This window comes from Roseomonas sp. KE0001, assembly GCF_016107285.1.
Classification (GTDB): Bacteria; Pseudomonadota; Alphaproteobacteria; order Acetobacterales; family Acetobacteraceae; genus Pseudoroseomonas.
Map to the genome: position 1 here is coordinate 383,520 of NZ_RCVQ01000002.1, position 53,786 is coordinate 437,305.

60 protein-coding genes (2 of these 60 cut by a window edge) are annotated in these 53,786 nt (G+C 72.1%); 29 read left to right on the top strand and 31 right to left on the bottom strand.

Annotated elements, in window-relative coordinates; genetic code table 11:
• A protein-coding gene (gene purB, locus D9598_RS05345) for an adenylosuccinate lyase (protein WP_198365359.1) crosses the window boundary here: on the bottom strand, positions 1–675 show its 5' portion. 663 nt of this gene lie to the left of the window's left edge; the window shows 675 of its 1,338 coding nt (coding positions 1–675); it begins with the start codon at positions 673–675; its stop codon lies beyond the left edge, outside the window.
• A 156-nt stretch (positions 676–831) separates the two neighbouring features.
• Here purB and D9598_RS05350 point away from each other — a divergent pair, with 156 nt between their 5' ends.
• From D9598_RS05350 to D9598_RS05360, 3 genes are all read left to right on the top strand, one after another.
• Positions 832–1,467, top strand: coding sequence for a TerC family protein (locus tag D9598_RS05350; protein WP_198365360.1), 636 nt, complete (start codon positions 832–834; stop codon positions 1,465–1,467).
• A 279-nt stretch (positions 1,468–1,746) separates the two neighbouring features.
• Complete coding sequence (locus tag D9598_RS05355; protein ID WP_198365361.1) at positions 1,747–2,379, top strand: YjbE family putative metal transport protein; 633 nt, start codon at positions 1,747–1,749, stop codon at positions 2,377–2,379.
• Positions 2,376–2,978 carry a hypothetical protein gene (locus tag D9598_RS05360; protein ID WP_198365362.1) on the top strand — a complete coding sequence of 201 codons (603 nt, stop codon included), beginning with the start codon at positions 2,376–2,378 and terminating at the stop codon, positions 2,976–2,978. The genes D9598_RS05355 and D9598_RS05360 overlap by 4 nt, the downstream gene beginning before the upstream one ends.
• A gap of 38 nt (positions 2,979–3,016) precedes the next feature.
• Here D9598_RS05360 and D9598_RS05365 read toward each other — a convergent pair whose 3' ends face one another.
• The 4 genes from D9598_RS05365 to D9598_RS05380 all read right to left on the bottom strand — a co-directional run bounded on the left by D9598_RS05365 (position 3,017) and on the right by D9598_RS05380 (position 5,451).
• Positions 3,017–3,424: a hypothetical protein gene (locus D9598_RS05365; RefSeq protein WP_198365363.1), complete on the bottom strand. Its 408-nt coding sequence runs from the start codon at positions 3,422–3,424 to the stop codon at positions 3,017–3,019.
• A gap of 17 nt (positions 3,425–3,441) precedes the next feature.
• Complete coding sequence (moaA, locus tag D9598_RS05370; protein ID WP_198365364.1) at positions 3,442–4,434, bottom strand: GTP 3',8-cyclase MoaA; 993 nt, start codon at positions 4,432–4,434, stop codon at positions 3,442–3,444.
• Positions 4,435–4,522: 88 nt separating this feature from the next.
• Positions 4,523–5,281 carry a TSUP family transporter gene (locus tag D9598_RS05375; protein ID WP_370591936.1) on the bottom strand — a complete coding sequence of 253 codons (759 nt, stop codon included), beginning with the start codon at positions 5,279–5,281 and terminating at the stop codon, positions 4,523–4,525.
• A complete protein-coding gene (locus D9598_RS05380) occupies positions 5,278–5,451 on the bottom strand; it encodes a DUF3553 domain-containing protein (RefSeq protein WP_198365365.1) in 174 nt (57 codons plus the stop codon). The genes D9598_RS05375 and D9598_RS05380 overlap by 4 nt, the downstream gene beginning before the upstream one ends.
• A 129-nt stretch (positions 5,452–5,580) precedes the next feature.
• Between D9598_RS05380 and D9598_RS05385 the strand changes: the two genes are divergently transcribed.
• The 6 genes from D9598_RS05385 (at position 5,581) to D9598_RS05410 (ending at position 11,711) form a co-directional block, all read left to right on the top strand.
• On the top strand, positions 5,581–6,180 hold the full coding sequence (locus D9598_RS05385) for a histidine phosphotransferase family protein (protein WP_198365366.1): 600 nt from the start codon (positions 5,581–5,583) through the stop codon (positions 6,178–6,180).
• 92 nt (positions 6,181–6,272) lie between these two features.
• A complete protein-coding gene (locus D9598_RS05390) occupies positions 6,273–8,876 on the top strand; it encodes a chemotaxis protein CheW (RefSeq protein ID WP_198365367.1) in 2,604 nt (867 codons plus the stop codon).
• A 13-nt stretch (positions 8,877–8,889) separates the two neighbouring features.
• Positions 8,890–9,372 carry a chemotaxis protein CheW gene (locus tag D9598_RS05395; protein WP_370591937.1) on the top strand — a complete coding sequence of 161 codons (483 nt, stop codon included), beginning with the start codon at positions 8,890–8,892 and terminating at the stop codon, positions 9,370–9,372.
• Between the two features lie 10 nt (positions 9,373–9,382).
• The gene (locus tag D9598_RS05400; protein WP_198365368.1) at positions 9,383–9,775 is read left to right on the top strand and encodes a PleD family two-component system response regulator; all 393 of its coding nucleotides are present in this window, start codon (positions 9,383–9,385) and stop codon (positions 9,773–9,775) included.
• A 56-nt stretch (positions 9,776–9,831) separates the two neighbouring features.
• Entirely contained in the window at positions 9,832–10,917 is a 1,086-nt protein-coding gene (gene cheB, locus D9598_RS05405) for a chemotaxis-specific protein-glutamate methyltransferase CheB (protein WP_198365582.1), read from the top strand.
• Positions 10,914–11,711, top strand: coding sequence for a protein-glutamate O-methyltransferase CheR (locus D9598_RS05410; protein ID WP_198365369.1), 798 nt, complete (start codon positions 10,914–10,916; stop codon positions 11,709–11,711). Before cheB ends, D9598_RS05410 begins: the two co-directional genes overlap by 4 nt.
• Positions 11,712–11,749: 38 nt before the next feature.
• On the opposite strand, the gene ctrA is transcribed toward D9598_RS05410, so the two are convergent.
• The gene (ctrA, locus tag D9598_RS05415; RefSeq protein WP_198365583.1) at positions 11,750–12,496 is read right to left on the bottom strand and encodes a response regulator transcription factor CtrA; all 747 of its coding nucleotides are present in this window, start codon (positions 12,494–12,496) and stop codon (positions 11,750–11,752) included.
• A 299-nt stretch (positions 12,497–12,795) separates the two neighbouring features.
• Here ctrA and D9598_RS05420 point away from each other — a divergent pair, with 299 nt between their 5' ends.
• The 5 genes from D9598_RS05420 to D9598_RS05440 all read left to right on the top strand — a co-directional run bounded on the left by D9598_RS05420 (position 12,796) and on the right by D9598_RS05440 (position 16,735).
• Positions 12,796–13,572 carry an SDR family NAD(P)-dependent oxidoreductase gene (locus tag D9598_RS05420; RefSeq protein ID WP_198365370.1) on the top strand — a complete coding sequence of 259 codons (777 nt, stop codon included), beginning with the start codon at positions 12,796–12,798 and terminating at the stop codon, positions 13,570–13,572.
• A 100-nt stretch (positions 13,573–13,672) separates the two neighbouring features.
• Positions 13,673–14,959 carry a histidinol dehydrogenase gene (gene hisD, locus D9598_RS05425; RefSeq protein ID WP_198365371.1) on the top strand — a complete coding sequence of 429 codons (1,287 nt, stop codon included), beginning with the start codon at positions 13,673–13,675 and terminating at the stop codon, positions 14,957–14,959.
• Positions 14,960–14,990: 31 nt separating this feature from the next.
• Entirely contained in the window at positions 14,991–15,971 is a 981-nt protein-coding gene (locus tag D9598_RS05430; RefSeq protein WP_198365372.1) for a LacI family DNA-binding transcriptional regulator, read from the top strand.
• 87 nt (positions 15,972–16,058) lie between these two features.
• Positions 16,059–16,520, top strand: a complete 462-nt coding sequence (locus D9598_RS05435) for a CreA family protein (RefSeq protein ID WP_198365373.1) — start codon at positions 16,059–16,061, stop codon at positions 16,518–16,520.
• The gene (locus D9598_RS05440; protein ID WP_198365374.1) at positions 16,517–16,735 is read left to right on the top strand and encodes a hypothetical protein; all 219 of its coding nucleotides are present in this window, start codon (positions 16,517–16,519) and stop codon (positions 16,733–16,735) included. Before D9598_RS05435 ends, D9598_RS05440 begins: the two co-directional genes overlap by 4 nt.
• A gap of 46 nt (positions 16,736–16,781) precedes the next feature.
• On the opposite strand, the gene D9598_RS05445 is transcribed toward D9598_RS05440, so the two are convergent.
• The 5 genes from D9598_RS05445 to D9598_RS05465 form a co-directional block, all read right to left on the bottom strand.
• Entirely contained in the window at positions 16,782–18,164 is a 1,383-nt protein-coding gene (locus D9598_RS05445) for a GntP family permease (RefSeq protein WP_304621596.1), read from the bottom strand.
• Between the two features lie 72 nt (positions 18,165–18,236).
• Positions 18,237–19,184: a 3-hydroxyacyl-CoA dehydrogenase gene (locus D9598_RS05450; RefSeq protein ID WP_198365375.1), complete on the bottom strand. Its 948-nt coding sequence runs from the start codon at positions 19,182–19,184 to the stop codon at positions 18,237–18,239.
• Complete coding sequence (locus tag D9598_RS05455; RefSeq protein WP_198365376.1) at positions 19,169–20,248, bottom strand: LacI family DNA-binding transcriptional regulator; 1,080 nt, start codon at positions 20,246–20,248, stop codon at positions 19,169–19,171. Before D9598_RS05455 ends, D9598_RS05450 begins: the two co-directional genes overlap by 16 nt.
• 125 nt (positions 20,249–20,373) lie before the next feature.
• A complete protein-coding gene (locus tag D9598_RS05460) occupies positions 20,374–21,159 on the bottom strand; it encodes an IclR family transcriptional regulator C-terminal domain-containing protein (protein ID WP_198365377.1) in 786 nt (261 codons plus the stop codon).
• Positions 21,156–22,091: a LysR family transcriptional regulator gene (locus tag D9598_RS05465; RefSeq protein ID WP_198365378.1), complete on the bottom strand. Its 936-nt coding sequence runs from the start codon at positions 22,089–22,091 to the stop codon at positions 21,156–21,158. The genes D9598_RS05460 and D9598_RS05465 overlap by 4 nt, the downstream gene beginning before the upstream one ends.
• 110 nt (positions 22,092–22,201) lie before the next feature.
• Here D9598_RS05465 and pcaH point away from each other — a divergent pair, with 110 nt between their 5' ends.
• The 3 genes from pcaH (at position 22,202) to glcF (ending at position 24,939) form a co-directional block, all read left to right on the top strand.
• Complete coding sequence (gene pcaH / locus D9598_RS05470) at positions 22,202–22,927, top strand: protocatechuate 3,4-dioxygenase subunit beta (RefSeq protein ID WP_198365379.1); 726 nt, start codon at positions 22,202–22,204, stop codon at positions 22,925–22,927.
• Between the two features lie 2 nt (positions 22,928–22,929).
• Positions 22,930–23,511, top strand: coding sequence for a protocatechuate 3,4-dioxygenase subunit alpha (gene pcaG, locus D9598_RS05475; protein ID WP_198365380.1), 582 nt, complete (start codon positions 22,930–22,932; stop codon positions 23,509–23,511).
• 111 nt (positions 23,512–23,622) lie between these two features.
• The gene (glcF, locus tag D9598_RS05480; RefSeq protein WP_198365381.1) at positions 23,623–24,939 is read left to right on the top strand and encodes a glycolate oxidase subunit GlcF; all 1,317 of its coding nucleotides are present in this window, start codon (positions 23,623–23,625) and stop codon (positions 24,937–24,939) included.
• A gap of 49 nt (positions 24,940–24,988) precedes the next feature.
• On the opposite strand, the gene D9598_RS05485 is transcribed toward glcF, so the two are convergent.
• The gene (locus D9598_RS05485; protein WP_198365382.1) at positions 24,989–25,177 is read right to left on the bottom strand and encodes a soj family protein; all 189 of its coding nucleotides are present in this window, start codon (positions 25,175–25,177) and stop codon (positions 24,989–24,991) included.
• A 100-nt stretch (positions 25,178–25,277) separates the two neighbouring features.
• Positions 25,278–25,490, bottom strand: coding sequence for a hypothetical protein (locus D9598_RS05490; protein ID WP_198365383.1), 213 nt, complete (start codon positions 25,488–25,490; stop codon positions 25,278–25,280).
• 264 nt (positions 25,491–25,754) lie between these two features.
• On the opposite strand from D9598_RS05490, the gene D9598_RS05495 reads away from it, so the two are divergent.
• Positions 25,755–26,771, top strand: coding sequence for an amino acid ABC transporter substrate-binding protein (locus D9598_RS05495; protein WP_198365384.1), 1,017 nt, complete (start codon positions 25,755–25,757; stop codon positions 26,769–26,771).
• Between the two features lie 117 nt (positions 26,772–26,888).
• On the top strand, positions 26,889–27,611 hold the full coding sequence (gene phbB / locus D9598_RS05500; protein ID WP_198365385.1) for an acetoacetyl-CoA reductase: 723 nt from the start codon (positions 26,889–26,891) through the stop codon (positions 27,609–27,611).
• A 45-nt stretch (positions 27,612–27,656) separates the two neighbouring features.
• Here the strand turns inward: phbB and D9598_RS05505 are convergent, their stop codons facing one another.
• Together D9598_RS05505 and D9598_RS05510 are read right to left on the bottom strand one after the other, a co-directional pair.
• The gene (locus D9598_RS05505) at positions 27,657–28,022 is read right to left on the bottom strand and encodes a phage holin family protein (RefSeq protein ID WP_198365386.1); all 366 of its coding nucleotides are present in this window, start codon (positions 28,020–28,022) and stop codon (positions 27,657–27,659) included.
• A 109-nt stretch (positions 28,023–28,131) separates the two neighbouring features.
• Entirely contained in the window at positions 28,132–29,103 is a 972-nt protein-coding gene (locus D9598_RS05510) for a phosphoribosylaminoimidazolesuccinocarboxamide synthase (RefSeq protein WP_198365387.1), read from the bottom strand.
• A 172-nt stretch (positions 29,104–29,275) separates the two neighbouring features.
• Between D9598_RS05510 and D9598_RS05515 the strand changes: the two genes are divergently transcribed.
• Positions 29,276–31,396 (top strand): TonB-dependent receptor, encoded by a 2,121-nt coding sequence (locus D9598_RS05515; protein WP_198365388.1) that lies wholly within the window; start codon positions 29,276–29,278, stop codon positions 31,394–31,396.
• 54 nt (positions 31,397–31,450) lie between these two features.
• On the opposite strand, the gene D9598_RS05520 is transcribed toward D9598_RS05515, so the two are convergent.
• Positions 31,451–32,155 (bottom strand): glutathione S-transferase, encoded by a 705-nt coding sequence (locus D9598_RS05520; RefSeq protein ID WP_198365389.1) that lies wholly within the window; start codon positions 32,153–32,155, stop codon positions 31,451–31,453.
• A gap of 162 nt (positions 32,156–32,317) precedes the next feature.
• On the opposite strand from D9598_RS05520, the gene D9598_RS05525 reads away from it, so the two are divergent.
• Positions 32,318–34,651, top strand: coding sequence for a bifunctional diguanylate cyclase/phosphodiesterase (locus D9598_RS05525; RefSeq protein WP_198365390.1), 2,334 nt, complete (start codon positions 32,318–32,320; stop codon positions 34,649–34,651).
• An 8-nt stretch (positions 34,652–34,659) separates the two neighbouring features.
• Here the strand turns inward: D9598_RS05525 and D9598_RS05530 are convergent, their stop codons facing one another.
• From D9598_RS05530 to gloB, 3 genes are read right to left on the bottom strand one after another with little or no spacing between them, the layout of a single operon-like run.
• Complete coding sequence (locus D9598_RS05530) at positions 34,660–35,289, bottom strand: bifunctional 2-polyprenyl-6-hydroxyphenol methylase/3-demethylubiquinol 3-O-methyltransferase UbiG (protein WP_198365391.1); 630 nt, start codon at positions 35,287–35,289, stop codon at positions 34,660–34,662.
• Positions 35,286–35,960, bottom strand: a complete 675-nt coding sequence (locus tag D9598_RS05535) for a glutathione S-transferase N-terminal domain-containing protein (protein WP_198365392.1) — start codon at positions 35,958–35,960, stop codon at positions 35,286–35,288. The genes D9598_RS05530 and D9598_RS05535 overlap by 4 nt, the downstream gene beginning before the upstream one ends.
• A 20-nt stretch (positions 35,961–35,980) precedes the next feature.
• Positions 35,981–36,709 carry a hydroxyacylglutathione hydrolase gene (gene gloB / locus D9598_RS05540; RefSeq protein WP_198365393.1) on the bottom strand — a complete coding sequence of 243 codons (729 nt, stop codon included), beginning with the start codon at positions 36,707–36,709 and terminating at the stop codon, positions 35,981–35,983.
• Positions 36,710–36,766: 57 nt separating this feature from the next.
• Here gloB and D9598_RS05545 point away from each other — a divergent pair, with 57 nt between their 5' ends.
• Positions 36,767–37,558 carry a methyltransferase domain-containing protein gene (locus D9598_RS05545; RefSeq protein ID WP_232476915.1) on the top strand — a complete coding sequence of 264 codons (792 nt, stop codon included), beginning with the start codon at positions 36,767–36,769 and terminating at the stop codon, positions 37,556–37,558.
• Positions 37,559–37,657: 99 nt separating this feature from the next.
• Here D9598_RS05545 and D9598_RS05550 read toward each other — a convergent pair whose 3' ends face one another.
• The 3 genes from D9598_RS05550 to D9598_RS20955 all read right to left on the bottom strand — a co-directional run bounded on the left by D9598_RS05550 (position 37,658) and on the right by D9598_RS20955 (position 40,634).
• Positions 37,658–38,833, bottom strand: a complete 1,176-nt coding sequence (locus D9598_RS05550; RefSeq protein WP_198365394.1) for an acetyl-CoA C-acetyltransferase — start codon at positions 38,831–38,833, stop codon at positions 37,658–37,660.
• Positions 38,834–38,971: 138 nt separating this feature from the next.
• Complete coding sequence (locus D9598_RS05555) at positions 38,972–39,988, bottom strand: alpha/beta fold hydrolase (RefSeq protein WP_370591951.1); 1,017 nt, start codon at positions 39,986–39,988, stop codon at positions 38,972–38,974.
• A gap of 16 nt (positions 39,989–40,004) precedes the next feature.
• Entirely contained in the window at positions 40,005–40,634 is a 630-nt protein-coding gene (locus D9598_RS20955) for a hypothetical protein (protein ID WP_232476916.1), read from the bottom strand.
• A 193-nt stretch (positions 40,635–40,827) separates the two neighbouring features.
• Here D9598_RS20955 and phaR point away from each other — a divergent pair, with 193 nt between their 5' ends.
• From phaR to D9598_RS05570, 3 genes are all read left to right on the top strand, one after another.
• Positions 40,828–41,439: a polyhydroxyalkanoate synthesis repressor PhaR gene (phaR, locus tag D9598_RS05560; RefSeq protein ID WP_198365396.1), complete on the top strand. Its 612-nt coding sequence runs from the start codon at positions 40,828–40,830 to the stop codon at positions 41,437–41,439.
• A 123-nt stretch (positions 41,440–41,562) separates the two neighbouring features.
• Entirely contained in the window at positions 41,563–42,012 is a 450-nt protein-coding gene (locus D9598_RS05565; RefSeq protein ID WP_255528639.1) for a helix-turn-helix domain-containing protein, read from the top strand.
• 156 nt (positions 42,013–42,168) lie between these two features.
• Positions 42,169–43,623, top strand: coding sequence for a multicopper oxidase family protein (locus D9598_RS05570; RefSeq protein WP_198365397.1), 1,455 nt, complete (start codon positions 42,169–42,171; stop codon positions 43,621–43,623).
• 51 nt (positions 43,624–43,674) lie between these two features.
• On the opposite strand, the gene D9598_RS05575 is transcribed toward D9598_RS05570, so the two are convergent.
• The 3 genes from D9598_RS05575 to D9598_RS05585 form a co-directional block, all read right to left on the bottom strand.
• The gene (locus D9598_RS05575; RefSeq protein WP_198365398.1) at positions 43,675–45,072 is read right to left on the bottom strand and encodes an amidase family protein; all 1,398 of its coding nucleotides are present in this window, start codon (positions 45,070–45,072) and stop codon (positions 43,675–43,677) included.
• A 72-nt stretch (positions 45,073–45,144) separates the two neighbouring features.
• Positions 45,145–45,423 (bottom strand): hypothetical protein, encoded by a 279-nt coding sequence (locus tag D9598_RS05580; RefSeq protein ID WP_198365399.1) that lies wholly within the window; start codon positions 45,421–45,423, stop codon positions 45,145–45,147.
• Between the two features lie 108 nt (positions 45,424–45,531).
• Entirely contained in the window at positions 45,532–46,125 is a 594-nt protein-coding gene (locus D9598_RS05585; RefSeq protein ID WP_198365400.1) for a TlpA family protein disulfide reductase, read from the bottom strand.
• Positions 46,126–46,242: 117 nt separating this feature from the next.
• On the opposite strand from D9598_RS05585, the gene argH reads away from it, so the two are divergent.
• Together argH and D9598_RS05595 are read left to right on the top strand one after the other, a co-directional pair.
• Positions 46,243–47,571, top strand: a complete 1,329-nt coding sequence (argH, locus tag D9598_RS05590) for an argininosuccinate lyase (protein WP_232476973.1) — start codon at positions 46,243–46,245, stop codon at positions 47,569–47,571.
• Positions 47,568–47,708 (top strand): hypothetical protein, encoded by a 141-nt coding sequence (locus D9598_RS05595; RefSeq protein ID WP_198365402.1) that lies wholly within the window; start codon positions 47,568–47,570, stop codon positions 47,706–47,708. The genes argH and D9598_RS05595 overlap by 4 nt, the downstream gene beginning before the upstream one ends.
• Here D9598_RS05595 and D9598_RS05600 read toward each other — a convergent pair.
• The 3 genes from D9598_RS05600 to D9598_RS05610 all read right to left on the bottom strand — a co-directional run bounded on the left by D9598_RS05600 (position 47,674) and on the right by D9598_RS05610 (position 50,003).
• Complete coding sequence (locus D9598_RS05600; RefSeq protein ID WP_198365403.1) at positions 47,674–48,630, bottom strand: formate/nitrite transporter family protein; 957 nt, start codon at positions 48,628–48,630, stop codon at positions 47,674–47,676. The two genes, D9598_RS05595 and D9598_RS05600, sit on opposite strands and share 35 nt — an antisense overlap.
• Positions 48,631–48,700: 70 nt before the next feature.
• The gene (locus D9598_RS05605) at positions 48,701–49,237 is read right to left on the bottom strand and encodes a 2'-5' RNA ligase family protein (RefSeq protein WP_198365404.1); all 537 of its coding nucleotides are present in this window, start codon (positions 49,235–49,237) and stop codon (positions 48,701–48,703) included.
• A 22-nt stretch (positions 49,238–49,259) separates the two neighbouring features.
• On the bottom strand, positions 49,260–50,003 hold the full coding sequence (locus D9598_RS05610) for a sulfite exporter TauE/SafE family protein (RefSeq protein WP_198365405.1): 744 nt from the start codon (positions 50,001–50,003) through the stop codon (positions 49,260–49,262).
• Positions 50,004–50,092: 89 nt separating this feature from the next.
• Between D9598_RS05610 and D9598_RS05615 the strand changes: the two genes are divergently transcribed.
• Positions 50,093–50,989, top strand: coding sequence for a LysR substrate-binding domain-containing protein (locus D9598_RS05615; RefSeq protein ID WP_198365406.1), 897 nt, complete (start codon positions 50,093–50,095; stop codon positions 50,987–50,989).
• Positions 50,990–51,064: 75 nt separating this feature from the next.
• Positions 51,065–51,697 carry a YceI family protein gene (locus D9598_RS05620; RefSeq protein WP_370591938.1) on the top strand — a complete coding sequence of 211 codons (633 nt, stop codon included), beginning with the start codon at positions 51,065–51,067 and terminating at the stop codon, positions 51,695–51,697.
• A gap of 42 nt (positions 51,698–51,739) precedes the next feature.
• Here the strand turns inward: D9598_RS05620 and D9598_RS05625 are convergent, their stop codons facing one another.
• The 3 genes in view from D9598_RS05625 to D9598_RS05635 are tightly spaced (at most 5 nt apart) and all read right to left on the bottom strand, a layout consistent with a single transcriptional unit that may run on beyond the window.
• Positions 51,740–52,627, bottom strand: a complete 888-nt coding sequence (locus D9598_RS05625) for a prephenate/arogenate dehydrogenase family protein (protein ID WP_198365407.1) — start codon at positions 52,625–52,627, stop codon at positions 51,740–51,742.
• Positions 52,628–52,632: 5 nt separating this feature from the next.
• The gene (gene hisC / locus D9598_RS05630) at positions 52,633–53,721 is read right to left on the bottom strand and encodes a histidinol-phosphate transaminase (RefSeq protein ID WP_198365408.1); all 1,089 of its coding nucleotides are present in this window, start codon (positions 53,719–53,721) and stop codon (positions 52,633–52,635) included.
• A 4-nt stretch (positions 53,722–53,725) separates the two neighbouring features.
• On the bottom strand, positions 53,726–53,786 hold the end of the coding sequence (locus D9598_RS05635) for a chorismate mutase (protein WP_198365409.1). Its footprint extends 812 nt past the window's final position; the window shows 61 of its 873 coding nt (coding positions 813–873); the start codon falls outside the window, past its right edge; the stop codon is at positions 53,726–53,728.

A 53,786-nucleotide genomic window follows, 5' to 3' on the forward strand; every position in this document is an offset into this window, starting at 1 on the left:
GTCGCGCGGGATGACCTGGGTGGAGACCGGCTCCACCGCGAGGCCGAGCTTCTCCGCCACGAAGGCCTCCACCCGCGGGTCCACGGCGGCGAAGGTGCCGACGGCGCCCGAGATCGCGCAGGTGGCGATCTCCGCCCGCGCGGCGACCAGGCGGGCCCGGTTTCTCATGAATTCGGCGTAATGTCCGGCGAGCTTCAGGCCGAAGGTGGTGGGCTCGGCATGGATGCCGTGGCTGCGGCCGATGGTCGGCGTGTACTTGTGCTCCTCGGCGCGGCGGCGCAGCGCCGCGAGCAGCCGGTCGAGCTCGGCGAGCAGCAGGTCGGCGGCGCGGGCGAGCTGCACCGAGAGGCAGGTGTCGAGCACGTCCGAGCTGGTCAGCCCCTGATGCATGAACCGCGCGCTCTCACCGATGCCCTCGGCCATCCAGGTGAGGAAGGCGATGACATCGTGCCTTGTCTCCCGCTCGATCTCGTCGATCCGGGCGATGTCGGCCTCGGAGATGGCGGCGGCCAGCGGCGCGCCCTTCTCGCGGATCGCCGCGGCGGCCTCGGCCGGGATGGTGCCGAGCCGGCCCATCGCCTCGGCGGCCAGCGCCTCGATCTCGAACCAGATCCGGTAACGCGAGGCGGGAGACCAGATGGCGGTCATCTCGGAGCGGGCATAGCGCGGGACCATGGCGGGCGATCCTTGTCGTCTGGGCCGGCCGGAAGCGGGGGCCGGCAGGGCGCGGAGGGGGGCGGGAGCGGCGCTGTGTGACGGGTTGCCGACAGGTTGACAACCCTGGCCCCGCACGCGATCAGCCATTCTTCTCTTCGCCCGGGAAAGCGACAAATGGATTTATCTGCCTGGATGCCTGAGCTGATCGCGCTCGGGCAGGTCCTCCTGATCGACCTCGTGCTGGCCGGCGACAATGCCATCGTGGTCGGCATGGCCGCCGCCGGCCTGCCGGCGGACCAGCGCCGCAAGGCGATCTTCTGGGGCATCGCCGCCGCGACGGTCATGCGCATCGGCTTCGCCGCCATCACCACCCAGCTGCTCGCCATTGTCGGCCTGACCTTCGCCGGCGGCGTCCTGTTGCTCTGGGTCTGCTACAAGATGTTCCGCGAGCTTCAGCGCGGCCATCAGTCGGAGGTGACCGAGGCCGAGCTCGAGGCGCAGGGCGAGGCCGCGCAGACCGGCGAGCGCAAGACGCTGCGCGGCGCGATCATCCAGATCCTGGTCGCCGACGTCTCCATGAGCCTCGACAACGTGCTGGCGGTGGCCGGCGCGGCCAAGGACCACCTCTACATCCTGGTCATCGGCCTGGCCATGTCGGTGGTGCTGATGGGCGTCGCCGCCACCTTCATCGCCAAGCTGCTGGAGCGGCACCGCTGGATCGCCTGGGTCGGCCTGCTGGTCATCCTCTATGTCGCGGTCGAGATGATATGGAAGGGTGGCGGGGAGATCCTGCCCTTCATCACCGGTTGAGGACCATCGGTTGAGGATCGGGTCGCGCATCGGCGCGGCCTGACGGAAGGGGCCGCTCCCGCGAGGGGACGGCCCTTTTTCGTGCCGGTTTGCAGGCGGGCCGGCCGGAGCGCCGAAAATGAGCCCGGTTCCGCATCGGATTGCCCCTCCGTCATGCGCCGGACGCCTCCGCCTTGACGGGGAGGGCCGTCTCCCCGAGCGTTCCCGCCCCTTCCTTCCCGGTCCGTGGCGCCGTGCCGGGCGGCGCCGCGGCCCGCCATCGACACTGAGCGAGGAACTATGGACGCCTTCACCGGCATGCTGCCCGCGCTGGCCGAGATCATGTGGCTGAACATCATCCTGTCGGGCGACAATGCCGTCGTCATCGGCATGGCCGCCGCCGGCCTGCCGGAGCGGCTGCGCGCCAAGGCCGTGCTCTTCGGGGTGATCGCCGCCGCGGTGCTGCGCATCGTCTTCTCGATCTTCGCCACCCTGCTGCTGGAGTTCTGGTGGATCGACCTGGTGGGCGGCCTGGCCCTGCTCTACATCGCCTGGACCTTCTTCCGCGAGCTGCGCGGCGGGGCGCAGGAGGCGGAAGGTGGAGCGCATGCCGCGCCCAGGGAGAAGTCGATCGGCCAGGCGCTGTGGCAGATCATCCTCGCCGATGTGTCGATGAGCCTCGACAACGTGCTGGCCGTCGCCGCCGTGGCGCGCTCCAACCTCACCCTTCTGGTCATCGGCCTCGGCGTGTCCATCGTCATGATGGGCCTGCTCGGCGGCCTGCTGGCCAAACTCCTGGACCGGTTCAAGGTCATTGCCTATGTCGGCGTGGCGCTGATCGCCTATATCGGCCTGGAACTTCTGTGGGAGGGGCTGCTGATGGCGAATGCGACACTGCAACTGGGGCTGAACCTGCCAGGGGCGGCGCATTGAAGGCCGGCCTGCTGGCGGCCCTCCTGCTGGCGGCCTGCGCCGCCCAGCCCTCCGGGCCCATGTCCGCGGACCGTCCCGGCCTCGACGAGGCGCTGGGGCGCCTGCCGGCCTCGGCGGCCGGCTTCAGCCGGGGGATCACCACGGATATGGAGGCCGCCCAGCCCGGCCAGGGCCGCGCGGTGGACTATGCCACCGACATGCGCAACGGCGTGGCGGCGCGCGCCGCCATCGCCTCGGTGATCCTCTACGACCGGGGGCACCCCGCCCTGCCGCCCGATACCCCGCCCCCCGTCATCGAGGCGCAGCTGGACGAGGGGGTGCGGGACAGCACGACCCCGGCGCCCGGCAAGCAGATGGCCGAGAGCCACCGGCGGGACCTGCCGGTGGCGGGGGGCGCGCCGGTCCGCTGCGCCACGCTGGAAGGCACCTATGGCCGCACGGCGATGTGGCAGCAGATGTGCGTGGGCCTGGCCGCAGGGCGCTTCGTCAAGGTCTTCGTCGCTGTCCCGACGCGGCAGAAGGACCTGATCGACATGGACGCCGACGGCTTCACCCAGGCGGTGGTGGGCGCTCTGCGCGCCGCTCCGGCGGGGCGCTGAGGCCCCGCCCGGAGCAGCCCGGGCTCAGCGCTGGGGACTCAGCGCTGGCGCGGCCAGTCCAGCCGCGGCTCGGCGCGGCCGCCGCGGGGGCCGGGTTGCGGCCAGGCCGGCGGCGGCGGCACCGGCGGCGCCACGACGCGGGGCGGATCGCGCTCGGCGCGGCCGGCCACGAAGGAGGGGGGCTCGACCCAGTCCTCCGCCACCGCCGGGCGGCGCGCGGCGAGCGCCGGCTCCTGCAGCCGCATCGCCAGTTCCCGCAATTCGGCCTGGATCTCGTCGAGCTGCACCTCCAGCGCCTCGAGCCGCGACTTCACGCCGAAGACGCTGAACGGCATCAGCAGGAAGGCCGCGGCGCAGAGCAGGCCAAGGGTGAGCAACAGCAGGCCGGTCCATTCCGGCATGCCGGGGATCGCCAGACTGGCGGTCAGGCTGCGCAACTCGTTCATGGTTCAGCCGCCAAGGTTCACCCTCCGGTCACGCTCATGTGGCGCCCGACCGCGGGACGGCTGTGGCGCCGGTCGATGACGAAGTCATGGCCTTTCGGCTTGCGGGCGATGGCGGCCTCGATCGCCTCGCGCAGCCCGGCCTCGTCCACCGCCGGGTCGCGCAGGAGCGCGCGCAGATCCGCCGCATCCTCCTGCCCGAGACACATATACAGCGTGCCGGTGCAGGTGAGGCGGACGCGATTGCAGCTTTCGCAGAAATTGTGGGTCATCGGGGTGATGAAGCCGAGGCGCCGGCCTGTCTCCCTCACCACCATGTAGCGGGCCGGTCCGCCGGTCGCGTAGTCCGTGTCCTCCAGCGTCCAGGTCTCGCGCAGGCGACGGCGGACCAGGGAGAGCGGCAGGTACTGGTTGGTGCGGTCCTCGCCGATCTCGCCCATTGGCATGGTCTCGATCAGCGTCAGGTCGAAGCCGTGCTCGCCGCACCAGGCGATCAGCCGGTCGAACTCGTCCTCGTTCACGCCCTTCATGGCGACGGCGTTGATCTTGATGGCCAGGCCCGCCGCCTTGGCGGCGAAGATGCCATGCAGCGTCTTCTCGATGTCGCCCCAGCGGGTCAGTGCCCGGAAGCGCGCCGGATCGAGGGAATCGAGGGAGACGTTCAGGCGGCGGACGCCGGCGGCGTAGAGACCCTCGGCATGCTTCGCGAGCTGGGTGCCATTGGTGGTGAGCGTCAGTTCGCGCAGGGCGCCGGGGCCGATGCGGGCGCCGAGATTGCGGATCAGCGACATCACGTCGCGCCGGACCAGCGGCTCGCCGCCGGTCAGCCGGATCCGCTCGACGCCCAGGCCAATGAAGGCGCCGCACAGCCGCTCCAGCTCCTCAAGGCTGAGGATCTGCGCCTTGGGCAGGAAGGTCATGTCCTCCGCCATGCAGTAGACGCAGCGCAGGTCGCAACGGTCCGTGACGGAGACGCGGAGGTAGCTGATCCGCCGGCCGAACGGATCGATCATGGCGAGGGGCACTCCTGGGGTATGCGGGTCCACCCCATTTGGGCCGCCCCGCCCCTCCGCTGCAACCCCCTCCGCCGCCGTCCCGGGCTCAGCCGAGCAGCGCGAAGCTCCCGGCCCCGACCAGGGCGACGAGGGCGAGGCGGCGGTACCATTGCACCGGGATGACATGGAAGAGCCGGGCGCCGACCGGCACGCTGCCCAGCAGCACCGGCAGCATCAGCGCCGTCAGCACCAGCACCGGCCCGCCGATCAGCCCGCCCCAGAGCGGCGGGATGACAGCGGCGATGCCGAGCAGGCCGAAGTAGAGGATCAGGTTGGCGCGGTGCTGCGCCGCCGCCTCCGGCCCGGACAGCAGGTAGAGGATGACCGGCGGGCCCGACATGCCGGTGGCGCCCTTCATCAGCCCGGAGACGGTGCCGATGACGAGGTTCAGCGACAGCGGCCGCTTGCCATGATAGCGCCAGGGCGACATCAGCAGCAGGCCGAAGACCAGCACCATCAGGCCGATGGCGCGGCGCAGCGTGCCGGCCTCGGCGACGAAGAGTACCCAGGCCCCGAAGGGCGTGGCCAGGATGGCGGCGCCGCCGAGCGAGAAGATCACCCGCCGGTTGGCCAGCGCCACGGCGCGCGGCAGCAGATAGGCGGAGACGAAAAGCTCCATGACCAGCATCACCGGGACGCCGACGCGCGGCCCCCAGAGGGTGGAATAGACCGGGGCCAGCAGGATGGCGGTGCCGAAGCCGGAATAGCCCCGCATCAGCCCGGCGATGACGGTGGCGAAGACCGCGACCCCCACCTCCCAGCCGCCGAGCAGGGGCGCCACCTGCGCCCAGGCGGCCGCGATCACGGCGCGTCCAGCACGTCGAGGGCCACCTGCGCGGCGTTGATCAGCAGCTTGCCGGCATGCTCGAAGTTTACCGTGACCCGTTCGCCGACCACGGACTGCACTTGACCCACCCCCCATTCCGGGCGCTGCGGATGGCGGACCAGCATTCCAGGCTCGAGCGGGAGTCGCATGGTGGCCAGGGTGGCGGCGAAGCGCCGGCCGGGCTAGGGAGGCAGCGTTCACGGAAGCGTGATTCTTAACCGTATCTTAGGCAGGATGCGGCTAGCGCGGCCTTCCGGACCCGGCATGAGGAAGTCCCCTTGACGAACAGCGAATCGAGCCTGGCGCAGGACCTCTGCGCCCGGCTGTGCCATGACCTCGTTGGCCCGCTCGGCACGATCGGCGGAGCCATGAGCCTGCTGGGCGAGGACCCGGAGGCCGCCGGGCTGGCGCAGGACGCGGTGGCCGAGATGCGGCGGCGGCTGAGCTTCTGGCGCGCCGCCTGCGGCGCCGGCACCGGGCCGCTGGCGCTGAGCGAGATCGCGACCCTGCTGGACGGCATGCTGGCCGGCGGCCGCGCGCGGTTCGACCTGGGCGCGATGCCGCGGGACCGGGTGCTGCCCGCGCCGGTGGCGCAGCTGCTGCTGGTGGCCGCCATGCTGGCGGGGGAGGCGGTCTCGCGCGGCGGCGTCGTGCATCTCGGGCCGGGCGCGGCCGCGGAGGCGCTGGTGCTGCGGCCCGAGGGGCGGGTGGTGGCCTGGGCGCCGGGCGTCGCGGCGGCGCTGGGCGGCGATGCCTCCGCCGGGCCGCGCGGCATCCTGGCGACCATGCTGCGCGTGCTGGCGGAGGGGGCGGGCTGGCGCGCCGCGCTGGGGGCCGAGGGCGAGGCCATGGTGTTGCGGCTCGACCCGCGCGGCTGAGGCGGGCGAGGCACGGCTTTTACGGTTTCTTCGCGGAACGGACGCCAGTTTGGCCGGCAACAGCCTGCTGAACCAGCCTGTCGGGGACCGCGATGGACGACCTGCTCGCCGATTTTCTGACCGAGACCAACGAGGCCCTGGCCTCGCTGGACGGCGCCTTGCTGAAGCTCGAGAAAGCGCCGGACGACCGGCAGACCCTCTCCGAGATCTTCCGCAACGTGCACACCATCAAGGGCACCTGCGGCTTCCTCGGCCTGGCGCGGCTGGAGAAGGTGGCCCATGCCGCCGAGAACGTCCTGGGCAAGTACCGGGACGGCTCGCTGCGGGTGACGCCCGCCGGCATCACCCTGATCCTGGCGGCGCTGGACGGGCTGAAGGGCATCGTCTCGGGGCTGGAGGCGACGGGCGGCGAGCCGGCGGGGGATGACGCGGCGCTGATCGCGGCGCTCGACGCCGCCTGGCGGGGCGAGCCCGGCGCCGCGACACCGGCGCAGGCCACGCTCGAGGCGCTCGACAAGGTGTTCGAGGCGGAACCCGCCGCACCGGAGGCCGCCGCCCGGGAGCCCGCTGCGGAAGCCGCCGCGCCGGCGCCTGCGCCCGCGCCGCGCCAGCCGGGCACGGAGGGCGAGGCCGCCGCGGCCGGCCCGATCACCGCGGCCCAGACCATCCGCGTCTCGGTGGATGTGCTGGAGGATCTGATGACCCTGGTCAGCGAGCTGGTGCTGACCCGCAATCAGCTGCTGCAGCTCGTGCGCGCCCGCAGCGACTCGGCGCTGACCGTGCCGCTGCAGCGCCTGTCGCACATCACCTCCGAGCTGCAGGAAGGCGTCATGAAGACGCGCATGCAGCCGATCGGCAATGCCTGGCAGAAGCTGCCGCGCATCGTGCGGGATCTCGCCAACGAGCTCGGCAAGAAGATCGAGCTGGTGATGCGCGGCGCCGAGACCGAGCTGGACCGCCAGGTGCTGGAGCTGATCAAGGACCCGCTGACGCACATGGTGCGCAACAGCGGCGACCATGGGCTGGAGACGCCCGAGCAGCGCCGGCAGGCCGGCAAGCCCGAGACCGGGCGCATCCTGCTCAACGCCTATCACGAGGGCGGGCACATCATCATCGAGATCGGCGATGACGGGCGCGGCCTCGCGGTCGAGAAGATCCGGGCCAAGGTGCTGAGCCAGGGCCTGACCACCGAGGCCGAGCTGGCCGGCATGAGCGAGCGGGAGATCCAGCGGTTCATCTTCCGCGCCGGCTTCTCCACCGCCGCGGCCGTGACCTCGGTCTCCGGCCGCGGCGTCGGCATGGACGTGGTCAAGACCAATGTCGAGAAGATCGGCGGCACCATCGACCTGCGCTCGGTGGAAGGCAAGGGCACGACCTTCTACATCAAGATCCCGCTGACGCTCGCCATCGTCTCGGCGCTGATCGTCGAGGCCGGCGGCGAGCGCTTCGCCATTCCGCAGATCGGCGTGGTCGAGCTGGTGCGCGCCGGCGGCGCCGCCGAGAGCGCGCAGATCGAGCGGATCAACGACACGCCGGTGATGCGCCTGCGCGAGCGGCTGCTGCCGCTGGTCTCGCTGTCGCGGCTGCTGCAGCTGGAGCAGCGCGCCGATGCCGGGCCGGAGGAGGGCTTCGTCGTCGTCACCCAGGTCGGCGCCAATGTCTTCGGCATCATCGTTGACAAGGTCTTCGACACCGAGGAGATCGTGGTCAAGCCGGTGGCGCCGATCCTGCGCCACGTCACGATGTTCAGCGGTAACACCATCCTGGGCGATGGCAGCGTCATCATGATCCTCGATCCCAACGGCATCGCCCGCGCCACCGGCGTGGGCGCCGACGGGCCGAGCGAGGAGGCGGCGCGGGCGCAGGAAGGGCTGCGCGGCACCCGCTCGGGCGAGCGCACCGCGCTGCTGCTCTTCCAGGCCGGCGACGGCGCGCCGAAGGCGGTGCCGCTCGGCCTGGTGGCGCGGCTCGAGGACCTGCCGGCGGAGAGCATCGAGCATTCCGGCGGCAAGGCGCTGGTGCAGTATCGCGGCAAGCTGATGCCGCTGGTGCCGGCCGCGCCGGGCTGGATGATGCCGGAGCCGGGCCGCCGCCAGGCCGTCCTGGTCTTCAACGACCGCGACCGCGCCATGGGGCTGATGGTCGACGGCATCCTGGACGTGGTCGAGGAGCAGATCGTCATCGAGGGCGCCAGCGACCAGCCGGGCATCCTCGGCAGCGCGGTGATCTGCGGCAAGGTGACCGACCTGATCGACTGCTCCTGGTGGCTGCGGCAGGCCGGGGAGGACTGGTTCCGCCCCACCGGCGGCGACCAGACGACGCCGCGCGTCCTGCTGGTCGAGGACAGCGCCTTCTTCCGCCACCTGCTGATGCCGGGCCTGACCGCCGTCGGCTATGACGTGACGGCGGTGGACACCGGCGCGCAGGCGCTGCAGCTGCGCGAGCAGGGCGCCGCTTTCGACATCATCGTCTCCGACATCGAGATGCCAGATCTCGACGGCATCGGCCTGGCCCAGGCGGTGCGCGGCGCCGGGGCCTGGCGCACGGTGCCGATGGTGGCGCTAAGCGGCCGCAGCGATCCCGCGCTGATCCGCCGCGCCCGTGAGGCCGGCTTCAACGACTATGTCGGCAAGTCGGACCGCGAGGCGCTGATGGCGGCGCTGCGCGACGCCGTGGCCGCGCAGACCCCGTGCTGAGGAAACCACCGCGATGCATGCCCCGATGCCTTCCTCCGCCGGCCTGGTGCGGCCGCCGGTCCTGGCCGACGCCGCGGCCGAGATGTTCCTGACCCTGACGGTCGCCGGCCAGCTCTGCGGCGTGCCGGTGCTGTCGGTGCGCGACATCCTGGGCGCGCAGGTGATCACCCGCGTGCCCCTGGCCCCGCGCGAGGTGGCCGGCAGCCTGAACCTGCGTGGCCGCATCGTCACCGCGATCGACCTGCGGCGCCGCCTCGGCCTGCCGGAGCGGGCCGCGGGCGCCACCGCGATGAGCGTCGTCGTCGAGCAGAATGGCGAGCTCTACAGCCTTCTCTCGGATTCAGTGGGGGAGGTCCTGCCGCTGCGCACCGAAGGTTTCGCCGCCAATCCTCCGACGCTCGACCCGGTCTGGCGCGAGGTGTCGCGCGGCGTCCACCGGCAGGACGGGCAGCTGCTGATCGTGCTCGATGTCGACCGCGTCCTGGCGATCGGTTGAGGAGGAACGCATGGAAACGCCGACAACCTGCCTGGTGGTGGACGACAGCCGCGTCGTGCGCAAGGCCGCGCGCCGCATCCTGGAACGTCATGGCTTCGCCGTGCGCGAGGCGGAGAACGGCCTGCTGGCGCTCGAGGCCTGCCGCGCCGAGCTTCCGCGCCTCGTTCTGCTCGACTGGAACATGCCGGTGATGGACGGGCTGGAGTTCCTGAACGCGGCCCGCGCCGAGTTCGGGCCGGAGCGGCCGGTCATCATGCTCTGCACGACCGAGAGCGAGTTCGACCGCATCGTGCTGGCGCTCGCCGCCGGCGCGCAGGAGTATATCATGAAGCCCTTCGACGACGAGATCGTCACCGGCAAGCTGGTGCAGCTCGGCCTGCTGGCGGAGGATGTCGGGCCGTGAGCGCCTGGACCCCCGCCACGCCGCGCGCCATGCCGGCCGGCGGGCCGATCCGCGTCATGTTGTGCGACGACAGCGCGACGGTCCGCGCCGCCCTCGGCCGCCTGCTGGAGACCGATCCGGGAATCCGCGTGGTGGCGCGGCCGGCGGATGGGCAGCAGGCGCTGGACGCCCTGCGCGACCTGGCGCCCGGCGAGCGCCCCGATGTCGTGCTTCTGGATCTTGAGATGCCGGTGATGGACGGGATGACGGCGCTGCCGCGCCTGCTGCGCGCGCAGCCCGGCCTCGCCGTGATCGTCGCCAGCGCGCTCACCCAGCATGGCGCGGCGGCGGCGATGGCGGCTCTGCGCGCCGGCGCCGCCGACTACCTTCCGAAGCCCGGCGCGGCGGGCGGCGGCATGGCCGACCCCGCCTTCCGCGCCGAGCTTCTGGCCAAGGTCAAGGGCTGGGCCCGGATGCGTCAGCCGCCCCGGGTCAGGCCGCCCGCTCCGCCGGCCATCGTGCCGCCGGGCCTGCCGGCCGCCCCGCGCGGCGGGCGCCCTCGGCTGCTGGCGCTGGGGTCCTCGACCGGCGGCCCGCAGGCGCTCGCCGGCTTCGTCCGCCGCCTGGCCGTGGCGGCCGCCTTCCCGGTGCCGATCGTCGTGGTGCAGCACATGCCGGCCGGTTTCACCGCCATGCTGGCCGATCATCTGTCGCGGCTCGGCGGCCCCGCGGCGGCGGAAGCGCAGGATGGCGAGGTGCTGCGGCCGGGCCGGATCCATGTGGCGCCGGGCGACCGGCACCTGCTGGTCGAGCGCCGGGGCGAGGGGCTGGTGGCGCGGCTGAACCAGGCGCCGCCGGAGAATTTCTGCCGCCCCGCCGTCGATCCGATGCTGCGCAGCGCCGCCGGGGCCTGCGAGGGCCGGCTGCTGGCGGTGATCCTGACCGGCATGGGGCAGGACGGCCTGCTGGGCTGCAAGGCGGTGGCGGCGGCGGGCGGCGCGGTTCTGGCGCAGGACGAGGCTTCCAGCGTCGTCTGGGGCATGCCGGGCGCGGTGGCCAAGGCCGGCCTGGCGCAGGCGCTGCTGCCGCCCGAACAACTGGCTGAGCGCGCGATGGCGCAATGTGGCATGGCGGGCGCCGGTCCCGTGGGAGGACACGCATGAATGCGGAGAGCTTTGCCGCTATCGCGGCGCTGGTGAGGACGCGCTCCGGCATCGTGCTGACCCCCGACAAGGGTTACATGCTGGAGACCCGGCTTGCGCCCATCCTGAAGCGGGAGGGTGTGGCCAGCCTGGATATGCTGGCGCTGCGGCTGCGCGACATCAGGGCCGAGCGGCTGGCGCGCGATGTCACCGAGGCGCTGACCACCAACGAAAGCAGCTTCTTCCGCGACGGCAAGCCGTTCGACCACCTGCGCCGGCTGTTGCCGGGCCTGATGGCGGCGCGCGCCGCGGGCCACAGGCTGCGCATCTGGTCAGCCGCCTGCTCGACCGGGCAGGAAGCCTATTCCGTGGCGATGATCCTCTCCGAACTCGGGATGCGTCAGGCCGAGATTCTCGGCACCGACCTCTCGCGCGAGGTGGTGGAGAAGGCGCGCGAGGGCTTCTTCACGCAGTTCGAGGTGCAGCGTGGCCTGCCGGTGCAGATGCTGGTGAAGCACTTCCGGCAGGAGGGGGCACGCTGGCAGGTTCGGCCGGAGCTGCGCGCCATGACCCGCTTCGAGGAGCGCAACCTGCTGGGCGAGCATCGCAGCCTCGGGCGCTTCGACGTCATCTTCTGCCGCAACGTGCTGATCTACTTCGACCCGCCGACGAAGGGACGGGTGCTCAACGCGCTCGCCGCTCAGCTTGCGCCGGACGGCGTGCTCTATCTCGGCGGCGCCGAGACGGTGTTGGGCCTGACGGAGAAGCTGATGGCGGTGCCGGGGGAGCGGGGCGCCTATGCTCTGGCCCGGTGAGACGGTCCGGGGAGGGCGGGCGGCCCTCCCCGGGATCGTCATGCCGCGGCCTGGGGCGCCGCCTGCCGGGATGGCGCCGGCAGCTCGGGCGCCGGGAAGCGCGCGCCCTGCAGCGCCGGCTCGCGCATCACATAGCCGCGGCCCCAGACGGTGCCGATCAGCTCGCCCGCCCCGGCCTGCGCCAGCTTCTTGCGCAGCTTGCAGATGAACACGTCGATGATCTTGGCCTCCGGCTCGTCGATGCCGCCATAGAGATGGTTGAGGAAGACCTCCTTGGTCAGCACCAGGCCCTTGCGCAGGGTCAGCAGCTCCAGGATGGCGTATTCCTTGCCGGTCAGGTGAACCTCGCGGTCGTTCACCCGCACCTCGCGGGAGCCGAGGTTGAGCAGCAGGGGGCCGACGGAGAGGGTCGGCTGGCTGAAGCCCTTGGCGCGGCGGATGATGGCCTGCAGCCGGGCCATCAGCTCCTGCTGGTCGAAGGGCTTGGTGATGAAGTCGTCCGCGCCCATGCCGAAGGCCTTCACCTTGGCCTGGGGGCGGGACAGGCCGGAGAGGATGAGGACCGGCGTCTCGACCCGGTTGCCGCGCAGCCGGCGGACCACCTCGTAGCCCTCCATGTCCGGCAGCATGATGTCCAGGATGATGATGTCGTAGTCATAGAGGGAGGCGAGTTCGAGCGCCTCCTCGCCGGTGGCGGCGGTGTCCGTGATCATCGACGACGCCTTGAGCATCATCGAGATGCCGCGAGCGGTGGTCATGTCGTCCTCAACCAGAAGAACTCGAATCTCTTGGTGCTCCACAATCTATAAGTGCATTTATACCACCTATACGGGAAACCAAAAGAGGTTTTTCATCTTTGAGACGTATTAATACGCGAGACAGAGTTTAAAAATCAGAGATGACGGCGTGACGTGGCGGCATTCTGAACAAAACCGGCCTTTCGGGGGCTCCAGGTGGTCCGCGGCCACCATACGGATTGTATATTAACGAAGAAATATCCATAAATAGAAACACTCTTCCGCATTTGCCGCCCCTTCGCTCCCAGGGCTAGGACTTCCCCCGCAACGCATTCGGAGGACGATCCATGACCCAAGACCTGGCCCTGCCACGGACACCCTCCTTCCGGCTGGACGGGCGCCGCGCCCTGGTGACGGGGGCGGGGCGGGGCATCGGCCTCGCCGCCGCCGCCGCTCTGGCCGAGGCTGGCGCGCATGTCGCGCTCGCGGCGCGCAGCGGCCCGGAGGTGGAGGCGGCCGCGGCGGCGATCCGCGCCGGCGGCGGCGCGGCCGAGGCCCTGGCCCTGGATGTCTCGGACCTGGCCGCCCTGGAGGCGGCGCTGGAGGCGCGCGAGCCCTTCGACATCCTGGTCAACAATGCCGGGACCAACCGCCCCGCCCCCTTCCTGGAGGTGACGCCGGCGGATTTCGACGCCGTCATGGCGCTCAATCTGCGCGCCGCCTTCTTCACGGCGCAGGCGGTGGCGAAGCGCCTGGTGGCGGCGGGGCGGCCTGGCTCGATCATCCAGCTTTCCTCGCAGATGGGGCATGTCGGAGGGCCGAACCGCAGCGTCTACTGCGCCAGCAAGCATGCGATGGAGGGGATGACCAAGGCCATGGCGATCGAGCTCGGGCCGCATGGCATCCGGGTAAACACGCTCTGCCCCACCTTCATCGAGACCCCCCTGACGCGTCCCTTCTTCGAGGCCGCGGCCTTCCGCGACTGGGTCCTGTCCAAGATCAAGCTCGGCCGCGTCGGGCAGGTGGAGGATTTGATGGGCGCCGTCGTCTTCCTGGCCTCCGGGGCCAGCGGGCTGATGACCGGCAGTGCGCTGATGCTGGATGGAGGCTGGACCGCGGAGTGAGGAGATCGCCGATGCATACGGATGCAATAAGACTTGCATCCGTATGCAATCCGGCCTCATCCTGGCCGCCTTGTTGTCACGGCCAGGGAAGGAACGCGTCATGATCCGCTATTTGAAGAAGGGTGCCGAGGCCGCCGAGACGGCCGAATACGATCGCAAGGTCCGCCAGACCGTCGAGAGCCTCCTCGCCGATGTCGAGGCGCGCGGGGATGCGGCGGTGCGCGAGTTGTCGGTGAAGTTCGACAAGTGGTCGCCCGAGAGCTTCCGGCTGACCCCGGAGCAGGTCCAGGCGCTGATCGACAGCCTGCCTTCGCAGGTGATCGAGGACATCAGGTTCGCCCAGGCCCAGATCCGCCGCTTCGCCGAGGCGCAGAAGGCCTGCCTGACGGATCTCGAGATCGAGACCCTGCCGGGCGTCACGCTGGGCCACAGGAATATCCCCGTGGAGAGCGTCGGCTGCTACATCCCGGGCGGCCGCTACCCGATGGTGGCCAGCGCGCACATGTCGGTGCTGACCGCCAAGGTCGCCGGCGTGCCGCGCGTCATCGCCTGCACCCCGCCGCTGAACGGCGAGGCCCCGGCGGCCACCGTCGCCGCCATGGCGATGGCCGGCGCCGACGAGATCTATCTGCTGGGCGGCATCCAGGCCGTCGCCGCCATGGCGCTGGGCACCGAGACGATCAAGCCGGTGGACATGCTGGTCGGGCCGGGCAATGCCTTCGTCGCCGAGGCCAAGCGGCAGCTCTATGGCCGTGTCGGCATCGACCTGTTCGCCGGCCCCACCGAGACGCTGGTCATCGCCGATGACACGGTGGATGCCGAGATCTGCGCCACCGACCTGCTCGGCCAGGCGGAGCACGGCCCGACCTCGCCCGCCGTGCTGCTCACCACCTCGCGCAAGATCGCCGAGGGGATCGAGGCGGAGATCCAGCGCCAGCTCAAGGTGCTGCCCACCGCCGACATCGCCAGCGTCGCCTGGCGCGACCACGGCCAGGTCATCCTCTGCGACACCGATGAGGAGATGCTGCAGGTGGCCGATGACATCGCCTCCGAGCATGTGCAGGTGATGACGAGGAATCCGCGCTGGTTCCGCGACAACATGCGCAACTACGGCGCGCTGTTCCTCGGCCCCGAGACCAACGTGGCCTATGGCGACAAGGTGATCGGCACCAACCACACCCTGCCGACCAAGAAGGCCGCGCGCTACACGGGCGGGCTCTGGGTCGGCAAGTTCATCAAGACCTGCACCTGGCAGGAGGTGAAGCCCGAGGCCAGCGCCATGGTCGGCGAGTACTGCTCGCGCCTCTGCGCCATCGAGAACTTCGCCGGGCACAAGGAGCAGGCCGACATCCGCGTGCGGCGCTACGGTGGCAAGAACGCCGCCTGACGCCCCTGCGGAGGCCCCCGCGGGAGCCCCCATGGGAGCCGTGACCGCGCGCGACCTGGCGCGGCATCTCGGCGTCTCGCAATCGATGGTGTCGCGGGCCTTCAGCCCCGGCGCCTCGGTGGCGCCGGCGATGCGCGCCCGCATCCTGCGCGCGGCGGAGGAACTGGGCTACCGCCCCAACGTCATCGCATCCGCCCTGTCGCGGCGCCGCTCCTCGCTGGTCGGCATCGTCATGGCGGAGCTGACCAACCCCTTCTATCCGGCGGTGCTGGAGCAGTTGAACGCCGCGCTGCGGGAGGCCGGCTTCCAGTCGCTGCTGATCACCATCCCGCCGGGCGGCAGCGCCGACGACGCGCTGCCGATGCTGCGGCAGTACCATGTCGACGCGGTGGTGCTGACCTCGGCCAGCCTGTCCTCGGCCAGCGCCTCGCACTGGCTGGGCGATGGCCGGGCCGCCGTGCTGTTCAACCGCACCGCCATCGGGCCGACGCGGCTCGACAGCGTCGCCTGCGACAATGTCGGGGGCGGGCGGATGGCGGCCGAGGCGCTGCTGGCCCATGGCTGCCGGAACCCCGCCTTCGTCGCCGGCCGCGCCGACACCTCGACCAGCCACGACCGGGAACGGGGCTTCCGCGCCGCCCTGGCCGGGCATGGCCTGACGCCGCTCCGCATCGAGGCCGGCGATTTCAGCTACGAGGCCGGTCATCGCGCGGCCCGGGCGCTGGGGGGCGCGGACGGTGTCTTCTTCGCCAACGACATCCTGGCGCTCGGCGGGCTGGACGCGCTGCGGCACGAGATGGGCCGGCGTGTCCCGGACGAGGTCGCGGTGATCGGCTTCGACGACATCCCGATGGGCGCCTGGCCGGCCTACCGCCTGACCACCCTGCGCCAGCCCGTGCCGGAAATGATCGACCGCACCATCGGCCTGCTGCGCGCGCGCCTGGGCGGCGATGACGCGCCGCCCAGGGCCGAGCGGCTCCCGGCCAGTCTGCTGCGCCGCGGCTCGCTGTGACCGGCCGATCTCCGGGCGGCCCGTTCCTTTCCGCCGATCATCGCCTATGTGTGGGGGCCGCAACCCCAGCCCCAGGCCGCCCGCATCATGAAGCCGCTGCTCGCTGTCCTCCTCGCCCTGCTGCTGGCCGGGCAACCCGCCCTGGCGCAGAAGCGCGTGGGCGAGGTCAGCACCACCTTCCGCATGGTCGGGCCGAACGACAAGGTCGTGGTCGAGCGCTATGACGATCCCCGCGTCGCCAATGTCTCCTGCTACGTCTCGCGCGCCGACACGGGCGGATTGTCGGGCTGGGTCGGCCTGGCCGAGGACCCGTCGCGCTTCAGCATCGCCTGCCGCGCCACCGGCCCGGTGACCCTGCCGGAGAAGCTGCCGCAGACGGAATCCGTCTTCAGCCGCTCCAGCTCGGCGCTGTTCAAGTCGCTGACGGTGACGCGCATCCTGGATCAGGAGAAGCAGGTGCTGGTCTATCTGGTCACCAGCACGAAGATCATCGACGGCTCGCCGTTCAACAGCGTCACCGCCGTGCCGCTCGCGACTCCCGCGCCATGACCCGCCCGGCGCCCGAGGGGAACCGGAAGGACGGCCGGGGCGGCCTCTCCCGCCTGCGGCCGGCCGAGCTCCGGGCCTATGACCGTTTCCTCGGGCACGGCTGCCCGCCGCCGTCCACCGCCGTCACCTTCACCCCGACGGCCATCGGCACGCAGGTCGCCCTGCGCTGCGAATGCGGGCAGGCGGAGGACATCACCGACTACGACAGCTGGTGACATCCCCCTCCGCCTCCCCCTTCCTCGGGGGGGCGGCACGGCGGCGTCAGAAGGTGCCCAGGGTCGTTCCGAGCAGGATCACGGCGATCAGCGCCAGGACCGGAACCAGCAGGTTCACGACGAAGATGTCGCCATAGGACGATTTGTGCGTCAGCCCGGTGATGGTCAGCAGCGAGATGACCGCGCCGTTGTGCGGCAGCGAGTCGAAACCGCCGGAGGAGATGGCGGCGACGCGGTGCAGCAGGTCCGGGCTGATGCCGAGCGCCGCGGCGCGCTCCATGTAGGTGGCGCCCAGCGTGTCGAGCGCGATGGACAGGCCGCCGGAGGCCGAGCCGGTGATGCCGGCCAGGGCGTTGACGGCGATGGCGAGCGAGATGATCGGCGTCCCGGGCGCGATGCCGACGACGAAGTCGCGCACGACGACGAAGGCCGCCAGGGAGGCGATGACGGCGCCGTAGCCCACCTCGCTCGCCGTGTTGAAGATCGGCAGCAGCGAGCCCATCGTGCCCTCGTTCAGCGTCTTCTGCGCGTCGCGCAGGTAGCGCCGCTGCAGCAGCAGGACGGTCAGGATGGCGCCGACCAGCGCGACGATCAGCGCCCAGGTGCCGATCACCGCGGTGGGCGCGATGTTGCCGTAGATCTGCTGCGACAGGTAGCCGAGGTCGAGCGAGGGAAAGACGACCAGCGAGAAGAGCGCGTTCAGCCCGATAACGACGACGATCGGCAGCAGCGACAGCGCGAAGCCCGGCCGCTCGCCGTCCTCGAACTGCGGCAGGTTCTCCTTGTGGTCGCCATAGCCCTCGCCGGCGAGCCTGGCCCGGCGCTGCCGGTGGTGCAGCCAGGCCAGGCCGCCGAACAGCATGATGGCGGCGGCGATTATGCCGAGGCCGGGGGCTGCGAAGGTGGTGGTGCCGAAGAAGCGCGTCGGGATGGCGTTCTGGATCGCCGGCGTGCCCGGCAGCGCCGTCATGGTGAAGGTGAAGCTGCCCAGCGCGATGGCGCCGGCGATCAGCCGCTTCGGCACGTCCGCCTCGCGGAACAGCGCCGCGGCGATCGGGAAGATCGCGAAGGCGACGACGAAGAGCGAGACGCCGCCATAGGTCAGCACGCCGCAGGCCAGCGTCACGGCGGTGATGGCATGCTGCGCGCCGAGACGGCGGATGATGGTGTGCGCGATGGTGGTGGAGGAGCCGCTATCTGCCATCAGCTTGCCGAAGATGGCGCCGAGCAGAAAGATCGGGAAGAACAGCACGACGTAGTTGCCGAGGCTCTTCATGAAGATCTGCGTATAGGTCGCGAGCAGCGGGCCGCCCTGCGCCATCAGCACGGCGAAGGCGGCCATGATGGGGGCCAGGATCAGGACGTTGGTGCCGCGATAGGCGAAGTACATCAGCCCCGCGAGGGACAGGATGATGGCGAGTGTACCCAAGGGTCGGGCTCCGGGATGATCGGTTGCGGGCCGGGCCGCGGCCGGGGCGATGGCGCCCGGCCGCGGCGCCGGTCACTTGGGCTGGCCGCGCAGATGCGCGACGAGCGCCATCAGGCGGCGGTTGCGCCAGTCGGTGCGCTCGCCGAGCCGGTCCTGCGGCAGGCTCTGCCGCAGCTCCCGCTCGGCGCTGGCGATGGCCTGCTGCGACCAGGGCTGCGGATCGCGGCGCGAAAGGGCGATGTCGTGATAGAGCGGGGCGAGCCGGGCGGAATAGTCGGCGATGCCGCCCGGCGCGTTCAGGTCGATGGTCTCGAAGGGCCCCATGAAGGCCCAGCGCAGGCCGAGGCCCTGGCTCACCGTGCGGTCGATGTCCACGGCGGAGGCGAGGCCCGCCTCGTAGAGCGCCCAGGCCTCGTTCAGCAGCGCGCCCTGCAGCCGGTTCAGGATGAAGCCCTCGATCTCGCCCTTCACCTCGATCGGCGCCTGGCCCCAGCCTTCCATGGCGGCGCGCAGCACGGGCGGGATGGCCGGATCGGTCCAGGGCGCCGGCACCAGCTCCACCAGCGGGATCAGGTGCGGCGGGTTGACCGGATGCGCGATCAGGAAGCGCGCGCGGTTGGCCAGCCCCTCGGTGAAGGCGGAGGCGGGAATGCCGGAGGAGGAGGAGCCGACGATGGCGTCGGGCCGCATCGCCGCGTCGATCTCGGCGCAGACCGCCTGCTTCACCGGCACGCGCTCGAGCACGGATTCCTGGATGTAGTCGGCCGGGCCGACCGCCTCGGCGAGGCTCTCCGTCACCGTGATGCGGGCGAAGGCCGCCTCGACCTCCGGCGCCTGGGCCAGCCCGGCCTCGCGCATCTCCTCCAGCATGGCGCGGATGCGCGCGGGCGCGCGGGCGCGCAGTCCGGCATCGGCGTCATAGACGCGGACCCGGGCGCCGCCGCGCGCGAAGACCAGCGCCCAGCCGGAGCCGACCAGTCCCGCGCCGATGACGGCGACGGTGTTCAGGACAGGCTGCATGCGGTTTCCTTTCTTGCTTCCTGCAACGGGACGGTGCTGCCGCGGACGACCAGCTCGCCGGGCAGGCGCAGCAGCCGGCAGGATGGCGCCTCGCCACGGCCGGCGAGCGTGATCCAGTCCAGGGCGGCGGCGATCATGCGCTCCACCGGCTGGCGCAGGCTGGTCAGGTCGTGCGAGGGCCAGGCGGCGATGGGGATGTCGTCGAAGCCGGCGATGGCGATGTCGCCCGGCACGGCGAGGCCAAGCTCGTGCCGCGCCACGTCCATCGCGCCGAGCGCCAGGATGTCGGCGGTGCAGAACAGCGCCTCCGGCCGGTCCGGGCGGGCGAGCAGGCGGCGTGCCGCCTGCTGCCCGGCGGCGTAGGTGAACTCGCCCGCCGCCTCGACCAACGGCGGCGGCAGGCCGAGTGCGGCGCAGCGGTCGAGAAAGCCCTGGCACCGCTCGGCATTGGTCGAGGCATCCGGCCGCCCGGAGATCAGGCCGAGCCGCCGCGCGCCGCGCGCCGCCAGATGCCCGGCCACCGCGGCGGCGCCGCCGGAATTGTCGCAGACGGCGGCGAGGCTTCCAGTCTCCAGCCCCGCCGCGCCGGGATGGCGGTTGAGGAAGATCAGCGGCGTGCCGGCCTCGCGGCAGGCGGCGGCGGCGTCGCTGCTCAGCGTCGTCGCCAGGATCACGGCGCATTCGGGCTGGTAGGAGAGCAGCAGGCGCAGCGCCTCGCCCATCTCGCCGCCGGCCTCCGCCATCACCAGCATGACATTGTAGCCGGCGCCCTGCAGCGCGGCGGTCAGCGGCGCCAGGGCGGCGGAGTAGAAGGGGTTCGCCAGGTCCGAGAGCACGACGCCGACGATGCGGGTGCGGCGGGTGATCATGCTGCGCGCCAGGGCGTTGGGCTGGTAGCCGAGCTGGCTGGCGCGGCCCAGCACCGCCTGGCGGGTGGCATCGGCGATCGCCGCGTCGGCATGAAAGGCGCGCGCCACCGTGGCCACCGACATGCCGAGGTCGCGGGCCAGATCCTTGATGGTGACGCGGTGGAGGCGCCGCGGCGCGGACACGGTCTCTTCCATGGGTTTCCTCCGGCGGCCTGGCGGCCTTGTTCTCGGCGAGAACGTTCTCGCTGAAGCCCGTGGCGTCAAGCCGGCCAGGCTCACATGACCGTGAAGTCGCCTGAATGCAGCCCGACCGCGCCGGATCAGCCGGGGATGGTGCGGCGCAGCTCCGCGGCGGCGGCCAGCAGCGGCGGCAGCAGCCGCTGGCACACGGCCCCGGCCTCGCCACGCGAGGTTCGCTGGCCGATGTTGATGGCGGCGACGCAGCGCCCGCGCTGGTCGCGCACCGGCACGGCGAGGGAGCGCAGACCCAGCTGCAACTCCTCCTCCACCATGGCGAAGCCCTGCCGGCGCGCGGCGGCGACGGCGGCGCGGATCTCCTCGCGGCTGGTGCGGGTGTGCTCGGTCAGCGCCGCCGGCGTCAGCCCGGCCAGGAGATGCTCCATCACCCCCTCGGGCAGCGCGGAGAGCAGGGCGCGGCCGAGCGCCGTGCAATGCGCCGGCAGCCGGCTGCCGACCCCGAGGGAGACCGGCATGATCCGCTGCGCCGCCGCACGGGCGATGTAGACCACCTCCGCCCCGTCCAGGATCGCCGCCGAGCAGCTCTCGCCGGTCGCCTCCCGCACCGCCTCGAGCTGCGGCATCAGCAGATCGGGCAGGGTGGCGCTGGCCAGCCACGCGCCGCCGAGGCGCAGCACGCGCGGCGTGAGGCAGAAGTGCCGCCCGTCCGTCTCGGCATAGCCGAGCTCGGCCAGCGTCAGCAGGCAGCGGCGGGTGGCGGCGCGGCTGAGGCCGGTGTCGCGCGCCAGCTCGGCGATGCTGGCGCGCGGCCGCCCGGCGAAGGCCTCGATCACCCGGAGCCCGCGCGACAGGCCGCCGAGCAGGTCGCGGCTGCCGGGCGCGCGGGGCGGCGGGAAGGCCCGGGTCACGGCGCGGCGTCCGGCGCGGCCTCGCGCAGGGCGGCGGCCGTGGCCTGCAACTCGCCGCGCAGCCAGGCGTGGCGGGCGTCCTGCTGGTCGCGCCGGTGCCAGGCCATGTAGAGCGGCAGCGCGCCGAGCCGGCCCCTGGCGGGGGGCAGGGGCACCGGCGCGTGCGCCAGGCCGCGCAGCGCGCCGTGCCGCAGCAGGCCGGGCAGGGTGGCCAGCATGGCGCTGCCGCGCAGGAAGGCGGCGACGCCATCGAAGCCCGGCACGCGGATGGCGATGTCGCGCTGCAGGCCCTCGGCCTCCAGGCGGCGGTCGAAATCGAGGGCCTCACCCTCGGGATGCAGCACGGTGATGTGGCGGGCGGCGAGATAGGCCTCGGCCGTCTCGGGGGGGCGCCGCGCGGCGGCGTCGTAGAAGCAGGCGTAGCGGTCGGTCAGCAGGCGCTTCTGCAGGATGTCGGTGCCGGCGGGCGGGAAGGGCGTGATGATCAGATCGCAGCCCTGCTCGCGCAGCAGGGCCGCGCTGGGCGCGCCGGAAGGGACCACGCGCAGGCTCAGCCGCGCCACCTGCGCCTCCACCCGGGCGAAGAAGCCGGGCAGCAGCAGGTCGCGCTGGAAGCCGTTGGCGGCGATGGTGAAGCCGATCCGCGCGCTGGCCGGGGTGAAGACATCCATCCGCACCAGGCCCTGCAGGCCGTCGAGCAGGGCCTGGGCCGGCCCGGCCAGGCCGCGCGCATAGGGGGTGGCGACGATGCCGCGGCCCGATTTCACGAAGAGCGGATCGCCCAGCAGGCCGCGCAGCCGGATCAGCCCGTGGCTCGCCGCCGACTGGCTGAGGCCGAGGCGCCCGGCGGCGGTGACGGAGCCTTCCTCCAGCACGGCGAGGAAGAGGCGCAACGCATGGCCATCGAGCGAGAAGGCATCGATCCTGCTCATGCATCGCATGATAAATACCCGGTTTCCTCATGCAAGGCGACGCGGCAGGCTGAGCCCGGAGAAGGCGCCGCCCCCGCCAACACGCCGGCGCCTCCGCGGGAGGACCATCCATGCCCAGCCTCGGCGACATCATCCGCCGCGACCGCTCGCTGCATCCGCCGCCCCTGACGCCGCAGTACAAGACCAGCGTGCTGCGCAGCCCGCGCCGCGCCCTGGTCTCGCTGGAGCCCGGCCCGGGCGAGAATGCCGGGCCGGTCTTCCGCGCCGATCTGCTGGCGCCGCTCGACAACGACCTGATCCGCAACCACGCCCGCGATGGCGAGGCGGTGGGCGAGCGCATCATCGTCCATGGCAGGGTGCTGGACGAGACCGGCCGGCCGGTGCCGCGCACCCTGCTGGAGGTGTGGCAGGCCAATGCCGGCGGCCGCTACCGGCACCACAACGACAGCTACCTCGCGCCGCTCGACCCGAATTTCGGCGGCGCCGGGCGCTGCATGACGGATGCCGAGGGCAACTACTTCTTCCGCACCATCCGCCCCGGCCCCTATCCCTGGCGCAACAACGGCAACGACTGGCGGCCGGCGCATATCCACGTCTCGCTCTTCGGCGAGGCCTTCCTGCAGCGCCTGGTGACGCAGCTCTATTTCGAGGGCGACCCGCTGATCCCGCTCTGCCCCATCCTCGGCACCCTGCCCGACCCGGCGGGGCGCGAGCGGCTGGTGGCGAGGCTCGACATGCAGAACTCCATCCCCTTCGACGCGCTGGCCTATCGCTTCGACATCGTGCTGCGCGGCCGGCGGCAGACCTTCTTCGAGAACCGGCCGGAGGGCCTCTGACCATGCCCGTCGAATACCTGAAGGAGACGCCCTCCCAGACCGGTGGGCCCTATGTCCATATCGGCCTGCTGCCGGTCGCCGCCGGCCTCGCCACCCGCACCCAGGAACAGCCGCATATCCTGGAGGGCGCCGGCGAGCGCATCCGCCTGACCGGCGTGGTGATGGACGGCTCCGGCCACCCGGTGCGCGATGCGTTGCTGGAGCTGTGGCAGGCGGACCGGGACGGCAGGCACAATGCCGGCGGCTTCCTCGGCTGGGGCCGCGCGGCGGCCGATCCGGCGAGCGGCGAATGGGTCTTCGAGACCATCCGGCCCGGCGTGGTGCCCTGGCGCGACGGGCGGCCGCAGGCGCCGCATGTCAGCCTGCTGATCTTCGCCCGCGGCATCAACATCCACCTGCACACGCGCCTCTACTTCCCCGAGGACGCCGCGGCGCTCGAGGCCGACCCGGTGCTGCGGAGCATCGAGCAGGCGGGACGCCGCGCCACCCTGGTCGCCGCGCGCACCGGGGCCGCCGACCTGCCGACCTACCGTCTCGTGATCCAGCTCCAGGGCGAGGCGGAGACGGTGTTCCTCGACATGTGAGGACGGCGGGAGGCCGGCGCGGACGGCGGTTTCCCGCGCCCCCTCCCGCCCGGGTGCTTGCACCGCGACCGCTTCCCTCCCACCCTGAAGGACGGGACGGAATCAGGCGGCATGCAGACGAACTTCACGGCGGAGCAACTGGCGGACCCCGACACGCGGGAGTCCAACACCATCCTGCGCACCTGCGTGCATTGTGGCTTCTGCACCGCCACCTGCCCGACCTTCGTCCTGCTGGGCGACGAGCTCGACAGCCCGCGCGGCCGCATCTACCTGATCAAGGACATGCTGGAGAGCGGCCAGCCGGCGACGGAGGCGGTGGTGCGGCACGTGGACCGCTGCCTCTCCTGCCTCTCCTGCATGACCACCTGCCCCTCGGGCGTGCACTACATGCATCTGGTGGACCATGCCCGGCGCTACATCGAGGAGACCTATACCCGGCCCTGGCCGGAGCGGCTGCTGCGGCGCGTGCTCGGCGCCACCCTGCCGTATCCGGGGCGCTTCCGCCTGGCCCTGCGGGCGGCGCGGCTGGCGCGTCCGCTGCGGGGCTGGCTGCCGGGGCGCGGCACCACCTTCGGCCGGATGCGCGCCATGCTGGAGCTGGCGCCCGAGACGCTGCCGCCGGCCGATCCGGCGCCGGCCGTCCGCCGCTATCCCGCCGAGGGCGAGCGGCGCGGCCGTGTCGCGCTGCTGACCGGCTGCGCGCAGACCGTCCTGGCGCCCTCCATCAACGCCGCAACCATCCGGCTGCTGACGCGGATGGGGGTCGAGGTGGTGGTGAGCGAGGGGCAGGGCTGCTGCGGCGCGCTGAACCACCACATGGGCCAGCACGATCCGGCCATGGCCCTGGCGCGGGCCAATATCGCCGCCTGGACGCGGGAGATCGAGGGCGAGGGGCTGGACGCCATCGTGGTGAACGCCTCGGGCTGCGGCACCACGGTGAAGGACTACGGCCATATGTTCCGCGAGGAGCCGGAGCCCTGGGCGGCGCGGGCGGCCCTGGTGGCGGCCCGGGCGCGCGATGTCTCGGAAGTGCTGCTGCAGTTCGGCTACGCGCCGAGTCGCGCGGCGCCGGAGCTGACCGTGGCCTATCACGCGGCCTGCAGCCTGCAGCACGGGCAGAAGATCACCTCGGCGCCGAAGCAGTTGCTGGCGCGCGCCGGCTTCACGGTGAAGGAGCCGGCCGAGGGGCATCTCTGCTGCGGCTCGGCCGGCACCTACAACCTGATGCAGCCGGAGATCGCCGGGGCGCTGAAGGCCCGGAAGCTGGAGAATATCGGCCGCACCGGGGCGGCGGTGATCGCCAGCGGCAATATCGGCTGCCTGACGCAGCTGGGCTCGGGGCCCCTGCCGGCGATCCATACGGTGGAGTTGCTGGACTGGATGGCAGGCGGACCGGCCCCGGCGGGATTGTCTGACGGGACTGTCTGATGGGGCGGCCTGGCGGGCTCGCGGGAGCCCGCCCGGGCCGGGGGTCCTGTCAGGCCGCCATCTTGCGGGCGGCGCCGTCCCGCGCCAGCACCGACATGGCCTCCGCCACCAGGCCGGCCGCATCCTCGGAGCCGGCCTCCAGGCAGCAGCGTTCGGCGTGGCTCAGCAGCCGCAGCACGGCCGCGAGGTCTCGTTGCGCCTGATGGGTCCAGAGGACCGCAGCGATAGGGGTATCCATCGGAAAGGACCGCCACTCGATGTTGGGATGCGGCCGCGCTTACACCGCAATCCTCGCGCGGACCAGAAAAAAGCGCGGTCCGGGCCGATGGCCGCGCGGCCTATTGCAGCAGGCGGCCCGCGCCGGCCGGCGCCAGGTCCCGGGACAGCGACGGCGCGGCGGGCAGGAGGGTGGCGGCGAGGGCGAGGTGCAGCGCGGCATCGGCGGCGCCCAGGCGCCGGCACTCCGCCTCCAGATAGGAGATCATGCGGGAGAGGGCTTCCTGGTCTGAGCCGGCCTGCGGGTCGCGCGAGGAAAGGGTGTGCCTGGCCATGGGAGAGAGTTTCTTCCGCTGCTTCACCCTGCTCGGGCGAGGTGATGTTCACGCCCCCGTGATACTCGGTAGCGTTTCAGAAGATCAATGACTTTATGTTGCAGTAAGGATCCGTAACACAATCAGAAATTGTAAAGCCGCGCCAGACACGATCATGGTCGCGACTTGTCCACAGGATTGACGGTGCTTTTACGCCCGGCGAGGCATGCGCCCGGCGCGGGGATGCTCTACGCTGGACGCCGAACCGCCGGAGATAGCCGCCCCATGCGCGTCCTGATCGCCTTGCTGGCCGCCCTGCTCGCCCTCGACGCCGCGCCGGTCCTGGCGGGCCCGACCCTGGACGGGGTCAGGGCGCGCGGGCAGCTGGTCTGCGGGGTCAATACCGGGGTGGCCGGATTCTCCGCGCCGGACAGCCGGGGCGAGTATCAGGGGCTCGACGCGGAGTTCTGCCGCGCCGTGGCGGCCGCCACGCTGGGCGATGCATCGAAGGTCCGATTCGTGCCCACCACCTACCAGACGCGCTTCGTCGCCCTGCAATCGGGCGAGATCGACCTGCTGGCGCGCAACGTGACGCAGACGCTGATGCGCGACACGGCCATGGGCTTCAACATGGCCGGCGTCAACTTCTACGACGGCCAGGGCTTCCTGGTGCCGCGCGCCTCGGGCATCGCCGGCGCGCGGCAGCTCGACGGCGCCACGGTCTGCGTGCTGCCCGGCTCCACCAGCGAGCTCAACCTCGGTGACTATGCGCGGCGCGAGGGCCTGCGCCTGCAGCCCGTGGTGCTGAGCTCGATGGACGAGATGACGGCCGCCTACCAGTCCGGCCGCTGCGACGCCATGACCACCGATGCCTCGCAACTCGCCGCGCTGCGCGTCTCGGCCCTGCGCGAACCCGAGGCGCATGTCATCCTGCCCGAGCGGATCAGCAAGGAGCCGCTCGGCCCGATGGTGCGGCATGGCGACGAGGAGTGGCGCGACATCGTGACCTGGACCCTGGCGGCGCTGATCGAGGCCGAGGAGCTGGGCGTGACCCGGGCCAATGCGGCGGAGATGCGCGGCGGGCAGGACCCGAACGTGCTGCGCCTGCTCGGCGCCACGCCGGGCTTCGGCAAGGCGCTGGCGCTGCCGGAGGACTGGGCCTTCCAGGCGATCCGGCAGGTCGGCAACTACGGCGAGATCTTCGACCGGACCCTGGGCAAAGGTTCGCCCATCGGCCTCGAGCGCGGCCTGAACGACCTCTGGACCCGCGGCGGCCTGATGTACGCCCTGCCGCTGCGCTGAGGCGCGGCGGGGCCTCAACAAGACCATGGCATCCGGCCGCCGGCTATGATGCCATGGTCGACGCGGAACCGGAATGAAGCCGGTCCCGCCATGAACCTTCACGGAGGAGGACAGCCTATGGCAAGAGTGGCCCTGGTCACCGGCGGGCAGCGCGGCATCGGCGCGGCCATCAGCGAGCAGTTGCAGAAGGCCGGCCGCAAGGTGGTCGCCTCCTATGCCGGCAATGACGCCGCCGCTGCGGCCTTCACCGAGCGCACCGGTATCGCGACCATCAAGTTCGACGTCTCCGACTTCGAGGCCTGCCAGGCCGCGGTCGCCCGGATCGAGGCGGAGCACGGACCGATCGAGGTGCTGGTGAACAACGCCGGCATCACCCGCGACGGCACCATGAAGCGGATGGACCGCAAGATGTGGGACGACGTGATCGACACCAATCTCGGCTCCTGCTTCAACATGGCCAAGCTGGTCTGGGACGGGATGATGTCGCGCAAGTTCGGCCGCATCGTCAACATCGGCTCGATCAACGGCCAGGCCGGGCAGTACGGCCAGGTCAACTATGCCGCCGCCAAGTCCGGGATCCACGGCTTCACCAAGGCGCTGGCGCAGGAGGGCGCGCGGGCCGGCATCACCGTGAACGCCATCGCGCCCGGCTATGTGGACACCGAGATGGTGCGCGCCGTGCCGGAGGACGTGCTGCAGAAGATCATCGCACGCATCCCGCGCGGCCGCCTCGGCACCGCCGAGGACATCGCGCGCGGCGTCGCCTTCCTGACCGCCGACGATGCCGACTTCATCACCGGCTCGACGCTGTCGATCAACGGCGGCCAGCACATGTACTGAGGCGGGGCGTTCCGCCGGGGCTCCAGCGGCCCCGGCGGCGGTCCTTCAGCGGTTCTCGATGCCGGCGGGCGCGGCGTCGCCGATGGTGCGGTTGACGATCCACGACACCACCGCGACGATGATCGCCCCGAAGAAGGCCGCCCAGAAGCCCGAGACCTGCATCCCCGGCATCACCAGCGCCGTCAGCCCGAGCATCGCGGCGTTCACCACCAGGGTGAAGAGGCCGAGCGTGAGGAGGTTCAGCGGCAGGGTGAGCAGCATCAGCACCGGCCGGATCAGCGCGTTCACGATGCCGAAGACGATGGCGGCGATCACCAGATTGAACGGTCCGCTGAAGTTGATGCCGGCGATCAGCATGTCGGCGCACCAGAAGGCGAAGGCCGTGATCAGCGTGCGGGCCAGGAAACCCATCGGGCATGTCCTCCATGAATGCGCTGGCGCAACGCGGCCGCCGGCGCGGGGTTGCGAAGCTTAAGCCGGGTCGCCCTGCCTGTCCGCCACCCGCCGCGCCCCGGGAGGCTCAGGCATAGCGCGCCAGGTTGCGGCGGATGCGGGCCAGCACCGGCTCGTCCAGGGAGGGCAGCGCGAAGGTCTCGCCGGTGATCTGCTCGAAGGCGGTGACATAGACGGCGGCGGTGGCCAGGATCACCGCCTCGGGGATCTCCGGGATCGGGTCCTTGTAGGGATCGCAGCGCGCCACCACCCAGTTGCGCACGAAGTCCTTGTCGAAGCTCTCCGGCTTCTCGCCGGCCTCGAAGCGCGCCGGATAGCTGCCGGCCAGCCAGTAGCGGCTGCTGTCCGGCGTGTGGATCTCGTCGGCCAGGACGATGTTGCCCTCGGTGTCGAGGCCGAACTCGTACTTCGTGTCCACCAGGATCAGCCCGCGCCGCCGCGCCAGCTCCTGCCCGCGCGCGAAGAGGGCGAGGGCGTAGCGGGAGAGGGTCTCCCACTGCGCGGCGCTCAGCAGCCCCTTCTCCAGGATCAGCGCCGGCGTCAGCGGCTCGTCGTGCCCGCCGTCGAAGGCCTTGCTGGTGGGCGTGATGATCGGCCGGGGCAGCTTCTGGTTGTCGCGCATCCCGTCCGGCAGGGTGACGCCGTACATCTCCCGCTGGCCGGCCTTGTAGAGCGTCAGGATCGAGGTGCCCGTGGTGCCGGCGAGATAGTCGCGCACCACCACCTCGACCGGCAGGATGTCCAGCCGCTTTCCCACCACCACGTTGGGGTCCGGGTATTCGAGGACATGGTTGGGGCAGATGTCGCGCGTCTGCTCGAACCAGTAGCGCGCCGTCTGGGTCAGCACCTGGCCCTTCAGCGGAATGGCCGCCAGGATACGGTCGAAGGCGCTGATGCGGTCGGTGGTGATGAGGATGCGCCGCCCGTCCGGCAGGTCGTAATTGTCCCGCACCTTGCCGCTGTAGTGGTTGGGAAGCTCGGCGATGGTCGCGTCGTTCAGGATGTGCCGCGCATAGGGCGCGAGGGTGCTGGGATCCATGGCCGTTATCCTGCAAGCGGTGGGCGCCGCAGGGTAGCGGCTGCCGCCCAGCCTGTCAGGAGGCAGGTAAGTTCCGAATGGCCACGCTTAGGGCAAACACCGTCTTCCAAGAGTAATGTTATACTGTATCATATTGTCCTCACTATAAGCTGTAGCAGAGCCGAGTCGATCCATGTCACGTCGTCATCTCCTCCTCACAACGGCCCTTCTTCCCACGCTGCTGCCGGCGATCCCGCGCGCCCAGGAGGAGGTGCGGCTGCCGCCGGTTTCCGTTACAGCAAGCCCGGTACAGACCGGGCAGATCGGTAGCTTCGTGCCGCTCACGACGTTGGAGCAGCCGGCGCTGTCCAGCGCCGCGCCGCGCAGCCTGGCCGAGGCGCTGGCCGACGAGCCGGGCATCAGCGCCACCGGCTTCGCCCCCGGTGCCAGCCGCCCGATCATCCGCGGCCTCACCGACAATCGCGTCCGGCTGCAGGAGAACGGCTTCACCGCCGGCGATGTGTCGGCCTACGGCGCCGACCATACCGTACCGCTCGATCCGCTCGCCGCCGAGCGCGTCGAGGTCATCCGCGGACCGGCCTCGCTGCGCTGGGGCTCGCAGGCCATTGGCGGAGTGGTCAACATGATCAACAACCGTATTCCGACCAGCCTGCCGGAGCGCAACGTCCAGGGTCGCCTCGCTGGCGGGTGGAACAGCGGCAGCCGCGGCTGGGACGGTCTGGCTACGGCCGATGTGCGGGCCGGCAACTGGGTGCTGCATGGTGATCTCTTCGGGCGCAAGGATCACGACTACGAGCTGCCGGATGGCGGGCGGCAGGCCAACAGCTTCGTCCGCACCGACGGCCAGGCGCTCGGTCTGAGTTATGTCGGCGAGCAGGGCTTCATCGGCACTTCCATCTCTCGTTTCCGCAGTCTCTACGGCATTCCGGGCGGCGAGGAGGCGGAGTTGGGCATCTCTCTGGATGTCGAGCAGTTCCGCTGGGCAAGCCGTGGCGAATACCGCCCGTCGAGTGGTCCGCTGCGCAGCGTCAGCTACTGGCTCGGCTTCAGCCGCTACCGGCATGAGGAGATGGGCCTCGAACATGAGCATGGCCATGATCACGAGGAGGGCGAGGAGCATGAGCACGAGGAGCTTGCAGGTGCCCGGGTCGAGCATGGCGGCTTCCGCAACATCACCTGGGATGGGCGCCTCGAGCTGCAGCACCAGCCGATCGAGACCAGCATTGGCGCGCTGAACGGCACGCTCGGCCTGTCCTTCGAGCAGGAACGGCTGCGCACCACTGGCGAGGCGCTGGACTTCCTGCCGCCTGCCGACACCGACCGCTATGCCGCCTATCTCTTCGAGGAGCTCAGTCTCACTCCGACGCTGCGGCTGCAGGCGGCGACCCGGATCGAGATGGTGCGGATCGGCGGCGCCACGGCGGATTTCGGCGGCGGCCTGCTGCCGTCCGAGGAGGGCCAGGAGCTTGCCAACAGCTCCTACGAGCGCGACTACACCCCGGTCAGCGTCAGCTTCGGCCTGCTGAAGGACCTGCCCTGGGCGATGCAGGCGCGCGTCACCGGCCAGTATGTCGAGCGGGCACCGAGCGTCGCGGAGCTGTTCTCGCGCGGCTCTCACCATGCCTCGGGCACCTTCGACATCGGCAATCCCGACCTGCGCAAGGAGTCGGCCGTGACCGGCGAGATCGGCCTGTCGCGCAACAGCGGCAGCTTCCGCTTCGACACCAGCGCCTTCCTCTCGCGCTTCGACGGCTTCATCTATCAGGCACTGACGGGCAACAGCTGCGACGAGGACTTCGCCTCCTGCGCGCCCGGCGGCGAGGGCGAGTTCCTGCAATCCGCCTACGGTCAGCGCGATGCGCGCTTCTGGGGCGTCGAGGTAAAGGCCGAGCAGGACCTGTTCCGCCTTGGCGGCGGCCGCTTCGGCCTGTCCGGACGCTACGACTTCGTGCGCGCCGAGTTCACCGGCGGCGGCAACCTGCCGCGCATTCCGCCGCACCGCCTCGGCGGCGGTATGTTCTGGCGCAACGGCGGCTGGAACACCGGCATCGACTATCTGCACGCCTTCGACCACAACCGCACCGCCGACAACGAGACCTCGACCAAGGGCTATGATTCTCTGAATGCCCGGATCGCCTACACCGCGCCGCTCGGCAGCGATCTGGGCCTCACCCTCGCGGTCGTCGCCAGCAACCTGCTCGACAGCAACATGCGCAACGCCGCCTCGTTCAAGAAGGACGAGGTTCTGCTACCCGGCCGGACGGCGCGGCTGATGGCGATACTGACCTTCTGACGATGGCCTGCGCCGGATCCTGGTGTCCGGCCTGACCGCTGGCAGGTGTTCGCCTCACGGCTTATCCAGCTCCGGATAGTGCCGGAAGATGCCCTCGCCGAAGTCCAGCCGGCGCTTGCTGCCCAGATAGGCTTTGAGTTCCGGCAGGGTCGCCACGGCGTCGCGCAGCGCCACCAGGCGGGGCAGCTCCGGCTCCAGCGTCGCCATCCGGCGGGGAAAGGCGAAGCGCAGCCCCTCGAGGAGTTGGAACAGCGAAAGGTCGGCATAGGTCCAGCGCCGTCCGGCCAGCCAAGCGCTGGCACCGCCCTCCAGCACCCGCTCGAAGTAGCCGAGGAACTTCGGCATGCGGCTCTCGCGGAAGGCCCGGGCCCGCTTCGCCGCCGGGCCCTTCTGCGCCTCGTAGTAGTCGCCGGGGTCGATCGGATGATGCGTGTCGTGCGCCTCGGCCACCATGTCGGCGATGGTGAGCTGCAACTGGTGCACCCAGAGCCGGCCCTTCAGGGTCCGGGGCGCCAGGCCGTGCCGCTGGCCGAGGAAGAGCAGGATATTGGCGGTCTGGGCGATGGTCATGCCCTCCGCCACCAGATAGGGGGGCGCGAAGGGCGGCTGTTCGCGCCGCGCCGCCATGTCGGGCTGCAGCCGCCCGGCATCCTTGCCGCGGGCGCATTCGCGGTAGGGGATGCGCCCCGCCTCCAGCGCCAGGCGGACGAATTCGCCACGGCCCGGCAGGCCGTCCCAGTACCAGAGCTCGTAGGTCATGCCGCCTCCATCGCCCCGCCTCCATCGTCGGGAGTCCGGAACCGCAACGCCCGGCGCCGAGAGTGGATGCAGGCGGTGCCTCGCTAAGCCCTTGCTCATCATTGGCGGGGCATAAGCGCGTCATCGAACCGCAACCTTCCAGGGACGCGAAGGGCAGGCGCCATGTTCCATTCCGGTCCGGGCCTGCCGCAGGCCCTCCGCAACGATCTGGCGGCGCCGCCGGGGCTGGACCTGGACGGGCCGGCCGGCTGGCTGCGGCGCCGGCTGCCCTTGCTGATGAACCAGGGGCTGCTGGTCGATCTCGGCCTCGTCGCCGCGACCCTGGCGCTGCTCTGGCTGGGCACCCTGCTGCACATCCGGCTGGAACGCCGGGAGAGCCTCACGGCGGCGGAGCGTCATGTCAGCAACCTCGCCGGCGCCTCGCAGCAGATCCTCGCCCGCACCATCGAGGCCATCGACCAGCGCCTGCTCTTCCTGCGCGAGGCCTACCGGCAGGACCGTATCGGCTTCAGCCTCGATTTCCTGCGGCGCGAGAACGGCATCCAGCAGGACATGACGCTGCAGACCGCCATCATCGGCCCCGACGGGCGGCTGCTGATGACCAATCTCGGCCCGGTGCGCGGCCCGGGCCTGGACCTCTCGGACCGCGCCCATTTCCGCGTGCACGCCGAGAGCCCGCGCGACGACCTCTTCATCAGCGTCCCGGTGATGGGGCGCGAATCCAAGCGCTGGTCGGTGCAGTTCACCCGCCGGCTGACCGACCCGGACGGCGGCTTCGGCGGCGTCGCGGTGATCTCGCTCGATCCCGGCTGGCTGACCCAGGTCTACGACACGCTCGACATCGGCCGCGGCACCGTGACGCTGACGGGCGAGGACGGCATCCTGCGCGCCCGCGCGCCGTTTCTCTCCGGCACGCTCGGCAACGATCTGAGCGGCAGCGAGGCGTTCCGCAGCATGGTGGGGCGGGAGGCGTCGGTCTTCCGGGGGCCCAGTGTCGCCACCGGCATGGAGATGATCATCGCTGCGCGGCGGGTGCGCCCCTATCCCGTGATGGTCGCCGTCGGCATCGACCTGCGCGACGCGCTGGCCGGGCACGAGGCCTATCGGCGGAGCCTGCTGAACGCGGTGGCGGGGCTGACGCTGATCCTGCTCGTCGGTGGCGGGCTGATGGTGCGGCAGCGGCTGCAGAGGCTGCTGTCGCAGCAGCAGATCCGGCACATGGCGCATCACGACGCGCTGACCGGCCTGGCCAACCGGGTGCGGCTGCAGGAGCAGCTGCGGCAGTGGCTGCGGCAGGAGCGGCCGCTGGCCGTCCTCGCCCTCGACCTCGATCGCTTCAAGCCGGTGAACGACACCTATGGCCACCATGCCGGGGACCAGGTGCTGCGCCAGGTCGCCGGCCGCCTGCTCGCCCTGGCCGGCCCGCACGATCTGGTGGCGCGGATGGGCGGGGACGAGTTCCTGCTGCTCTGCGACGCCGCCGCCGGCGCCGAGGCGATGGAAGCGCTGGGCCGCCGCATCCTCGCCTCGGTCGCGGCGCCCTATCTGCTGGAGGGCTGCACGGCGCAGATCGGCACCAGCATCGGCATCGCCCTCTTCCCGCGCGACGGCACCTCGCCGGACGCGCTGCTGCGCGGCGCCGATGCCGCGCTCTACGCCGCCAAGACCGGCGGCCGCGGCGCCCTGCGCTTCTTCCTGCCCGACATGGAGGACGACCAGCGCGAGCGCCGCGCGCTGGAAGCGGAACTGCGCGAGGCGGTGCGGCAGCAGACGCTCAGCCTGGAGTACCAGCCCATCCTCGCCTGCGGCGGCGCGCTGCGCGGCTTCGAGGCGCTGTTGCGCTGGTCGCATCCCCGCCGCGGCCCGGTGCCGCCCGCGAAGTTCATTCCGCTGGCGGAGGAATGCGGCCTGATCCTGCCGCTCGGGCGCTGGGTGCTGCAGCAGGCCTGCGGCGACGCGGCGCGCTGGCCGGCGCATCTGCGCGTGGCGGTGAACCTCTCGCCGGTGCAACTGCGCGATCCCGGCCTGCCCGCCATGGTGAAGCAGGTGCTGGCCAGCACCGGCCTGCCGCCCGGCCGGCTCGAGCTCGAGGTCACCGAGGGCCTGCTGATCGAGGACGCGCAGCAGGCGCTGGCCGCCATCGAGAGCCTGAAGCGGCTGGGCGTCAGGCTGGCGCTGGACGATTTCGGCACCGGCTATGCCAGTCTCGGCTACCTGCACCGCTTCCCCTTCGACCGCATCAAGGTCGACCGCTCCTTCATCGGGGCGCTCGGACAGCGGAAGGCCTCCCATGCCATCGTCGAGGCGATGCTGACCATGAGCGCCAGCCTCGGCATGGAGGTCACGGCGGAAGGGGTGGAGACGGCGGAGCAGCTGGATTTCCTGCGCCGCCACGACTGCGACGAGGTGCAGGGCTTCCTGCTCGGCCGCCCGCAGCCCCTGGCCCGGCTCGATGGGCTGCTGCTGGCGCCCCTGTCCTGTCCGCCGCCGGGCTGAGCCCCGTCCTACCCCGCCGCCACCCGCTCTCCGGCGGGCCTGCGCCAGATCCCGCGCACCACCTCGGCCACGCCCTGGTGGCGGGGGCCCTCATCCAGCAGCACCCCGCCCTCCAGGCATTCCAGCAGTTCCAGCCCGGCGAAGGCGGCCTCGGCCGTGGCGCGGCTCCAGAGCAGGGCGGGATCACGCGGGCCGCCGCCGCGCCGGCCCTGCTGCGCCGCGGCGAAGCCTTCCAGCACCAGCAGCCCGCCCGGGGCCAGGGCCTGGCAGGCCCCGGCCGCGACGGCCGCCCGGTCGGCGGGCGGCAGATGCACGAAGATCCAGGCGATCAGGTCGTAGCGCGCCACGGGCCAGTTCCACCGCGCCAGGTCCGCGACCGCCGTGGCCAGCGGCACGCCACGCCGGCGCGCCAGATCGGCCGCCCGCGCCAGGCCGGTGGCGGACCAGTCCACCGCCGTCACGGACAGCCCCCGCCCGGCCAGCCAGACGCCGTTGCGCCCCTCGCCGTCGCCGAGGCAGAGGGCCGTCATGCCGGGCCGCAGCCGGGGCGACAGGCTTTCCAGGTAGCGGTTCGGTTCCTGGCCGAACAGCCAGGAGCCGGTGCCGTAGCGGGCATCCCAGGCCGCGGCGTCGCTCATCCCGCGGCCCCGCGCGGCGACATCAGCCGGCCGCCATCAGCCCAGTCGCCATCAACCCGGCCGCCATCAACCCTGGGGCGGGGCGGGGCGGTGCGGGCGATGGCCGGCGCCGCCGCGACCTCGGCATGCCATGCGGCGAGGCGCGGATGCGCGTCGCGCCAGGGCTCCTGGGCGAAGCGGAAGTCGAGATAGCCGAGGGCGCAGGCGGTGGCGACAGCGCCGATATCGGCCAGTCCCTTCGGCGGATCGCGCTCCAGCTCGGCCAGGCTGCGCGCCACCGCCGCCTTCTGCCGCGCGCCGAAGGCCTGGCGGCCCTCGTCCTGCGGCAGGCCGTCGCTCATGCGCCGGGCCACGGCGGCATCCATCATGCCATCCGCCAGGGCCTGCCGCACCAGCGCGGCGAGGCGGGCGGGGCCGGCGGCCGGGAAGAGCGGCGCCGCCTCGCCCAGCCCGTCCAGATACTCGCAGATCACCGGGCTGTCGTAGATCGCCTGGCCGTCATCGGTCAGCAGGCTCGGCACCTTGGACAGCGGATTGGCGGCCAGCAGGGTCTCCGGGCTGGCATGGGCATTGGTCGGCACCAGCTCCAGCCGGCCCTCGAGACCGCGCAGGATGGCGCAGGCCATGACCTTGCGGACGAAGGGGCTGGAGGGGGAATGGAACAGCTTCAAGGCGGCCTCCCGGCGTTGCTTCAGCGGAAATTGTCCTTCGCCGCGCGGATTCGCGCCAGGGCCTCCGCGCTCTCCGCCCGCAGGAAGGGGTTGGTCTCCAGCTCCTGCCCCAGCGTGACAGGCAGGGTGGGCTGCCCGGCGGCGCGGGCGGCGTCGACCTCGCCCGCGCGGCGCTGCAGCGCCGCGTTCTCCGGCTCCACCGTCAGGGCGAAGCGGGCGTTGCTCTGGGTGTATTCATGGCCGCAGCAGACCAGCGTCTGCGGCGGCAGGGCCTTGAGCAGGCCGAGCGCGCGGAACATGTCCTGCGCCGTGCCCTCCAGCAGCCGGCCGCAGCCGAGGGAGAACAGGGTGTCGCCGCAGAGCAGCACGTCGCCATCGGCGAAGTAAAAGGCGATATGACCGAGGGTATGGCCGGGGCTGTCGATCACCTGACCCTCGGTCTCGCCCACCCGGACCGTGTCGCCCGGCCGCACCGCCTCGTCGAGCCGGGGCAGGCGATGGGCGTCGGCGGCGGCGCCGATCACCCGCGCGCCATAGCGGGCGCGCAGCGCCTCCACCCCGTCGACATGGTCCGCGTGGTGATGGGTGAGCAGGATCAGGTCCAGCCGCCCGCCCTCCTCCTCGATCGCCTCGATGGCGGGCGCGGCCTCGCCGGGGTCGCAGAGGGCGATGGTGCCGGTCGCGGCGTCGCGCAGCAGCCAGGCGTAGTTGTCGGACAGGCAGGGCACGGCCTGGACGGTGACGGCCATCGCATTCTCTCCCAAAGCGCGCCGCCCGCGGCGCAGGATCGGCGGGCGGGGCGTGTCATGCCTCGAAACAGCCTCTATATCCATCGCATGAACCTTGGGGTCCATGCCGAGATCGCGCCGGAAGGCCTCGCCGAGGGCTTCGGGCATCGCGACTTCTACGCCTCCGCCACCGGACAGGTTGCGGCGCGGCTGCTGCGCGGGCGGCTGGCACGCCTCTGGCCGGAGATGACGGGGCGGGAGGTGCTGGGCCTCGGCCATGCCGCGCCCTTCCTGCGCCTCTGGCGCGAGCAGGCGGCGCGGACCCTCTGCTGCAACCTGCCGGAGACGGATGTGGCGCCCTGGCCCCGCCGAGGGGGGTGCCTGACCGCGCTGGTCGAGGAACACCTGCTGCCCTTTCCCGACTTCAGCTTCGACAACGTGCTGCTGGTGCATGGGCTGGAGGGTTCGGAAAACGCGCGGCGCATGCTGCGCGAGATCTGGCGGGTTCTGAAGGAGGACGGCCGCCTGCTGATCGTGGCGCCGAACCGGCGCGGCATGTGGGCGCATCTGGAGACCACCCCCTTCGGCCAGGGGCGGCCCTATTCGATGGGCCAGATCACCCGGCTGCTGCAGCGCAACCTCTTCGCCGTCGCCCGCCGCGACACCGCGCTCTACATGCCGCCCTTCCAGTGGCGCCTGCTGCTGCGCAGCGCCGGCGCCTGGGAGGGGGTCGGCCGCGCCCTGGCGCCCCGCTTCGCCGGCGTGGTCATCGTCGAGGCGCGCAAGGAGATCTACGGCGCCATGCCGGCGGGCGCGGTGAAGGCGCCGGGGCGGCGCGTGCTGGTGCCGGCGGCGGCGACGGCCGGCTGAGGCCGGGGCGGAGGAAGGGTCATGCCGGGCCGCGGCGCGGCATGACCGGCGGTCGAAGCGGCGGGACGGACCGCCCGGAGACGGCCCTTCCCCCGGGGCTCAGGCGGCCTCGATGCACATGGCGACGCCCATGCCGCCACCGATGCACAGCGTCGCCAGCCCCTTCTTCGCGCCGCGCGACTTCATGCCGTAGAGCAGGGTGGTCAGCACCCGCGCGCCCGAGGCGCCGACCGGATGGCCGAGCGCGATGGCGCCGCCATGCACGTTCACCTTCGACGTGTCCCAGCCGAGGTCCTTGTTCACCGCGCAGGCCTGGGCGGCGAAGGCCTCGTTGGCCTCGATCAGGTCGAGATCCTGGTGGTTCCAGCCCGCCTTCTGCAGCGCCTTGCGGCTGGCCGGGATCGGGCCGGTGCCCATGATCGCCGGATCGACGCCGGCGGTGGCCCAGGAGACGATGCGGGCCAGCGGCGTCAGGCCGCGCTTCGCCGCCTCGGCGGCCGACATCACCACCAGCGCCGCGGCGCCGTCATTGATGCCCGAGGCATTGCCGGCGGTGACCGAGCCGTCCTTGGCGAAGGCCGGGCGCAGCTTGGCCAGGATCTCGCGGCTGGTCTCGGGCTTCGGGTACTCGTCGTTCTCCACGACCGTGTCGCCCTTGCGGCCCTTCACCGTGACCGGCGCGATCTCGTCGCGGAAGGCGCCGGACTTCATCGCCTCGCCGGCCTTGCGCTGGGAGTTGAAGGCGAACTCGTCCTGCTCGTCGCGGCTGATCTGGTACTTCTGCGCCACGTTCTCGGCCGTGTTGCCCATGTGGTAGCCGTTGAAGGCGTCCCACAACCCGTCCCGGATCATCGTGTCGACCATGGCGAAGTCGCCCATCTTCACGCCGGCGCGGAGGTTCGCGCAGTGCGGCGCCTGGGTCATGCTCTCCTGCCCGCCGGCGACGACGATGGAGGCATCGCCCGAGGCGATCTGCTGCGCCGCCAGCGCCACGGCGCGCAGGCCCGAGCCGCAGAGCTGGTTGATGCCGAAGGCGGTGGCCCCGGCCGGGATGCCGGCGGCGATGGCGGCCTGACGGGCGGGGTTCTGCCCGGCGCCGGCGGTCAGGATCTGGCCGAGGATCACCTCGTCCACCTCGCCGGCCTCGACACCGGCGCGGGACAGCGCCGCCTCGATCGCGACCTTGCCCAGGAGATGCGCGGGCAGGCTGGCGAAGGCACCGTTGAAAGAGCCCACGGGCGTGCGCGCGGCGGATGCGATGACGATATCGGTCATGGGGCTGGTCGACTCCCTTTGCTGTTCTGCGTCGCGGCCGGGAAGGGCGGCAACGGTGCGGTCCCGACACAATCTGTGGCGGGGGCGGCTGGGCCACAAGGTGGGCCGCGCGGGGCGGCCTGTCCATGGCCGGGGTGCTCAGAGGCCCGCCAGCCATTCGCCCAGCGGCCGCCAGAGCACACGCTCCGCCCGCCCGCCCGCCGCCATGCCGATATGCCCGGCGGCGACGCGCTCCACCCGGGCGCCGGGCAGCCGGGCGGCCAGCGCCATGGCCGAGGCGGGGGGCACGATACGGTCGGCCTCCGGCACGGCGACGAAGCTCGGCAGGGTGAGCGCCGCCGGATCGACCGCCGCCCCCGCCACGCGCCAGGCCAGCCGCGCCGGCTCGTTGCGGCCGTACCATCCGGCCAGCGCCTCGCGCGCCACGGGGGCCGCCAGCGGCACGCCGTCGTTCAGCCAGTCCTCCAGCGCGACGAAGAGCCGGGCGCGGGCGCCGGCCTGATCCATGGCGGCGAAGGCGCGGAACTTGCCGGCGATGCTCCAGGGATCGAGGCCGGCGAAGAGCGTCTGGATGGCATCGACCGGCAGCGCGCCGTGCAGGTCCAGCGCCGGCTCCAGCCCCGGCAGCAGGGCGGCCAGGGCCGCGGCGCGGCCGGCGGCGCCCTCCTCACCGGCATGGAAGTCCCACGGCGTGGCCAGCAGCGCCAAGCCGCGCAGCCGCTCCGGGCGGCGCAGCGCGAGCGCCAGGGTGAGCAGGCCGCCCATGCAGTAGCCGAGCAGGACCGGCGGCCCGAGCGGCGCGAGGGCGGGGGCGGCCAGGGCCCGCTCCAGCCGGCCGGCGATGTAGTCGGTCAGGGTGAAGCCGCGTTCCGCCGCCTCCGGCCACCCCCAGTCGAGCAGCAGCACCCGGCTGCCCGAGGCCGCCAGGTGGCGGAGCATCGAGTGCTCCGGCGTCAGGTCCAGCACATAGGCGCGGTTGACCAGGGAGGGCACCACCAGCAGGGGCGGCCCCGCGCCGCCATAGTCGAGCAGGCGGCTGCCGCCCTCCCGCCAGAGCACGGGCGGCTCCGCCATGTCGCGCCGGTAGGGATGGCGGCGATAGGCGGCGATGCCGGCGACGAGGGCGCGGTCCTGCCGCGCCAGGCGGCGCAGCACGGCGGCGCGGAACCGCTCAGGTGGGTGGCCGGCGGCGGCGAGGGCGGCGGTGATCCGCTGCGCCTCCCGCTGCCCTGCCCTCGAGATCGGCCAGGCGCCGTTCCAGCTCGGCCAGCCGGCCGAGGAGGGCCGCCCCTCCGGGGTCAGCGCCATCGCCGCGCCCCAGCCCCGCATCAGCGCCAGGCTCAGATGCATCGGCAGGGGGCGGGGGCCGCGGCGGTTCGGCGGCGGCGGGTTCATCGGGCGCCGGCCCTTGCGGCGGCGTGCCGGCCGGCCTGTCGGCGGCGGTCCAGGGGAACAGGCCGGGCGGGAACAGGCCGGATGGAAAGAGGCCCGATGGAAAGAGGCCGGCGAAGCCGGGAGGAGCGCCCGGGGCGGGGTTCGGCGGGAAGCCGGGCGCGCCGAAGCCCGGCGGGGCGGGAAAGCCGGGCCAGGACGGCGCCGGCCCGCGCGGCGCCGCGGCGCCGCGCATCCAGGCGGCGCCGAGCGCGGCGGCCAGCGAGACCTGCGCCGCCCAGGCCTCCGCCAGTTCGCGATCCGCGGCCAGCGCCGTGATCTCGCTCTGCCACAGCGTGATCCAATCCTCTGCCAGCCTCTCGAGCGTGCCTTCCGGGTCGTCCGCCCCGGTCCCCGCGCTGCGCGACATACCGATCCTTCGTTGCGGCGCCCCGCCTTGCCGGCCTCACCGGGAATCCGCCTGGCGCGCGCCGGAACATAGCGCCGGATGGCGCGCGCGAAAGGGCGGGCGGGATCGTTGCGCCACCAGACGCTTGTCGCACTGCGGGATGTGTCATGCTAGCGTCCTCGCATCGCTCCAGCGGGACCGGGAGGAAGAGAGCATGGCCGAGCAGGCGAAGCAGCACGTGGCCGAGGACGCGACGAGGCCGACGGTTGTCATCAAGAAGTACGCCAACCGCCGGCTCTACAACACCGAGGCCTCCTCCTACGTGACGCTGGAGGATCTCGCGCACATGGTCCGCGACGGCCGCGACTTCGTCGTCTACGACGCGAAATCCGGCGACGACATCACCCGCGGTGTGCTCACGCAGATCATCGTCGAGGAAGAGGCCAAGGGCCGCAGCCTGCTGCCGACCTCCTTCCTGCGTCAGCTCATCGGCTTCTACGGCGACAGCCTGCAATCCCTGGTGCCGCGCTATCTGGAGGCCGCCATGGGCACCTTCGCGCGCCAGCAGGAGCAGATGCGGGTTTCCGTCGAGCAGGCCATGGGCAACTTCAAGCCCATGGTCAATCCGCTCGCCGGGCTCGAGGAGGTCAGCAAGCAGAACATGGCGATGATGGAGCGCGCCATGACGCTGTTCAGCCCCTTCCCGCGCCGCGACTCCACGCCCGGCGCGCCGGCGGAGGCGGATGAGGTTGCGGCTCTGCGAGAGGAAGTACAACTTCTGCGGCAGCGTCTGGCGAAAGCCGAGAGCAATTCGGGAAAATCCTGAGAGATCCCTCTGAATCGAGTTGAATTATCACGCGATTGTTAGAAGAGACCGAACGATCTGCGACAAAGTTTGCGCAGGCTTATCCTATTTGAGGTTGAGAACATCGCTTCCTGGATGAGCAGCATGGCCGCAACCGACGTGGATGACATCGTGGCAGGGCCACGCGCAGTGGGCGAGGAATCGGAGGATCCCTCGACCCAGCGCGCCAAGCAGGCCGACAAGCATGTGGGCGCGCGGATCCGCGAGCGCCGGCTGATGCTGGGCCTGTCGCAGCAGCAGCTTGCCAGCATGATCGGCGTCACCTACCAGCAGGCGCACAAGTACGAGCGTGGCCTGAACCGGATCTCCGCCGGCCGTCTCTTCGAGATCGCCGCCGTCCTGGCGGTGCCGGTCTCCTGGTTCTTCGAGGGCCTGGCGGAGGACGGCTCGGCGCAGCCCCTCGGCGTGCGGCAGCGCATGTGCCTCGAACTGGCCCGCAACTTCGCGCTGATCGACAACGAGAAGCACCAGGAGGCCCTGAGCCAGATGGCCCGTGCCCTGGCCGCGCAGTCGCAGGGCCGCAGCCTCGACTGACAGCGGGGGGTTGTCCCCCCGGCCGGCCGTTCCTGCGAACGGCTCGCAACCAGCAGGACTTTCGCCGGAAGCGGGGCTAGGGTCGACCTCAGACCTTACCCGCCGCCGGAGTCCTGGCATGATCTCCTCCTCCATCCCCGGCCGCGCGCGCTGCGCATGACCGGGTTCTCCTCCCTTCGGCGCCGTGGTCTGCTCGCCGGGCTGGCGGGGCTCGGCCTGGCGAGGGCGGCGCCTGCCCAGGCGGGCCAGCAGGCGGGGCAGCGGCATGAATGGCATTTCGTCGCCGCCGAGCGGGAGGCCCGCCTCCTGGGTCCCGAAGGCCCGGCCTCGCGCATCTGGAGCTATACGGACGGCCTGCTGCCGGTGCTGCGGATCCGGCAGGGAGACAGCATCCGGGCCGTGCTGGAGAACCGCCTGCCCGAGCACACCACCATCCACTGGCATGGCGTGCGCGGACCCAACGCCATGGATGGGGTGCAATACGTCACCCAGCCGCCGGTCGAGCCGGGACAGAGCTTCACCTACGACCTCACGCCGCCCGACACCGGCACCTTCTTCCTGCATCCGCACTGCAACGAGCCCGGGCAGGTCGGGCGCGGCCTCGCCGCCGTGCTGGTGGTGGAGGGCGACGAGGCGGAGCTCGCCGATGCCGATATCGTCCTGGCGGTGAAGGACTGGCGGCTGGCCGGGGATGGCGCCTGGCTGCCCTTCGTGACGCCACAGGGTGCCGGCCGGGCGGGCACCTTCGGGACGCGGCGCGCCGTCAACGGCCGGCCGGACTTCTCGGCCACAGTGCCGGCGCATGGCGATGTGCGGCTCCGCCTGCTCAACCTCGATGCCACCCGCACCCTGACGCCGCGCGTGGAGGGGGCGGAGGCCGTGGTGATCGCCACCGACGGCAATGCCCTGTTGCCGCCCGCCCCGCTCGAGGGCTGGAGGGTCGGCGCGGCCATGCGGCTCGATCTGCTGCTGCGCGCCCCGGCGGCGGGCGGGACCGTCACGCTCCATGACGACTTCTCCCGCACGCCCTGGCCGATCGCGCGCCTCACCGCCGCGCCCTCCACCCGGCCGCCGCGCCCCTTCGCGCCGCGCGGGCTGCGCCCGGGCCGCGTTCCGCGCGCCGACCTCGCGCGCGCCGAGCGGCTGCCCTTCGCCTTCAGCGCCTCGCTCGGCCTGCCGGGAACAGCGCCGGGGGATATCGCCGGCCTGCCGCCGGAGGACCCCTTCGCGCAGGTGCTGCTGGACAGCCTTTGCACCGGGCGCCAGACCTTCTGGGCGATCAACAAGTCCACCTGGCCCGGCGGCGCGCAGGGCGACCACCGCCACCTGCCGCCGCCGCTGGCCGAGCTGAAGGCCGGCCGCAGCTACATCTTCGAGCTGCACAACACCACGCCGCACCCCCACCCGATCCACCTGCACGGCCACACCTTCGAGGTGCTGTCGCTCTCGCGCCAGGAGGGCCTGCCGAGATTCCTGGCCGACACCGTGCTGCTGCAGCCGCGCGAGCGCGCCGAGATCGCCTTCGTGGCGGCGCCAGGCAACTGGATGTTCCACTGCCACGTGCTGGAGCACCTGGAGACCGGCATGATGGGCTGGTTGCGGATCGGCTGAGGCGCCGCCGACGGTTCGGCCATCCGTTCCTGGGCCGGCGGCGCCGTTCCGTCAGGCCGTGGCGGGGTCGCAGGGCTCGACGCCGGGGCCGGCTGCCTCGATCGCCGCGCCGGCCGCCAGCAGCAGGTCCTCGCGGTAGCGCCCGGCGATCAGCTGCACGCCCATCGGCGCGCGCCCGCCGCTGGTGGCGACGGTGAGGCCGGGCAGCCCCATCAGCGGCAGCCCGACCTGCACGAGCTGCGCCTCCATCACCCGGTCGAAGGCGGCGGGGGATTCGATGTCCAGCAGGTCGGGGAAGGGCGGCTCGGCGCAGACCGGCAGCAGCAGCACCGGATAGTCCCGCAGGAAGAGCTGCCACTGCCGGGTGAAGCCGGCGCGGGCCTGCAGCGCGTCCTGGAAGGCGTCGAGGTCGGGCGCCGTGGCCAGGCGCTCCATCTGCGCCAGCACGAAGCGGGCGTCCGGATCGCCCTCGCGCTCATAGGCGGTGTTGCCGTTGCGGCGGGATTCGGCCAGCCAGAGCATGGCCTGCAGCCGCGCCGGTTCGCGCAGCGGCGGGCAGGCGGTCTCGACGATGCTCCAGCCCGCCGATTGCAGCCGCAGCGCCGCGTCGCGCAGCGCCTGCTCCACCTCGGGCTTCGTCGCCAGGCCTTCCGGGCGGATGCAGAGCGCGGCGCGCTTCGGCATGGGCGGCCCGTCCAGCGGCGCCGGCACCCACCAGGGGTCGCGCAGATCCTCGGCCGCCATGGCGGCGAGGGCGAGGCGGATATCGGCGATGGAGCGGGCCAGCGGGCCGGAGACCGCCATCAGCTGGGCGCCGATGGCGCGCTCGGCGCCGGAGGGGTTCCAGGCCGGGATCCGGCCCAGCGTCGGCCGCAGCCCGTGCACCCCGCAGGCATAGGCCGGGTAGCGGATCGAGCCGCCGATATCCGTGCCATGGCCGATGGCGCCGATGCCGGCCGCGACCGCGGCCCCGGCGCCGCCGGAAGAGCCGCCCGGCGTCAGTGCCGGATTGCGCGGGTTGCGCGTATGGCCATGCAGCGCGTTGCGGGTGAACCAGCGCAGCGAGAAGGCCGGCGTGTTGGTCCGCCCGATGATGACGGCGCCGGCGCGCCGGAGGTTGGCCACCACCGGATTGTCCTCGGTGGCGACCAGCTCCCGCTGGATGCGCAGACCATTGGTCGTCGCGTGGCCCTTCTGGTCGACATTCACCTTGATGGTGACCGGCACGCCGGCGAGCGGCCCCGCCGCCTCGCCGCGGGCCAATGCCGCATCCACCGCGTCGGCGGCCGCCAGGGCCTCCTCCGGCATTTCCTGCACCACGGCGTTGATGGCCGGATTGACGGCGGCGAGACGCGCCAGGGCGTCCTGCGCCACCTCTCGCGCCGAGATCTCCCGCGCCGCCACGCGCGCCGCGATCTGATGGGCCTCAAGGCGCCAAAGTTCCGTCATGCCAGCTCCCTCATCCATCCGGATCCGTCGGACGAGTGTCGCGCCGGGCGCGGCGGCCGTCGAGAGGGGCGCTCAGCCCTTGCGCGGCTTGCGGCGGCGCGGGGGCGGCGGGGCGATCCGCGGCGCGGCATCCTCCTCGCCGATGCTGGCCGGCTCCTCCTCCTCGAGGGCCAGCGGCTCCGCCGCGAGCGGCTGCGCCGGGCCGCGCACGGCGTCGAGGCAGTCGCGATACGCGGCCAGGATGCCGGCGGCATCGCGCGGCGCGTCCTCCGCCCGCAGCACGAGCTGCAGCAGGGCCAGCGCCACCGCCTCGCGACTGTCGCTTTCGATGACGATGCTCGGTCGGGGCATCCGGATCTCCTCTCGGCTGTTGCGCCACCGGCGAGGCTAGACCCTGGCCTCCGCCGGAAGAAGCGATGATCGGGGGGGGCCGCCGGGGCGACCCAGGGGCGCGCCCGGTCAGGTCGTGTCCTGGCCCTTCGCCAGGGCGCGCAGCCGCGCCAGGAAGGCCGGATGGTCCCAGGCGGCGGCGCCCTCCAGCCGCGCCACCTCCCGCCCCGCGCGGTCGACGATCAGGCTGGTCGGCAGGCCGCGCGAGCCGGCGGCGCGCGCCGCCGCGCCCTTGGGATCGAGCCAGACGCCGAGGCTGCGCACGCCGGTGCGCTGGTAGAAGGCCTCGACCTGGGCGCGGCCGCCCCGGTCGGAGGACAGCGCCAGCACCACCCAGCCCTCGGGGCCGAGCGCCTGCTGGGCGCGGTCCAGCGCCGGCATCTCGGCGACGCAGGGCGGGCACCAGGTGGCCCAGAAATTCACCAGCACCGCCTTGCCCCGGAAAGCATCGAGGCTGGTGGGCTGTTCCTGCGCGTCGGCGAAGTCGAGCGCGGGGGCGGGGCGGGGCGGGATGGCCTCCAGCTTGGCGAGGCCTTCGGGGGCCTCGCCGGCGGAGGGCTTCGGGCCCGGCGCCGCCGCAATCCCTTGCCGTGCCCGAAGCAGCGTGGTTAGGGTCGCCCCGGCCGCGAGCAGCGAGAGCAGAGGGCGGCGTCCGAGCAACACGAGGCAGATCCTTCCTTGTCCAGTTCCAATGGGTCCAGCTCCAGCGGGTCCAGTTCAGGCCGCAGCCAGGGCAATCAGCAGTGGGGGGGGCGCTACAGCGCCGGCCCCTCGGCCATCATGGAGGCGATCAATGCCTCCATCGGCTTCGACCGCAAGATGTGGCGGCAGGACATCCGCGGGAGCCTGGCCCATGCCGCCATGCTGCGCCATGTAGGGATCATCTCGGCCGATGACGAGGCCGCGATCAGGGAAGGCCTCTCCGGCATCGCCGCCGAGATCGAGGCGGGCGACTTCCCCTTCAGCGAGGCGCTGGAGGACATCCACATGAACATCGAGGCGCGGCTGACCGAGCGCATCGGCGAGGCCGGCAAGCGCCTGCACACCGCGCGCAGCCGCAACGACCAGGTGGCGCTCGATGTCCGCCTCTGGGTGCGCGACGCGATCGACGGCATCGACGGCCAGCTCGCCGACCTGATGCGCGCCCTCACGGAGCGCGCCGACGAGCATGCGGCGACGGTGATGCCGGGCTTCACCCACCTGCAGCCGGCGCAGCCCACCACCCTCGGCCACCACCTGCTGGCCTATGTCGAGATGCTGGGGCGCGACCGCTCCCGCCTCGGCGACTGCCGCGCGCGGATGAACGAGAGCCCGCTGGGCTCGGCCGCGCTCTGCGGCACCGGCTTCGCCATCGACCGCCACATGACCGCCGCCGCGCTGGGCTTCGACGGGCCGATGCGCAACAGCCTGGACGCCGTGGCGAGCCGCGACTTCGCGCTGGAATTCCTCGCCGTCCTGGCGATCTGCGCGACGCACCTCTCCCGCTTCGCGGAGGAGATCGTGCTCTGGACGAACCCCTATTTCGGCTTCGTCAAGCTGTCCGACGCCTACACCACCGGCTCCTCGATCATGCCGCAGAAGCGCAACCCGGACGCCGCCGAGCTGGTGCGCGCCAAGGTCGGCCGCGTCTCCGGCGCGCTGATCGGGCTGCTGACGGTGATGAAGGGCCTGCCGATGACCTATGGCAAGGACATGCAGGAGGACAAGGAGGGCCTGTTCGACGCGGCCGAGACCATGGCGCTGGCGCTCGCCGCGACCGCCGGCATGGTGCGCGACATGAAGGCGGACGGCCCCCGGCTGCGCGAGGCCGCCGGCGCCGGCTTCTCCACCGCGACCGATCTCGCCGACTGGCTGGTGCGCGAGCTGCGCCTGCCGTTCCGCGACGCGCACCACGTCACCGGCCGCCTGGTGGCACGAGCGGAGGCGCGGGACGTGGACCTCTCCGGCCTGTCGCTGGAGGAGCTGCAGGCCGAGGAGCCGCGCATCCATGGCGGCGTCTTCCATGTGCTGAGCGTCGAGGCCTCGGTCGCCTCGCGCACCTCCTATGGCGGCACGGCGCCGGTCAATGTCCGGCGCATGGCGGCCGAATGGCGGGAGCGGCTGGCATGAGGCGGGCTCTCCCGGCGCTGCTGGCGCTGGCGCTGCTGCTGCCGCTGCTCGCCGCCTGCGGCCGGCCCGGCCCGGTGCGGCCACCGGGGCCGCCGGACCAGATCACCCATCCGCGGGCTTATCCGAGTACGAAGTAGGCCGCCGCCGGGAGGCCGGGTGCGCCCTGGCCTCCCTGTCCGGCATCTCCTGCCAGACCTGGACATGGGCGAGCAGGGCGAAGAGGGCCGAGCCGCCGATGACATTGCCGGCGAGGAAGGGCAGCAGGTAGGTGGCCGCGCCGTGCAGCAGGCCGATCCGGCCCTCGAAGACCAGCAGGAAGATCTCCACCGAGCCGGCCACCACATGGGACAGCTCGAACAGGGCGATCAGGTAGGTGATCAGCACGATCGCCCAGAAGCGCGCCGCCTCGGCCAGCGGCAGCATCCAGACCAGCAGGGCCATCATCCAGCCGGAGAGGACGGCGCGCAGGAAGGCCTGCCACGGCGTCACCTCGATCATGTGCTCGGAGATCGCCTGCGCTCCCTTGGACACGAAGCCGGGCAGGAAGCCCTCGGTGGCCAGCACCCCGGCGAAGATGGCGGTGCCGGCCAGATTGGCCACCAGCACCACGGACCAGTTGCGCGCCAGGGCGCCCAGGGACTTGCGCGTCGGATGCGCCAGCACCGGCAGCACCGCCGTCAGGGTGATCTCGGTGAACAGCTGCTGCCGCGCCAGGATGACGATCAGGAAGCCGACCGTGTAGCCCAGGCTCTCGACCAGCGGCCGCCAGGGCGCCTCGGGGAGCAGCGCGTGCAGCGTGCCCTCGGTGGTGATGGAGATGCCGATGGAGAGGCCGGCGGCGAGGCCCGACCACCAGAGCCCCTGCCAGGGGCGGCCCAGCTCCTCGACGCCCTCCTGCCGCACCACCTCGTAGATGGCCAGCGGGCGGAGCTTGGCATGCTCCTCGACCTCCTCCTCCTCGTCGGGCGTCAGCGGCCCGCCGCTGCTCTCGATCTCGGCATCGGACTTCGCGTCCGCCCGGTCCTGGTCGGCCTGGGGGCGGAGGGTGGGTTCGGTCATGGGGGATCTCGCGGAGCTTCCCGCAGCTAGCGCGGGCGCGGCCATCCGGGTTGCAGGCGCATGCCGGCCCTCAGCCCGCGCCGGGTGCCGGCGGCGGTGCCGTGAAGGGGAACCGCCCGCCCGCCTCCCACGGCCCGCCGCGATAGTGCCAGAGCAGCAGCGCCTGCGCCGTTCCTTCCCATGGCGGCAGGCTCTGCCGCAGCGTCTCGAGAAGGGCGCGGGCCGCCTCGGGCGTGACCTTGTTCTGCACCGTCGCATGCAGGCGGAAGCCCTGGCGGTCCTGCGCGCCGAGCCAGGGCCGCCAGGCTTCCGCCAGCCCGGCGCGAAGGCGGTGCAGCGGCGCGCTCTCCACGGCGATGGCGGTGCCACGCCCCAGGCTGCGCGGGCCGGTGAAGGCCAGGGGCAGGACCGGCGTCGCCGCGGCCACGGCCGCGAGCCGGGCGGTGATCGCTTCGAGCGCCTCGCCGGGGAGCGCGTGGAACAGGGTGAGATGCGCCGGGGTCCGGTTGCGCGCGGGCGGGAAATGCCTCCGCCGCAGGGCCTCCAGCCGGGCGAGGCTGGTGGCGTCGGGTTCCAGGCTCAGGATCAGCGGTGCCGGTTCGGTCATGCCCTCCAGATGGGAAGGCGCCTCAGCCTGGCCAGGCGAGATGCAGGCCCAGTGCCAGCAGGCCGAGGAAGAACAGCCGGCGGAACAGCCGGGGCGAGAGGGCCAGCCGCCGCCCCGCGACCATGCCGAGCAGGGTGGGCGGCACCGCCAGGGCCGAGCCGATCAGCGCGTCGCCGCCGAGCCCCGCGCCGCCGGCCAGGCTGCCCGCCAGGGCCAGGGTGGCGGCGGTGAAGCAGAGGCCCATCGCCTGCAGCAACTCGGCGCGCTCCAGGCGCAGCGCCTGCAGATAGGGTACCGCCGGCATCACGAAGACACCCGTGGCGGCGGTGATGACGCCGGTGACGAGCCCGGCCAGCCCGCCACCCCAGCCCTGGTGGCGCAGCGGCAGGGCGAGGCTCCGCTCGGCCAGGCCGAACAGGCCGTAGAGGATCAGCGCCAGCCCCAGGACCAGCCGGGCCTGGGCCGCGTCGGCCTGGCCCAGCCCGATGCCGAGGGCGACGCCGAGGGCGGTGCCGGCCAGGATGCCGGCCAGCAGCGGTGCCAGCCGACGCAGCAGGGCGCCCAGCGCGCCGCCGGAGGCGGCCTGCCAGAGATTCGTCAGGAGCGAAGGCAGGAGGAGGAGCGAGGCCGCCTGGGCCGGCGGCAGGAACAGGCCGAGCAGGCCGATGGCGACCGTCGGCAGGCCGAGGCCGATGACGCCCTTCACCATGCCGGCCAGGAAGAAGCAGAGGCCGATGGCCGTCCAGAGCAGGATCTCGGTGTTCATGCGGGGCAGCTTGCGCCGCCAGCCGGGGCGCGCACAATGCGAGGCTGGGCAAGGCAGTCTTCGCCCATGACGAAGGCAGGGCCCGGCCTATGCATTTCGACCTGACCGATCTGCGCCTGTTCCGCGCCGTGGCCGAGGCGGGCAGCATCACCGCCGGGGCGGCCCGCAGCCACCTCGCCCTGGCGGCCGCCAGCGCCCGCATCCGGGGCATGGAGGAACAGGCCGGCCTGCGCCTGCTGGAGCGGGGCCGGCGCGGCACCCGCCCGACCGCCGCCGGCCTGACCCTGCTGCAGCATGCGCGGCAGGTGCTGGACCAGATGGCACGGCTGCGCGGCGAGCTGGCCGAGCATGCCGGGGGCGCGCGGGGGCTGGTGCGGCTCTGGGCCAATGGCGCGGCCTGCGGCGAGATCCTGCCGCGCGTCCTGCCCGGCTTCCTGGCGGCCCATCCCCGCATCGACATCGATCTGCGCGAGCGGCCGAGCCCGGCCATCCTGGCGGCGCTGATGGCCGGCGAGGCGGATCTCGGCATCGCCGCCGACTGGGCGCTGCCGGGGGTCGAGGGGCTGGACTCCGCGCCCTTCCGGGGCGACCGGCTGGTGGTGATCCTGCCGCGCGGCCACGCGCTGGCGCGGCGGCGCGGCCTGCGGCTGGCCGAGCTGCTGGGCGAGGACTTCATCGGCCTCGGCGCCGAGAGCGCGCTGCAGGCGCACCTGGCCTGGCAGGCGGCGGCGCGGCTCGGCGGGCACCTCAGGCTGCGCGTCAGCCTGGGCGGCAGCGATCCGGTCTGCCGCATGGTCGCAGCCGGCGCCGGCATCGCCATCCTGCCGCGGAGCGCGGCGCTGCGGCACGCGCGCAGCCTCGCCATGGTCCGGCTGGCCGAGGACTGGGCGGTGCGCGAGCTCAGGCTGTGCTGGCGGCAGGACGGCGCGCCGAGCCCGCAGGCGCAGCGGCTGCGCGAGCATCTGGCGGCCGGCGTCGATGGTTGATTCCCGCGGCGCCGTCGCCACCTCGGGCCGAGGCGGGGCGTGGCGCCCCGCCGGAATCATGCCGGGAAGCATGCCGTGAACAAGATTCTTTCGGCCGGGCTGCTGCTTGCCGCCCTCGCCGCCTCGCCGCTGGCTCTCTCGCCCCTGGTGGCGCAGCCGGCCGCGTCCTTCAACCGCGACCCCGCCGCCGTCCGCGCCGGCACCTATGTCCTGGATTCCGATCACGGCAAGATCACCTGGACGGTCGATCACTTCGGGCTCTCCCGCTACAGCGGGCAGCTGACCGAGGTGCGGGGCGAGCTGACGCTCGATCCGGCGGCGCTGGAGCGCTCCAGCCTTCGCGTCACCATCCCGATGGGCAAGGGCGGCACCCTGCATGAGGGGCTCGACCATCATCTGCGCGGCGCCGATTTCTTCGATGTGGAGCGCCACCCCGAGGCGCGCTTCGTCTCGACGCGGATCGAGCGCACCGGCGAGCGCACGGCGCGCATCACCGGCGATCTGACGCTGCGCGGCGTCACGCGGCCGGTCAGCTTCGAGGCGGTGTTCAACGCGGCCGGCGTGCACCCGGTGAGCCAGCGCTACACCATCGGCTTCGACGGCCGCGCCACGCTGCAACGGTCGCAGTTCGGCGTCGACTACGTCATCCCGGCGGTGAGCGACACGGTGGAGCTGCATCTGGAAGGCGAGTTCCAGATCGTCGAATGAGCCGACCCGGCAGGTCCGGGGGCGCCGCGCCGCCCGGGCCGGTCAGGCCTGCTTCATCTCGATCAGGCTGCGGCGGATCTTGCGGCCGCGCCGGATGCGGTCCTCGATGAACTCCGTCTCGTTCCAGCGCACGGCGCGGCCCAGGGCGTGGGCATCCTCCGAGAAGCGCGCCAGCATCTCCAGCAGCGCCTCGCGGTTGTTGACGAAGATGTCGCGCCACATGTCCACGTCGCTGGAGGCGATGCGGGTGAAGTCCCGGAAGCCGGAGGCGGCGAACTTCAGCACCTGGCCACGCGTCTCCTGCGCCAGATCGTCCGCCGTGGAGCAGATGGTGAAGGCGATCAGGTGCGGCAGGTGCGAGACGATGGCCACGACCTTGTCATGCGTGGCCGCGTCCATGCTCTCCAGCATGGCGCCGGCGCGGCGCCAGAGCTCGGCCACCTTCTCCACCGCCTCCGTATCGGTGCCGGGCGGCGGTGTCAGGATGACGTAGCGGCCCTCGAACAGGGTGGCGAAGCCGGCATCGGGGCCGGAATGCTCGGTGCCGGCCATCGGGTGGCCGGGCACGAGATGCACGCCGTCGGGCAGCAGCGGCTGCAGGTCGCGCAGCACCGAGCCCTTGGTCGAGCCGGTGTCGGTCAGCACGCAGCCGGGCTCGAGATGCGGCGCGATCTGCGCCATCAGCCCGGCGAAGCTGCCGACCGGGGTGCAGAGGATCACCGCGTCGCAGCCGCGCACGGCGGCGGCCGCGTCCACCTCGACCACATCGGCGAGGCCCAGCTCGCGCACCCTTGCGGCGACGCCGACGCCGTGGTCGCAGGCGACGATCTCGGCGGCGATGTCGCCCCGCTCGCGGGCCAGCCGCGCGATGGACGAGCCGATCAGCCCGAGCCCGATCAGGCAGAGGCGGCGGAACAGGGGGGCGGCCATGCCGCTTATCCGGCCGCCAGCGCGTCGATGACCATCTGGCACTCCTCGGCGGTGCCGATGGTGATGCGCAGGCAGCGCGGCAGGCCGTATCCGCCCATGCCGCGCACGATCAGCCCGCGCGCCTTGAGCCTCTCATCCGCCGCCCGCGCCGCCTCGGGCGCGCCGAAGTCGCAGAGGATGAAGTTGGTCTGGCTCGGCCAGACGTCGATGCCCGCGCCGCGCAGCGCCGCGCTCATCCGCTCGCGCCATGCGCTGTTGTGCGCGACGCTCCGTTCCACCCAGCCCGGCTCCGCCAGCGCGGCGACGGCGGCGGCCTGGCTGGCGGCGGCGACGTTGAAGGGCCCGCGCGCGCGGTTCAGCACGTCGATGATGTCGGCGGGCGCGTAGCCCCAGCCGACGCGCATGCCGCCCAGGCCGAAGATCTTGCTGAAGGTGCGCAGCATGATGGTGTTGCCGGCGGCATCCACCAGCGCCTCGCCGGGATCGTAGCCGGGGGCGGTGACGTATTCGGCATAGGCGCTGTCGAGCACCAGCAGGATGTCGTCGCGCAGGCCGGCGCGCAGCCGCGCCAGCTCGGCATCCGGCAGCAGCGTGCCGGTCGGGTTGTTCGGGTTGGTCAGGAAGACGAGGCGGGTGCGCGGGCCCACGGCGGCCAGGATGCCGTCGATATCGGCCTGCATCCCGCCGCCCTCCGCCGGCACCTCGGCCACCTTCAGCACCCGCGCACCCGAGGCGCGGCCGGTGATGTCGTACATCATGAAGCCATAGGCCGACATGATGACCTCGCTGCCCTCGCCGGCATAGGCGAGGCAGAGCAGGGTGATCAGCTCGTCCGAGCCGTTGCCGCAGACGATGCGCGCGGGGTCGAGGCCGAAGCGGGCGCCGATCGCCTCGCGCAGCGCGCGGGCATTGCCGTCCGGGTAGCGGTGCGCCTCGCGCGCGGCGCGCGCGATGGCCTCGATGGCGCCGGGCGGCGGACCGAAGGCGCCCTCGTTGGAGGAGAGCTTGATGATCCGGTTGACCCCCGGGATCTTCGACTCGCCGCCGACATAGGGTTCGATCGACAGGATGGCGGGGCGCGGCGGCACGGTCATCGGCTCATTCTTCCGGCTCGGGCTCGGCATAGGCGCCGAGGATCTGCAGATGGGGGAAGGGCAGG

Coding starts and splice junctions, on each gene's coding strand:
- D9598_RS05350 (WP_198365360.1), top strand. CDS start 832: ATGGATTTATCTGCCTGGATGCCTGAGCTGATCGCGCTCGGGCAGGTC.
- D9598_RS05545 (WP_232476915.1), top strand. CDS start 36,767: ATGCCTCGAAACAGCCTCTATATCCATCGCATGAACCTTGGGGTCCAT.
- D9598_RS05570 (WP_198365397.1), top strand. CDS start 42,169: ATGACCGGGTTCTCCTCCCTTCGGCGCCGTGGTCTGCTCGCCGGGCTG.
- phbB (WP_198365385.1), top strand. CDS start 26,889: ATGGCAAGAGTGGCCCTGGTCACCGGCGGGCAGCGCGGCATCGGCGCG.
- D9598_RS05615 (WP_198365406.1), top strand. CDS start 50,093: ATGCATTTCGACCTGACCGATCTGCGCCTGTTCCGCGCCGTGGCCGAG.
- D9598_RS05520 (WP_198365389.1), bottom strand. CDS start 32,155: ATGACCTACGAGCTCTGGTACTGGGACGGCCTGCCGGGCCGTGGCGAA.
- hisC (WP_198365408.1), bottom strand. CDS start 53,721: ATGACCGTGCCGCCGCGCCCCGCCATCCTGTCGATCGAACCCTATGTC.
- D9598_RS05380 (WP_198365365.1), bottom strand. CDS start 5,451: ATGCGACTCCCGCTCGAGCCTGGAATGCTGGTCCGCCATCCGCAGCGC.
- D9598_RS05510 (WP_198365387.1), bottom strand. CDS start 29,103: ATGGATCCCAGCACCCTCGCGCCCTATGCGCGGCACATCCTGAACGAC.
- moaA (WP_198365364.1), bottom strand. CDS start 4,434: ATGATCGATCCGTTCGGCCGGCGGATCAGCTACCTCCGCGTCTCCGTC.
- D9598_RS05390 (WP_198365367.1), top strand. CDS start 6,273: ATGGACGACCTGCTCGCCGATTTTCTGACCGAGACCAACGAGGCCCTG.
- pcaG (WP_198365380.1), top strand. CDS start 22,930: ATGCCCGTCGAATACCTGAAGGAGACGCCCTCCCAGACCGGTGGGCCC.
- D9598_RS05565 (WP_255528639.1), top strand. CDS start 41,563: ATGGCCGCAACCGACGTGGATGACATCGTGGCAGGGCCACGCGCAGTG.
- D9598_RS05410 (WP_198365369.1), top strand. CDS start 10,914: ATGAATGCGGAGAGCTTTGCCGCTATCGCGGCGCTGGTGAGGACGCGC.
- D9598_RS05530 (WP_198365391.1), bottom strand. CDS start 35,289: ATGAGCGACGCCGCGGCCTGGGATGCCCGCTACGGCACCGGCTCCTGG.
- D9598_RS05485 (WP_198365382.1), bottom strand. CDS start 25,177: ATGGATACCCCTATCGCTGCGGTCCTCTGGACCCATCAGGCGCAACGA.
- D9598_RS05625 (WP_198365407.1), bottom strand. CDS start 52,627: ATGGCCGCCCCCCTGTTCCGCCGCCTCTGCCTGATCGGGCTCGGGCTG.
- D9598_RS05450 (WP_198365375.1), bottom strand. CDS start 19,184: ATGCAGCCTGTCCTGAACACCGTCGCCGTCATCGGCGCGGGACTGGTC.
- D9598_RS05605 (WP_198365404.1), bottom strand. CDS start 49,237: ATGACCGAACCGGCACCGCTGATCCTGAGCCTGGAACCCGACGCCACC.
- hisD (WP_198365371.1), top strand. CDS start 13,673: ATGATCCGCTATTTGAAGAAGGGTGCCGAGGCCGCCGAGACGGCCGAA.
- D9598_RS05550 (WP_198365394.1), bottom strand. CDS start 38,833: ATGACCGATATCGTCATCGCATCCGCCGCGCGCACGCCCGTGGGCTCT.
- D9598_RS05465 (WP_198365378.1), bottom strand. CDS start 22,091: ATGAGCAGGATCGATGCCTTCTCGCTCGATGGCCATGCGTTGCGCCTC.
- D9598_RS05495 (WP_198365384.1), top strand. CDS start 25,755: ATGCGCGTCCTGATCGCCTTGCTGGCCGCCCTGCTCGCCCTCGACGCC.
- cheB (WP_198365582.1), top strand. CDS start 9,832: ATGTTGTGCGACGACAGCGCGACGGTCCGCGCCGCCCTCGGCCGCCTG.
- pcaH (WP_198365379.1), top strand. CDS start 22,202: ATGCCCAGCCTCGGCGACATCATCCGCCGCGACCGCTCGCTGCATCCG.
- D9598_RS05595 (WP_198365402.1), top strand. CDS start 47,568: ATGAGGCGGGCTCTCCCGGCGCTGCTGGCGCTGGCGCTGCTGCTGCCG.
- D9598_RS05435 (WP_198365373.1), top strand. CDS start 16,059: ATGAAGCCGCTGCTCGCTGTCCTCCTCGCCCTGCTGCTGGCCGGGCAA.
- D9598_RS05430 (WP_198365372.1), top strand. CDS start 14,991: ATGGGAGCCGTGACCGCGCGCGACCTGGCGCGGCATCTCGGCGTCTCG.
- D9598_RS05525 (WP_198365390.1), top strand. CDS start 32,318: ATGTTCCATTCCGGTCCGGGCCTGCCGCAGGCCCTCCGCAACGATCTG.
- D9598_RS05580 (WP_198365399.1), bottom strand. CDS start 45,423: ATGCCCCGACCGAGCATCGTCATCGAAAGCGACAGTCGCGAGGCGGTG.
- phaR (WP_198365396.1), top strand. CDS start 40,828: ATGGCCGAGCAGGCGAAGCAGCACGTGGCCGAGGACGCGACGAGGCCG.
- D9598_RS05600 (WP_198365403.1), bottom strand. CDS start 48,630: ATGACCGAACCCACCCTCCGCCCCCAGGCCGACCAGGACCGGGCGGAC.
- D9598_RS05420 (WP_198365370.1), top strand. CDS start 12,796: ATGACCCAAGACCTGGCCCTGCCACGGACACCCTCCTTCCGGCTGGAC.
- D9598_RS05575 (WP_198365398.1), bottom strand. CDS start 45,072: ATGACGGAACTTTGGCGCCTTGAGGCCCATCAGATCGCGGCGCGCGTG.
- gloB (WP_198365393.1), bottom strand. CDS start 36,709: ATGGCCGTCACCGTCCAGGCCGTGCCCTGCCTGTCCGACAACTACGCC.
- D9598_RS05395 (WP_370591937.1), top strand. CDS start 8,890: ATGCATGCCCCGATGCCTTCCTCCGCCGGCCTGGTGCGGCCGCCGGTC.
- D9598_RS05490 (WP_198365383.1), bottom strand. CDS start 25,490: ATGGCCAGGCACACCCTTTCCTCGCGCGACCCGCAGGCCGGCTCAGAC.
- D9598_RS05355 (WP_198365361.1), top strand. CDS start 1,747: ATGGACGCCTTCACCGGCATGCTGCCCGCGCTGGCCGAGATCATGTGG.
- D9598_RS05505 (WP_198365386.1), bottom strand. CDS start 28,022: ATGGGTTTCCTGGCCCGCACGCTGATCACGGCCTTCGCCTTCTGGTGC.
- D9598_RS05610 (WP_198365405.1), bottom strand. CDS start 50,003: ATGAACACCGAGATCCTGCTCTGGACGGCCATCGGCCTCTGCTTCTTC.
- D9598_RS05400 (WP_198365368.1), top strand. CDS start 9,383: ATGGAAACGCCGACAACCTGCCTGGTGGTGGACGACAGCCGCGTCGTG.
- D9598_RS05515 (WP_198365388.1), top strand. CDS start 29,276: ATGTCACGTCGTCATCTCCTCCTCACAACGGCCCTTCTTCCCACGCTG.
- D9598_RS05455 (WP_198365376.1), bottom strand. CDS start 20,248: ATGGAAGAGACCGTGTCCGCGCCGCGGCGCCTCCACCGCGTCACCATC.
- glcF (WP_198365381.1), top strand. CDS start 23,623: ATGCAGACGAACTTCACGGCGGAGCAACTGGCGGACCCCGACACGCGG.
- D9598_RS05440 (WP_198365374.1), top strand. CDS start 16,517: ATGACCCGCCCGGCGCCCGAGGGGAACCGGAAGGACGGCCGGGGCGGC.
- argH (WP_232476973.1), top strand. CDS start 46,243: ATGGAGGCGATCAATGCCTCCATCGGCTTCGACCGCAAGATGTGGCGG.
- D9598_RS05365 (WP_198365363.1), bottom strand. CDS start 3,424: ATGAACGAGTTGCGCAGCCTGACCGCCAGTCTGGCGATCCCCGGCATG.
- D9598_RS20955 (WP_232476916.1), bottom strand. CDS start 40,634: ATGTCGCGCAGCGCGGGGACCGGGGCGGACGACCCGGAAGGCACGCTC.